This is a genomic window from Kluyvera sp. 142486, from assembly GCF_046569695.1.
Classification (GTDB): domain Bacteria; phylum Pseudomonadota; class Gammaproteobacteria; order Enterobacterales; family Enterobacteriaceae; genus Kluyvera.
Map to the genome: position 1 here is coordinate 1 of NZ_JBKHUI010000016.1, position 56,749 is coordinate 56,749.

General features: G+C 47.0%; 58 protein-coding genes and 3 pseudogenes (1 of these 61 cut by a window edge). 34 read left to right on the forward strand and 27 right to left on the reverse strand.

Translation table 11 applies throughout. The features are described 5' to 3' along the window. From ACLGE8_RS17005 to ACLGE8_RS17030, 6 genes and pseudogenes are all read left to right on the forward strand, one after another. Nucleotides 1-78, forward strand: a pseudogene (locus ACLGE8_RS17005) (integrase); the annotation flags it as partial. A 13-nt stretch (nt 79-91) separates the two neighbouring features. Next, nucleotides 92-670, forward strand: a pseudogene (locus ACLGE8_RS17010) (tyrosine-type recombinase/integrase); the annotation flags it as partial. 281 nt (nt 671-951) lie between these two features. After that, a complete protein-coding gene (locus ACLGE8_RS17015; RefSeq protein ID WP_395281089.1) occupies nt 952-2,508 on the forward strand; it encodes a recombinase family protein in 1,557 nt (518 codons plus the stop codon). Then, nucleotides 2,498-3,394: a ParB/RepB/Spo0J family partition protein gene (locus tag ACLGE8_RS17020; RefSeq protein ID WP_096147309.1), complete on the forward strand. Its 897-nt coding sequence runs from the start codon at nt 2,498-2,500 to the stop codon at nt 3,392-3,394. Before ACLGE8_RS17015 ends, ACLGE8_RS17020 begins: the two co-directional genes overlap by 11 nt. Further along, complete coding sequence (locus ACLGE8_RS17025; RefSeq protein ID WP_395281091.1) at nt 3,391-4,287, forward strand: ParB/RepB/Spo0J family partition protein; 897 nt, start codon at nt 3,391-3,393, stop codon at nt 4,285-4,287. The genes ACLGE8_RS17020 and ACLGE8_RS17025 overlap by 4 nt, the downstream gene beginning before the upstream one ends. A 115-nt stretch (nt 4,288-4,402) precedes the next feature. Next, nucleotides 4,403-4,627, forward strand: a pseudogene (locus tag ACLGE8_RS17030) (integrase); the annotation flags it as partial. A gap of 130 nt (nt 4,628-4,757) precedes the next feature. Here the strand turns inward: ACLGE8_RS17030 and ACLGE8_RS17035 are convergent. The 3 genes from ACLGE8_RS17035 to ACLGE8_RS17045 are packed head-to-tail and all read right to left on the reverse strand — an operon-like array spanning nt 4,758 to nt 7,626. Next, on the reverse strand, nt 4,758-5,783 hold the full coding sequence (locus tag ACLGE8_RS17035; RefSeq protein WP_041162818.1) for an RES domain-containing protein: 1,026 nt from the start codon (nt 5,781-5,783) through the stop codon (nt 4,758-4,760). 1 nt (nt 5,784) lies between these two features. After that, nucleotides 5,785-6,717 (reverse strand): sce7725 family protein, encoded by a 933-nt coding sequence (locus tag ACLGE8_RS17040; RefSeq protein ID WP_395281094.1) that lies wholly within the window; start codon nt 6,715-6,717, stop codon nt 5,785-5,787. A gap of 6 nt (nt 6,718-6,723) precedes the next feature. Then, nucleotides 6,724-7,626: a sce7726 family protein gene (locus ACLGE8_RS17045; protein ID WP_395281096.1), complete on the reverse strand. Its 903-nt coding sequence runs from the start codon at nt 7,624-7,626 to the stop codon at nt 6,724-6,726. 539 nt (nt 7,627-8,165) lie between these two features. Here ACLGE8_RS17045 and ACLGE8_RS17050 point away from each other — a divergent pair. Further along, complete coding sequence (locus ACLGE8_RS17050; protein WP_395281098.1) at nt 8,166-8,573, forward strand: hypothetical protein; 408 nt, start codon at nt 8,166-8,168, stop codon at nt 8,571-8,573. Nucleotides 8,574-8,577: 4 nt separating this feature from the next. Here ACLGE8_RS17050 and ACLGE8_RS17055 read toward each other — a convergent pair whose 3' ends face one another. The 3 genes from ACLGE8_RS17055 to ACLGE8_RS17065 all read right to left on the reverse strand — a co-directional run bounded on the left by ACLGE8_RS17055 (nt 8,578) and on the right by ACLGE8_RS17065 (nt 10,460). Next, complete coding sequence (locus tag ACLGE8_RS17055; RefSeq protein WP_395281100.1) at nt 8,578-8,835, reverse strand: hypothetical protein; 258 nt, start codon at nt 8,833-8,835, stop codon at nt 8,578-8,580. A gap of 149 nt (nt 8,836-8,984) precedes the next feature. Continuing rightward, nucleotides 8,985-9,878, reverse strand: a complete 894-nt coding sequence (locus ACLGE8_RS17060) for a Kiwa anti-phage protein KwaB-like domain-containing protein (RefSeq protein ID WP_001676873.1) — start codon at nt 9,876-9,878, stop codon at nt 8,985-8,987. A 9-nt stretch (nt 9,879-9,887) separates the two neighbouring features. Then, nucleotides 9,888-10,460 carry a hypothetical protein gene (locus ACLGE8_RS17065; protein WP_411000041.1) on the reverse strand — a complete coding sequence of 191 codons (573 nt, stop codon included), beginning with the start codon at nt 10,458-10,460 and terminating at the stop codon, nt 9,888-9,890. A gap of 147 nt (nt 10,461-10,607) precedes the next feature. On the opposite strand from ACLGE8_RS17065, the gene ACLGE8_RS17070 reads away from it, so the two are divergent. The 5 genes from ACLGE8_RS17070 (at nt 10,608) to ACLGE8_RS17090 (ending at nt 13,463) form a co-directional block, all read left to right on the forward strand. Beyond that, nucleotides 10,608-11,021 (forward strand): hypothetical protein, encoded by a 414-nt coding sequence (locus ACLGE8_RS17070; protein WP_395281106.1) that lies wholly within the window; start codon nt 10,608-10,610, stop codon nt 11,019-11,021. After that, nucleotides 10,990-12,207: a relaxase/mobilization nuclease domain-containing protein gene (locus ACLGE8_RS17075; RefSeq protein WP_411000042.1), complete on the forward strand. Its 1,218-nt coding sequence runs from the start codon at nt 10,990-10,992 to the stop codon at nt 12,205-12,207. The genes ACLGE8_RS17070 and ACLGE8_RS17075 overlap by 32 nt, the downstream gene beginning before the upstream one ends. A 223-nt stretch (nt 12,208-12,430) precedes the next feature. Next, nucleotides 12,431-12,703 (forward strand): hypothetical protein, encoded by a 273-nt coding sequence (locus tag ACLGE8_RS17080; RefSeq protein WP_000787429.1) that lies wholly within the window; start codon nt 12,431-12,433, stop codon nt 12,701-12,703. A gap of 41 nt (nt 12,704-12,744) precedes the next feature. Beyond that, on the forward strand, nt 12,745-13,131 hold the full coding sequence (locus ACLGE8_RS17085) for a hypothetical protein (protein WP_003845907.1): 387 nt from the start codon (nt 12,745-12,747) through the stop codon (nt 13,129-13,131). Between the two features lie 17 nt (nt 13,132-13,148). Further along, nucleotides 13,149-13,463, forward strand: a complete 315-nt coding sequence (locus ACLGE8_RS17090; protein WP_003845909.1) for a hypothetical protein — start codon at nt 13,149-13,151, stop codon at nt 13,461-13,463. A gap of 49 nt (nt 13,464-13,512) precedes the next feature. Here ACLGE8_RS17090 and ACLGE8_RS17095 read toward each other — a convergent pair whose 3' ends face one another. The 8 genes from ACLGE8_RS17095 to ACLGE8_RS17130 all read right to left on the reverse strand — a co-directional run bounded on the left by ACLGE8_RS17095 (nt 13,513) and on the right by ACLGE8_RS17130 (nt 20,764). After that, nucleotides 13,513-13,941: a hypothetical protein gene (locus ACLGE8_RS17095; RefSeq protein ID WP_063923269.1), complete on the reverse strand. Its 429-nt coding sequence runs from the start codon at nt 13,939-13,941 to the stop codon at nt 13,513-13,515. A gap of 96 nt (nt 13,942-14,037) precedes the next feature. Then, nucleotides 14,038-14,424 carry a hypothetical protein gene (locus tag ACLGE8_RS17100; RefSeq protein WP_063923268.1) on the reverse strand — a complete coding sequence of 129 codons (387 nt, stop codon included), beginning with the start codon at nt 14,422-14,424 and terminating at the stop codon, nt 14,038-14,040. A 14-nt stretch (nt 14,425-14,438) separates the two neighbouring features. Further along, nucleotides 14,439-16,313, reverse strand: coding sequence for a DNA-binding protein (locus tag ACLGE8_RS17105; protein WP_395281112.1), 1,875 nt, complete (start codon nt 16,311-16,313; stop codon nt 14,439-14,441). After that, entirely contained in the window at nt 16,310-17,620 is a 1,311-nt protein-coding gene (locus ACLGE8_RS17110) for a tyrosine-type recombinase/integrase (RefSeq protein ID WP_395281114.1), read from the reverse strand. Before ACLGE8_RS17110 ends, ACLGE8_RS17105 begins: the two co-directional genes overlap by 4 nt. Further along, nucleotides 17,613-18,815, reverse strand: coding sequence for a tyrosine-type recombinase/integrase (locus tag ACLGE8_RS17115; RefSeq protein WP_411000043.1), 1,203 nt, complete (start codon nt 18,813-18,815; stop codon nt 17,613-17,615). Before ACLGE8_RS17115 ends, ACLGE8_RS17110 begins: the two co-directional genes overlap by 8 nt. A 295-nt stretch (nt 18,816-19,110) precedes the next feature. Beyond that, the gene (locus tag ACLGE8_RS17120; RefSeq protein ID WP_001019190.1) at nt 19,111-19,410 is read right to left on the reverse strand and encodes a hypothetical protein; all 300 of its coding nucleotides are present in this window, start codon (nt 19,408-19,410) and stop codon (nt 19,111-19,113) included. A gap of 20 nt (nt 19,411-19,430) precedes the next feature. After that, entirely contained in the window at nt 19,431-19,637 is a 207-nt protein-coding gene (locus tag ACLGE8_RS17125) for a helix-turn-helix transcriptional regulator (protein WP_000795663.1), read from the reverse strand. 281 nt (nt 19,638-19,918) lie between these two features. Next, entirely contained in the window at nt 19,919-20,764 is an 846-nt protein-coding gene (locus tag ACLGE8_RS17130) for a DUF6387 family protein (protein WP_135697673.1), read from the reverse strand. Nucleotides 20,765-21,244: 480 nt separating this feature from the next. Between ACLGE8_RS17130 and ACLGE8_RS17135 the strand changes: the two genes are divergently transcribed. Then, nucleotides 21,245-22,432 (forward strand): integrase domain-containing protein, encoded by a 1,188-nt coding sequence (locus ACLGE8_RS17135; RefSeq protein ID WP_411000044.1) that lies wholly within the window; start codon nt 21,245-21,247, stop codon nt 22,430-22,432. A gap of 35 nt (nt 22,433-22,467) precedes the next feature. Here ACLGE8_RS17135 and ACLGE8_RS17140 read toward each other — a convergent pair whose 3' ends face one another. From ACLGE8_RS17140 to ACLGE8_RS17155, 4 genes are all read right to left on the reverse strand, one after another. Then, nucleotides 22,468-24,741, reverse strand: a complete 2,274-nt coding sequence (locus ACLGE8_RS17140) for a hypothetical protein (protein WP_411000045.1) — start codon at nt 24,739-24,741, stop codon at nt 22,468-22,470. A 337-nt stretch (nt 24,742-25,078) separates the two neighbouring features. Beyond that, on the reverse strand, nt 25,079-25,654 hold the full coding sequence (locus ACLGE8_RS17145; protein WP_373240569.1) for a phage polarity suppression protein: 576 nt from the start codon (nt 25,652-25,654) through the stop codon (nt 25,079-25,081). A 15-nt stretch (nt 25,655-25,669) separates the two neighbouring features. Beyond that, nucleotides 25,670-25,912, reverse strand: a complete 243-nt coding sequence (locus ACLGE8_RS17150) for an ogr/Delta-like zinc finger family protein (protein ID WP_411000046.1) — start codon at nt 25,910-25,912, stop codon at nt 25,670-25,672. After that, the gene (locus ACLGE8_RS17155; protein WP_411000047.1) at nt 25,909-26,712 is read right to left on the reverse strand and encodes a capsid protein; all 804 of its coding nucleotides are present in this window, start codon (nt 26,710-26,712) and stop codon (nt 25,909-25,911) included. Before ACLGE8_RS17155 ends, ACLGE8_RS17150 begins: the two co-directional genes overlap by 4 nt. A gap of 277 nt (nt 26,713-26,989) precedes the next feature. Here ACLGE8_RS17155 and ACLGE8_RS17160 point away from each other — a divergent pair. Continuing rightward, nucleotides 26,990-28,203, forward strand: a protein-coding gene (locus tag ACLGE8_RS17160; protein WP_411000048.1) for an IS3 family transposase whose coding sequence is annotated in 2 segments (ribosomal slippage) — nt 26,990-27,284 and nt 27,284-28,203 — 1,215 coding nt in all. Because the reading frame shifts where the segments join, the coding sequence is not laid out codon by codon here. Nucleotides 28,204-28,333: 130 nt separating this feature from the next. On the opposite strand, the gene ACLGE8_RS17165 is transcribed toward ACLGE8_RS17160, so the two are convergent. The 3 genes from ACLGE8_RS17165 to ACLGE8_RS17175 all read right to left on the reverse strand — a co-directional run bounded on the left by ACLGE8_RS17165 (nt 28,334) and on the right by ACLGE8_RS17175 (nt 29,763). Beyond that, nucleotides 28,334-28,870 carry a hypothetical protein gene (locus ACLGE8_RS17165; RefSeq protein ID WP_411000049.1) on the reverse strand — a complete coding sequence of 179 codons (537 nt, stop codon included), beginning with the start codon at nt 28,868-28,870 and terminating at the stop codon, nt 28,334-28,336. 211 nt (nt 28,871-29,081) lie between these two features. Continuing rightward, nucleotides 29,082-29,420 carry a DUF1869 domain-containing protein gene (locus ACLGE8_RS17170; protein WP_411000050.1) on the reverse strand — a complete coding sequence of 113 codons (339 nt, stop codon included), beginning with the start codon at nt 29,418-29,420 and terminating at the stop codon, nt 29,082-29,084. Nucleotides 29,421-29,430: 10 nt separating this feature from the next. Then, on the reverse strand, nt 29,431-29,763 hold the full coding sequence (locus ACLGE8_RS17175) for a DUF1971 domain-containing protein (RefSeq protein ID WP_185668736.1): 333 nt from the start codon (nt 29,761-29,763) through the stop codon (nt 29,431-29,433). A 524-nt stretch (nt 29,764-30,287) separates the two neighbouring features. Here ACLGE8_RS17175 and ACLGE8_RS17180 point away from each other — a divergent pair. From ACLGE8_RS17180 to ACLGE8_RS17225, 10 genes are all read left to right on the forward strand, one after another. Continuing rightward, complete coding sequence (locus ACLGE8_RS17180) at nt 30,288-32,390, forward strand: TonB-dependent receptor (RefSeq protein WP_411000051.1); 2,103 nt, start codon at nt 30,288-30,290, stop codon at nt 32,388-32,390. A gap of 2 nt (nt 32,391-32,392) precedes the next feature. Continuing rightward, a complete protein-coding gene (locus tag ACLGE8_RS17185; protein ID WP_411000119.1) occupies nt 32,393-33,217 on the forward strand; it encodes a hemin ABC transporter substrate-binding protein in 825 nt (274 codons plus the stop codon). 20 nt (nt 33,218-33,237) lie between these two features. Continuing rightward, entirely contained in the window at nt 33,238-34,578 is a 1,341-nt protein-coding gene (gene hutW, locus ACLGE8_RS17190) for a heme anaerobic degradation radical SAM methyltransferase ChuW/HutW (RefSeq protein WP_411000120.1), read from the forward strand. 12 nt (nt 34,579-34,590) lie between these two features. After that, nucleotides 34,591-35,085 carry a heme utilization cystosolic carrier protein HutX gene (gene hutX / locus ACLGE8_RS17195; RefSeq protein ID WP_411000121.1) on the forward strand — a complete coding sequence of 165 codons (495 nt, stop codon included), beginning with the start codon at nt 34,591-34,593 and terminating at the stop codon, nt 35,083-35,085. After that, nucleotides 35,085-35,708: an anaerobilin reductase gene (gene chuY, locus ACLGE8_RS17200; RefSeq protein ID WP_411000122.1), complete on the forward strand. Its 624-nt coding sequence runs from the start codon at nt 35,085-35,087 to the stop codon at nt 35,706-35,708. Before hutX ends, chuY begins: the two co-directional genes overlap by 1 nt. 50 nt (nt 35,709-35,758) lie before the next feature. Next, nucleotides 35,759-36,751 carry a FecCD family ABC transporter permease gene (locus tag ACLGE8_RS17205; RefSeq protein WP_411000052.1) on the forward strand — a complete coding sequence of 331 codons (993 nt, stop codon included), beginning with the start codon at nt 35,759-35,761 and terminating at the stop codon, nt 36,749-36,751. Then, a complete protein-coding gene (locus ACLGE8_RS17210) occupies nt 36,748-37,515 on the forward strand; it encodes a heme ABC transporter ATP-binding protein (RefSeq protein ID WP_411000053.1) in 768 nt (255 codons plus the stop codon). Before ACLGE8_RS17205 ends, ACLGE8_RS17210 begins: the two co-directional genes overlap by 4 nt. Nucleotides 37,516-37,651: 136 nt before the next feature. Further along, nucleotides 37,652-38,074, forward strand: coding sequence for a hypothetical protein (locus ACLGE8_RS17215; RefSeq protein WP_220440957.1), 423 nt, complete (start codon nt 37,652-37,654; stop codon nt 38,072-38,074). 226 nt (nt 38,075-38,300) lie between these two features. Continuing rightward, complete coding sequence (locus tag ACLGE8_RS17220; protein ID WP_411000054.1) at nt 38,301-40,433, forward strand: TonB-dependent receptor; 2,133 nt, start codon at nt 38,301-38,303, stop codon at nt 40,431-40,433. Between the two features lie 11 nt (nt 40,434-40,444). Continuing rightward, nucleotides 40,445-41,455, forward strand: a complete 1,011-nt coding sequence (locus ACLGE8_RS17225) for an ABC transporter substrate-binding protein (RefSeq protein WP_411000055.1) — start codon at nt 40,445-40,447, stop codon at nt 41,453-41,455. A 129-nt stretch (nt 41,456-41,584) separates the two neighbouring features. On the opposite strand, the gene ACLGE8_RS17230 is transcribed toward ACLGE8_RS17225, so the two are convergent. The 4 genes from ACLGE8_RS17230 to ACLGE8_RS17245 form a co-directional block, all read right to left on the reverse strand. Continuing rightward, on the reverse strand, nt 41,585-42,691 hold the full coding sequence (locus tag ACLGE8_RS17230) for a fimbrial protein (RefSeq protein ID WP_411000056.1): 1,107 nt from the start codon (nt 42,689-42,691) through the stop codon (nt 41,585-41,587). Between the two features lie 11 nt (nt 42,692-42,702). After that, on the reverse strand, nt 42,703-45,195 hold the full coding sequence (locus ACLGE8_RS17235; protein ID WP_411000123.1) for a fimbria/pilus outer membrane usher protein: 2,493 nt from the start codon (nt 45,193-45,195) through the stop codon (nt 42,703-42,705). 41 nt (nt 45,196-45,236) lie between these two features. After that, nucleotides 45,237-45,902, reverse strand: coding sequence for a molecular chaperone (locus tag ACLGE8_RS17240; protein WP_411000057.1), 666 nt, complete (start codon nt 45,900-45,902; stop codon nt 45,237-45,239). Nucleotides 45,903-45,966: 64 nt separating this feature from the next. Then, nucleotides 45,967-46,539, reverse strand: a complete 573-nt coding sequence (locus ACLGE8_RS17245; RefSeq protein WP_411000058.1) for a fimbrial protein — start codon at nt 46,537-46,539, stop codon at nt 45,967-45,969. A gap of 628 nt (nt 46,540-47,167) precedes the next feature. On the opposite strand from ACLGE8_RS17245, the gene ACLGE8_RS17250 reads away from it, so the two are divergent. From ACLGE8_RS17250 to alaE, 4 genes are all read left to right on the forward strand, one after another. Beyond that, the gene (locus ACLGE8_RS17250) at nt 47,168-47,467 is read left to right on the forward strand and encodes an ArsR/SmtB family transcription factor (RefSeq protein WP_411000059.1); all 300 of its coding nucleotides are present in this window, start codon (nt 47,168-47,170) and stop codon (nt 47,465-47,467) included. A gap of 12 nt (nt 47,468-47,479) precedes the next feature. After that, nucleotides 47,480-48,019, forward strand: a complete 540-nt coding sequence (locus ACLGE8_RS17255; RefSeq protein WP_411000060.1) for a rhodanese family protein — start codon at nt 47,480-47,482, stop codon at nt 48,017-48,019. Nucleotides 48,020-48,046: 27 nt separating this feature from the next. After that, nucleotides 48,047-48,226 (forward strand): hypothetical protein, encoded by a 180-nt coding sequence (locus ACLGE8_RS17260; RefSeq protein ID WP_185668721.1) that lies wholly within the window; start codon nt 48,047-48,049, stop codon nt 48,224-48,226. 465 nt (nt 48,227-48,691) lie between these two features. Beyond that, entirely contained in the window at nt 48,692-49,141 is a 450-nt protein-coding gene (gene alaE / locus ACLGE8_RS17265) for an L-alanine exporter AlaE (RefSeq protein WP_123652669.1), read from the forward strand. A gap of 43 nt (nt 49,142-49,184) precedes the next feature. On the opposite strand, the gene ACLGE8_RS17270 is transcribed toward alaE, so the two are convergent. Then, the gene (locus tag ACLGE8_RS17270; RefSeq protein ID WP_333496718.1) at nt 49,185-49,529 is read right to left on the reverse strand and encodes a DUF2002 family protein; all 345 of its coding nucleotides are present in this window, start codon (nt 49,527-49,529) and stop codon (nt 49,185-49,187) included. A 150-nt stretch (nt 49,530-49,679) separates the two neighbouring features. Between ACLGE8_RS17270 and ACLGE8_RS17275 the strand changes: the two genes are divergently transcribed. Continuing rightward, nucleotides 49,680-50,006, forward strand: a complete 327-nt coding sequence (locus ACLGE8_RS17275; RefSeq protein WP_411000061.1) for a DUF883 family protein — start codon at nt 49,680-49,682, stop codon at nt 50,004-50,006. A gap of 69 nt (nt 50,007-50,075) precedes the next feature. Here the strand turns inward: ACLGE8_RS17275 and ACLGE8_RS17280 are convergent, their stop codons facing one another. After that, nucleotides 50,076-51,425: a PLP-dependent aminotransferase family protein gene (locus tag ACLGE8_RS17280; protein ID WP_411000062.1), complete on the reverse strand. Its 1,350-nt coding sequence runs from the start codon at nt 51,423-51,425 to the stop codon at nt 50,076-50,078. Between the two features lie 86 nt (nt 51,426-51,511). Between ACLGE8_RS17280 and ACLGE8_RS17285 the strand changes: the two genes are divergently transcribed. The 5 genes from ACLGE8_RS17285 to ACLGE8_RS17305 all read left to right on the forward strand — a co-directional run. Next, nucleotides 51,512-51,943, forward strand: a complete 432-nt coding sequence (locus tag ACLGE8_RS17285; protein WP_411000063.1) for a carboxymuconolactone decarboxylase family protein — start codon at nt 51,512-51,514, stop codon at nt 51,941-51,943. 409 nt (nt 51,944-52,352) lie between these two features. Beyond that, a complete protein-coding gene (proV, locus tag ACLGE8_RS17290; protein WP_220440948.1) occupies nt 52,353-53,558 on the forward strand; it encodes a glycine betaine/L-proline ABC transporter ATP-binding protein ProV in 1,206 nt (401 codons plus the stop codon). Beyond that, the gene (gene proW / locus ACLGE8_RS17295) at nt 53,551-54,612 is read left to right on the forward strand and encodes a glycine betaine/L-proline ABC transporter permease ProW (RefSeq protein ID WP_411000064.1); all 1,062 of its coding nucleotides are present in this window, start codon (nt 53,551-53,553) and stop codon (nt 54,610-54,612) included. The genes proV and proW overlap by 8 nt, the downstream gene beginning before the upstream one ends. Nucleotides 54,613-54,677: 65 nt before the next feature. Further along, nucleotides 54,678-55,673, forward strand: a complete 996-nt coding sequence (gene proX, locus ACLGE8_RS17300; protein ID WP_411000065.1) for a glycine betaine/L-proline ABC transporter substrate-binding protein ProX — start codon at nt 54,678-54,680, stop codon at nt 55,671-55,673. 283 nt (nt 55,674-55,956) lie between these two features. After that, a protein-coding gene (locus tag ACLGE8_RS17305) for an MFS transporter (RefSeq protein WP_220440947.1) crosses the window boundary here: on the forward strand, nt 55,957-56,749 show its 5' portion. 389 nt of this gene lie beyond the right edge of the window; only the first 793 of its 1,182 coding nucleotides appear in the window; its start codon is at nt 55,957-55,959; the stop codon falls past the right edge of the window.

A 56,749-nucleotide genomic window follows, 5' to 3' on the forward strand; every position in this document is an offset into this window, starting at 1 on the left:
TCCCTGAATAACCTGACGCCAGAAGAGTACCGGCTGATGGCTGAAAAACCGGAAATCTCAAAAAGTGCGTGGAACTAAAACAGGTGTGCTTACACTGCCCCCAACCGAACTCCCCCGCTTCCTTACAGTGTTAAACAACGCCTCAGTCCGTATGGAGACACGATTGCTGATTGAATGGCAGTTACTAACTTGGGTTCGTCCTGGTGAGGCTGTTCGCACTAGATGGGCCGATATAGATACTGACAACTCAATGTGGAACATCCCGGCGGAGTTCATGAAAATGAAGAAGCCTCATAAAGTTCCACTAAGTAAAGAAGCTTTGCGAGTCTTGGATTCAATGAAAGCCATCAGCGGGCGTAGAGAGTGGGTTTTCCCCAGTATCAAAGCTCCACTCAATCACATGCATGAACAAACAGCCAATGCGGCCATAATCCGTATGGGCTTCGGAGGTGAGCTTGTAGCTCACGGTATGCGATCCATTGCTAGAACGGCTGCAGAGGAGTCTGGCAAGTTTAGAACTGATGTCTTAGAAGCCGCCCTTGCCCACTCGAAGAAAGATGAAATAATTGCAGCCTACAATCGTGCAGAGTATCTCACTGAACGGGTGGTTCTCATGCAATGGTGGAGTGACTATGTTTCGTCTCAAAAATGCAAAGTTATTGCCGCATAACTCTCCCATGATGGGTTAACTATCTTGATTTAGTTAAAGAATTAATAATCACACCATTAACCTATGTGGACTAAGCATAGCCATTTACAAATGGGGACCATGAGTCCACATAACGAAAGCTGTCGGTCATATCAGCTAAATAATCACATCTCTTCTCGATTATCATACACCTCGAAGATTTACCAAATTCGCTCTAATCGATGATAAAAGAGTTGAATTTGGTTAAAAATTGATCAATTTTATCCTCTACACTGTATTGAATCATCCATGAGGTTTCGTGCATGGCTAGCGAAAATGATAAAAATCATAAAGTTAGAGTCGCACAGTACTTGAGGATGTCTACCGACCATCAGCAATATTCTTTACATAATCAGTCCGAATATATCAAAGATTATGCTGAAAAGAACAATATGGAAATCGCTTATACCTACGATGATGCAGGTAAGAGCGGAGTCAGTATCGTAGGCCGGCATTCTTTGCAGCAGTTACTTAGTGATGTAGAACAAAAGAAAATAGATATACAGGCTGTATTATTTTATGATGTGAGCCGTTTTGGTCGTTTTCAAAACAGTGATGAAGCTGCATATTATTCCTTTCTATTTGAGAGAAACGGTGTAGACCTTATATACTGTTCTGAACCTATACCCACTAAAGATTTCCCTTTAGAGTCTTCTGTAATACTGAATATAAAAAGATCTAGTGCTGCATATCACAGCAGGAATTTATCTGAAAAGGTATTTATAGGACAAGTAAATTTAATAAAGCTTGGTTATCATCAAGGCGGCATGGCTGGTTATGGGCTGAGACGTCTTTTAGTTGACGAAAATGGCATAGCCAAAGAAATATTGAGTTTCCGCAAAAGAAAGAGTATTCAAACAGATAGAGTAATATTAATTCCGGGACCAAAAAGTGAGATAAAAATTGTAAATAGAATCTATGATCTCTTTATAGATTATAACGTACCAGAATTCATTATTGCTGAGAGATTAAATGAACAGAATATACCTGCGGAAAATGGAACATTATGGACTCGTGCAAAAATACATCAAATCTTGACAAATGAAAAATATATTGGGAACAATATATATAACAAAACCTCATCTAAACTAAAAAGTAGACTTGTAAAAAACCCCAAACATGAATGGGTTAGATGTGACAAAGCATATAAACCCATTATTTCAAAGAAAAAATATAATAAAGCTCAAGATATAATTCAGCTCCGATCCATACATTTGACTAATGAAGAGCTTTTAGAAAAGCTAAAACAAAAATTGGAATCTAAGGGAAAACTATCAGGATTTATCATTGATGAAGATGATACAGGCCCTTCATCTTCTGTTTACAGAACCCGATTTGGTGGTCTTTTAAGAGCATATACTTTGATTGGTTATAAGCCAGAACATGATTACAGCTATCTCCAAATAAATGAAGCACTAAGATCATTTTACTCAGGTATAATTGAGGATTTTAAGGGGAGAATATTAAAAAGTAACTGCTATATAGACGAATATAAATATGCCCCAATGCTTTACATCAATGATGAGCTTTTAATTTCCGTCCTTATTACTAAATGCATACATATGAAATCAGGTAAACTTAGATGGAAGGTCCGGTTTGATAACTCACAAAAAGCAGACATAACAATTGTTATACGAATGGATTCACAAAATATTTCGCCTCTTGATTTTTATATCATACCAAAGATAGAAAACGAATATAGTAAAATGTGCATGACGGAAACAAACAACATTCGATTAGATCTCTATAGATTTGATAATCTGGATAAACTTCTACAAATTATTACTCGCATGAAAGTGAGGGAACTATATGCTGCCTGAAACAAATGAATTCCCAATAATTCAAATTGAGATTGCAAAAATAAAATTCCTTAACCCACGGACTAGAAATAAGGTAGTTCATGAAGAAATTAAGGAAAGCATAAAAAAAAGAGGATTAAGCAAGCCTATAAGCGTAAGAGCGATTGATGAAGACGATTTCAAATATGCTTTAATTTGTGGTCAAGGGAGAATAGAGGCTCTCGTTGCATTAGGTGAAACCATTATTCCAGCAATTATAAGAGATGTATCAGAAGAAGATGCTTACGTTATGAGTTTGGTTGAAAACATTGCAAGGAGGAGACCACGTTCCAATGAGTTATTACAGGTAATAAAAGATATGAAACACAGAGGACTTTCAGACTCCGAAATAAGTGAGATTACTGGGTATTCATCGAACTGGGTGAGCAGTATAAATATGCTTCTTGATAAGGGAGAGCATAAACTTCTCTCTGCAGTCGAACGGGGGAATTTGCCTCTGTATCTCGCAGTGCAATTTGCAAGATGTGAAACTGAAGAAGCACAAGATATTCTTACCGAAGCATATGATAAAAAATTAATAAAAAGCCGAGACATTATAAAGATAAAACACATTCTAAATCAGAGAACAATTGGGAATAAAGGTGCAAAAGCAGCCGGGTTTTATTATCACAAACCATCAAAAAGAATGACTGCTGAGGAGTTAATTGAGCTTTATGAAAATAGTATCGCTGAACATAAATCTGTTTATAACAACTCTAAATTTATAAAAACTAATTTGCTGATTGTAAATGAGATATTTAACATCATAATGATGAATAAAAGCTTTCAAAATATACTTGAACAAGAGAATCTTTCAGAACTGCCATCTCAGATCCTAAATCCAATAAACAAAGAGGCATCAAAATGATTCAGATACGTTTTGGCGACAACTTTATTTATTTAGAAACAAACAAGTTAGTTCCCTCTAAGGAATTGTTAGAAAATGTAAAGCTAAGTCATAAATATCATCAAATAGTTACCTCTATTGAAAGCTTAGGTATTATTGAACCAATAATAGTGTTCTATGACAAAGATAAAGATGCCATTAAGATACTCGATGGCCATTTGAGGGTTGAGGCTTTAAAAGACTTAGGCATAGAAAAAGCTCCATGTATACTTTCGAGCATAGATGATGCGTTCACTCCTAACAAACAAGTCAATCATATAAATGTAGTTGAAGAACATAGAATGATAATCAAGTCCTTAGCAAAAGTTTCAATTGAAAAACTTAGTGCTGCTTTGGGAATATCTATTGATGCTATAAAAGATAAAGCTAATGTGATGAACGGTATAGATCCAAGTGTAATTGCGAAACTTTCTGATAAACCTATACCTAAGGCTACATTTGATGTTTTGAGGAAAATGAAGCCAATTCGTCAAATTGAAGCTGTCGGTACAATGATTAATTTTGATAATTATAGTAAAAAATTTGCAATGAGCATCTTGGATGCTACACCGGCATCGATGATAGTAAATAAAGGGAAAAACACTTCCTATAAAAAGGACATAAAAAAAACCATACTTCGTCTGGAACAGGAAATGGCAACAACTTCGGAAGAAACAAAAAAGCTTCAAACCGAGTATGGTTCAGATATGTTGAAATTCGTGATAATCCAGTCATATATTAATAAATTACTTGGTAACTCTAAAGTTCTTCATTGGTTCTTGGAAAACGAAGTTGATTATCTTAATGAGTTAAAAAGAATTTCGAAAATAAATTCTTTAGATGATAAGACTCTTGCTGAAAACAGCCAGTCATAGGTATGGTTTTATATATCCGAAATAAACCAAGAAGTATACTTACACAACCATAATGGCTTCTCTTAGATATTAGCATAAGTAGGCAGTATAAGCCGTAATCATTCAAACAATTTAAGGAGGTGAACTTATGGTTAACAGAATGAGATCTATTGCGAGAACGGCGACAGACGAATCTGGTAAGTCCAGGACTGGTGTCTTAGAAGCGGCCCTTGCCCACTCAAAGAAAGATGAAATAATTGCAGCTTACAATCGCCCGGAATATCTGGCAGAACGAGTGATTCTCATGCAGTGGTGGAGTGATTATGTGCAAGCTCAAAGGCTAAAAGCTATTGCAGCCTAATTACGCAAAAATAATAGCAAAGGCCGGACTCGAACATCGCAACAATCCTTTTGATCTTTAGTAATTAATGCGACCCACATTGTCGATGATACTATCAGTCCCGACTGGTGATAATCGAACAAAGAGTATATTAATTTTGTTTACTTACACTAACTTCGACTTTATCTATATCATAAATACTTACATTTCCTCCAGTCGCATTTAACGGCTCAAAAAGAGCTAGATTGATTCCTTCACTTACAGAACTACTATAAAGTACTCCATGAAAGCCAGTTTTCTTAATAAATTCGCATATATATTGGCTTGGAATATAATCAAGGGCTGCACTTTTAGGTAATACAGGTCTTGTTAGTTCATAACCAAGTCGTTCAAGAAAAGGTATATCTGCAAGCATTTTACCCATTTCACCTGGATCAGTTAATAAAAATGGTGAAACGGTTTCGCGAGGGTTTCTTAGGTCTATTAGAGTCAGGTTATCTTTTAGCGTAAACTCTGCGACACAAGCTCTGTCACCTGTATGAGGTCGAATTTCAGACAAAGCTGTATCTGGTTTAGATCCAAGATATAAATAAGGTATACCAGTAGGATTTGCTCTCCCATGACTAACTAATCTCTTGGGGGGAGCCCCCATTTTGTCTATCGTAAAAGCAGCATCATCTGCATAAATACGGGCTCGATACCATGTTTTAGAAAAATCATCTAAAGCAAGGAAACTTAATAACTCGCCAAGCCTATCTGTATCAAGTGATTTATTGAGAAAATATCTATTTTCATACATGAGTTCCTGACAAAGATGATCCCATAATGCGAGAGATTCACTCTTATAATCATCAGAAAGTACGAAGGTTTTTCTAACAATATTTCCATCATCAAGTATATCACCTAATAACTCTTTGGCATGAGCCTCATCTAAAAGAGGATGTGAAAATAGCTTCCAATCCTCTTTCAAATGTGCAACTAGACTCTTACCATCCTGATGATTTTCGTAGATGTTTATCAATGAACTAAAGTGATCAAATAAAGCATGAGGCTCAATAATCTCAATACCTTTGGTACCACAATACGAACAATCGCCAAAATCTGGGGAAAGTGAAGGTATGATATTTTTCTTTAAACCATTATCCCCAAAACAGCTCGCACAGCAGTACTTGATCATATTATTTACCATCCATGAAATCGGCTAGGGTTTCTATATGGTGAATCATAGACAATTTTTTAACTGTGCCCAAACCAGGGAAGTGGCTTGGATTATATAATCGTCTAAATTCTTTGATAGCCGACGTTTCAAGCAACATGGATTTGCCTGTATTTAAAGCAGCCATTAATTTATCAAGGGACTGTGCGAACTTACCTGCTGGGTCTGTCGGTGTATCACGTGTTGTCGAAACAAAATGATAGATGTACATTTCATCTTCATGCTTCGTATTAATGTAAGTTAGATGAATAGCAACAGCATACGCAGGGCCACCGGACTCACTAAATTCATCACCAACAATTAAGAAATCACCAAAACCATTCATACCCTCTTCTTCATAGTTAAGATGAAGATCTGAAAAGAACTCAGAATCGGGATGATCAGCATTTCGTCTTTTTTCAAAGCCATCTTTAATTAAAACTCTTACTGAACCCGCAAAATGTTTTCGATAAGCTTTAGAACAATAGTTTGAAATAAATACATGTTTGTATCCATCCCCAAATCTTTCATGTAAAGCTTTTGGCTCATCAAACCCAGCATGGATAAAGGTGACTTCATGAACGAGATCTGAATGAAGGAGATTATCAACCTTAGCAATAGTCATACTCTTATCAAGAAGTATTCCTACAGAAATATTTTTATAATTACTAAATTCATTTTTTAATAATTGAGCTATACTTTGTCCATCCGAAGAGTGATCACCACATGCCGGATTAATGATGACAATAGCCTTACCATTATTTTCTTTTATTGTTTTCAGTGTTCGCTCAAGACCATTGAGAGCCTCTCTCACAGGCTCTATAATTGGAGTAAAACCTGCCTCAGCCATTACATTAGCAGTGTCTCTAATAGCTAACAGTTCAAATTGTTTCCCACGAAAATAAGGGTAATACATAGTTTGTTACTCCCATAACAATGCCTCATCAAGAGGAAGCTGCATAGTATTGATTAATCGCTCATGATCCTTAGAGCGAAGCTGAATAGAAAGTGCCGCTGGTTGTAAAGACTTTGGTAAGTTAAGAATCAACTCTCTTAAAGAAAGTAAACTTCTGCTTTCCTTTAAAGTTTTTAGCATTAAATTATATACAGGAACAGGAGGTAGGCCACTAAATTCTTCTTTTAAGAAACCATGCATTTGGGTATTCGGTAAGTCGGGGATTTTTATACCTAACTCGGAAGCAATAATTTTCGCTTCATTAATTCTTAATGACTCAAAGATTGTTACAGGGCATAAAAAGTCTAAGACTTCTTCAGCTTCTCTTATAGTAGAAATTCGATTCCATCGGGTTAAACTCAATACCCCAATGGTAGATTCAGTTGTTTTCAGCACATCATCTATATGTTCTGAACCTGCTATTACATAGATTTTCCCAAATGCTTTACGGTAGTTTGTTATTTGGTTATGTAGACGGCTTAAGGAATCCCTTTCGGATTTTATTTCGTAAACCGTTCCAGTTCCGTTCAGAATGATGAGATCAGCTTTGCAAGAGCCGATTCTGAATTCATTAAGCATACAGGCTGTTCTTAATGAATGTTTCCCAAGCAAAAGATTGTGTGTAAGTGCAGAACGATAAACATACTCATTTCGCAAACCTGTTTGTCTGAGTAAGGCAAATGCCTCATTGAAGGCTTCACCAACGGTAATCCCAAGTGTATCTGCATGGTCGAAAAGCTCGGTCTCTCGGAGAGAGCGAGCAAACATAGGAGACTGTCCTTTTTTCGCTATCTCACTAAAGACGGAAGCGGAAAAAAGTCTACTTAAAGCAGTCAATTGAAAAGAGTTAAGATCGTTACTTCTCATCATGGTGAATCACATAGTCCATCGTTCAGGATCTTGTTGGTTACTGTCAAAATCCTTAGCAAAACCCACATAAAAGTCGTTCATCAGTGTAGGAAAGCTATAAAAAAATCTCCACCTTAGGTTACCAAACAAGCAGTGTCCTGCATAGAAAAGTCGATAGCCTAACTGTATGCACCAATTCTAGTAGTCTGCAATAATTTTGTTTGTGAGATCTAACACAATCTATTGATCACAAACGATAAAAAACACTGAAAGAGGCGATTTTATGACTGCATACGATTATGACTGCATACTATAATGTTTACTTTAACATGAGGTAAAACACGAATTTTGGTGGCAGACATAGTATATTTTATCAAAAGTAGTTATACTTTTAATGGATAATAATTAATTTTATATGCGTTAAAGTTATATAAATCTCAACTACTGGATACTATCTTCCCCTTGGTCAACATGAAGGTTTGTCATATCATTGTAAAAAAAAATGACCTCAATGAACTATTGTGGTATATAAAAAAATAATCATTATTGAGGATAGAATTATGTATTCATTAGTTATAGCTGAAATCTTCATTTATAAAGATTCAACGATTTCTGATACAACAGCATATGAAAATATTTATATTACTTTTAACCCTGATAGTGGTACTAATTTTCAGTCACACGCTTCTATCAGTGATGCTCAAAAATATATTGTTGGTGAAAAGGCGAAAGAAACCCAAAAAAAACAAACTGAAAAAAGTGATGTTTTAAAATTTAAGTATGACATATTTGTTAAAGACACAATCAGTCTAAACGAAAATACATCAATTTTTTTAGCAGAATACGATAAAAATCATAATACGCATTCTCTTTCTAAAACATTATTTACCATTGCAGAAAAACACTTTTTAAATAATGAATTTAAAAATAATGGTAGCAATACCTTAGCGAAGAAGCGTAAGCCATAAAACATTATTGATATATATGCATGATATATTTTATATCATTACTTATAAAGCAGTCGAATACAATCCAGACATTTAAAATGTCTTTGATTTGTTTGTCAGGATAATATATATGACTGCTTATGTCACCATTAGGGTATTCAACCTGTGCTTCATAGAAGCTAATTAGAATCCCTTTTTCTGTTATTATCCTCTTTTTTTCAATACTGTTTATTCTTCCCGGCTGAGAAAAAAAACCTTCATATATATTTGTCATATTATTCATAATCACTCCTTATTAAAATTAATAATTAAATATTATATAAATTCAGACTTGTCAATAGAGCAATACTGTTTAAATAAGCAAGAGCTAACTCAGCGAAGCTGAGTAGTCTTGCTTTACTTGCTCTTCGATTAGTAAAGGAAAGCAAAATATCAAATTCTTATTGGTCGCTTCGAATTCGTCAACATTAACTCATTTGTTATTATTGAATTGAAGTAGCCCTGATCAAGGAAATATAATAGTTGCTTCACTTCTCTTTTAGAGTTTGGCATAGTGATTTTATTATCACCATTCACATTAGTTATACCTAATTGATATCCAATCTTCTGGGCACACTCAATTAGATTTTCAATAGGCTGATCGTTGAGTATTCCAGAACTTATTATCAAAGATACTTTCTTTTTAATTGCAGAATCTGCAAACATCATAAAATCTTCAGCATTTTCCACATGAAATATATCATTACCGATAAAGTTATCTAAATCCTCTCTAGTAGCTTCATTAAAATACTCTTCCATGTTAAAAAATCGCCGGAGCATAAAGAAACTCTTGAACAATAATTTATCACCCACAAGAATAGCAGTTAATCGATCACTAAGCGAAAAACCAGGACGAGTGGACACTGAGAATCTATTTCCAGGCTGAGTTACTACTTGGAAAAAGGATTTTTCATTATTAATTATTTGTCGTCTATCGAAACATTGAAGCCAAACTTGAGTAGGATTACCATTCGAAGCTGGCTCACCCGTAAATAACGCTTTGAAATAATGAACTGACACATCATCGGGGTCCCAAACTGGAACAGCATCAGGCCGTTCGATTGCATTAATAATGCCTATTTCGTCATCAAATGGATTGATGGAAAATATCTCACCATCCTGAACATTATAAGATGCACAAAACTCTATTTCTTCGATATCTTCATTTATAAACTCACTCCTCTGAGTTCTAAATAGATTTTCTACTACCGTTTGTGCGGGAGCATCTATGTCAATCTTAATTATTCTAGTCGGTATTTCGCTGTCTGTAATCGCAAAAAGTTCCATATAATATCCTTATACAATCATATAGGTATGTTCAGTAAGCTTCTTTACCCTCAAACCGTTGATCTTCGCATTGGTAAGAGGTTTTGTTGACAAAAGAACAAAACTCACCCCAGTGTCATCTTCGGCTTCATAAAACTTGAATCCAAATATGATAGACAAAATTGGATTGAAACTATACGAAGACGAGTGCTTTATGTAGAAGAAAAGACTTAAATAAAAAAACAGGGCTAATCGCCAATCCATAAAAGTGGTCGGCCCAGATATAAGTGGAAATAAGTAAGTCAAGAAATAGTTGGTTATTTCCTTATCTGCCGGAGATGCCGATTCTAAGTTTTTCAATGTGACCGGATTATATTTTTGTGCTTGCTTGATTATAAAGACACAAAAAACCACACTTACGACAGCCAAAAGAATTGAGGAAACAAGAATCTTATAATTATCATTAATATAAGCTAAGAATGCCAATGTCAGGCAAACTGGGGCAACCGAACTAGCAGTCAAAGCATAGCGAGCAAATCCATTAAGCATACACCACCCACCATAACTGTATAAAAAACCAGTATACATGAAGTCCGTGGTCATAGCGATCAGCTTTAGTGCTAAATTTCATCGAACTCAATACATATTATAAAGTTCAGATTGACAAACACAATTCATTTGGTAGATGTATTTTATCATCATAATCAATAAGTTAATCAGATTCACCATTTTTTTGCATAAGGAAATGCTATGGAAAAATCTAAACATGACGATCAGCATCGTGATCGATTTAGGAAAGATAAAAATCTAAGGTTGTTACGCCATTATTGTATCAGTGTGCGTTTGAATCAGGCAGAGCTAGAGCTTTTAAACAACAGAAGGGGCAAGCATAAAAAAGGGGAGTGGTTAAGATTAACCTTTTTAAATCACACTCCAACCGACATCCCGTTAGTAAATGTTGAAGCTTGGAAAATGTTGTCAGACATATCGCAAAAGCTAAATCGAATTGCGATCCATATCGATGGTAAGAGCAAAGACAGCAAGCTTACGAATACAGAATTGTTTGCAGTCAGAAGACAAATTGTACAGCTTCGCCAGCACCTGCTAAATGCTGACATATGGAGCAAACCCGATGAAGGGTATGCAGAAGATCAAAAGGGGTAAGAGCTTCGCTGGTGTCGTTCAATATGCATTGAAACCGGGAGCACATCATAAAAGTGATCCCATCATCATTGGCGGGAACATGTTAGGTGATTCAGCCCTTGAACTGATCGCTGAATTCGATAACACCAAGCATCTTCGCCAGGATGTCGCAAAATCAGTTTGGCACAACTCGCTTCGCTTACCCAACGGTGAATCACTAACGAATGAACAGTGGTCTAGTATCGCAGATGACTATATGAAACGAATGGGATTCAGTGATACCCATCTCCGTTGCTATGTCTTACATGACGACGAAGGCCAGCATATACACATTATCGCCAGCAGAATCGACATAGCCAGTGGGAAGCTGTACTTGGGTAGGAATGAAAATCTCATCAGCACCCGGATTATTAGTGAACTCGAAATCGATCATAACCTGACAGTTACCAAGACTGCTCCTGCGATTGCACCAAAGCAACCGAAGCGGAAAAAAATCTCTCGCAACGAACAGATGCTATCGGCTCGGACTGGTGTTCCCTGCCCCAAGAAGTCCCTTCAACAGATCATAGATAAAAGTTTGGCAGATACACCTGACCTTTTAACTTTTATCAAGAGGCTGGAAGAAGCTGAGGTATCTTGGACGGCGAATGTAGCCAGCACAGGCAAAATGAACGGCTTCTCTTTCTCTTACCGCGATATAGCCTTCAAAGCTTCGCAATTGGGTAAGAGCTACAGTTGGGCAAATCTGAGTAACCGTCTTAACTATATCCCCGACCACTTAGAAGCACTGCGAACCGACATACCGGCAATAGAATCCCCTCCTGCTCCTGCTCCTGCTCCTGCTCCTGCTCCTGCTCCTGCTCCTGCTCCTGCTCCTGCTCCTGCTCCTGCTCCTGCTCCTGCTCCTGCTCCTGCAAAAGATGTTGCAACAGCGGATATTCCAAGGGAAAGCATAAGTGAAAAAATTGCCGAACTGGAATTACGGCTCAGAGAAGACAAACGGAACGAAATTGTAGAAAAGATTCTTCAAAAGAATGCAGTACAACAGCTAAAGCATCTCAGGCTTAGTAGCTGGCTTCCCTTTTTACAACGGCTCATAGAGCTTCTCCGAAGCTACGGTAAGAGCATTCTTCACAACAACCCGGCAAGATTCTCAAAAGTCTATGCAACTCAGCATCTCAGTCGGAAAAGAAAAATTCGTTTATAGACAGCTAGTTGCAAACACCTTTCGTAACCTAACTCAATTCCCCAGTAATAAATTTGTGTTTAGTCAAGAAAATATTGATCGTTATTACAGATCAATAATCTAGTTATGATAGACCATACCTATCAAGTAACAATCATTGATCGGTACAAGCAATTTTACTAAAGCGAGTCGGTCATCGAGAATCCCTACAAACACGCAGTAAATCTTCCACCCTGGGGTTGCTATGAAAAACGAAACAATAAAGTGCCCGTTCTGCTTTACACAAAGTCCTCACGGTGTGCGGATTTGTAAAGGCTGCCATGCAAAGATCGCTTACGGTGAAAGCCCGCTCAGTGTGGCATTCCTGTTTCAATTCGTTGCATTTGGTCTCGCGTGGTTAGCATTTTCGTGGACTGGCAGCACTCTTGTATCAGTCATTACGTTTTTCGTAAGCATCATTATTCTTATCTATAAAATTAAAAAAACGTATGCAGACAGAGTTGTTTTTATACGGTGAAATTAATTTCACACAACCGCAAACCTAAAATGAGAAAGTAAATGAACCGATTTATAAAGTCATCTTTTTTTATTATTGTCTTCCTGCTTTCTGGCTGTTCAACATCAGGGAACCAGAACCTTAAAAACGAAACACCTCAAAGCCTCCAATCAAAGATCATTAAAAACAAAACAACTAAGACGGAATTACTCACTAAATTAGGTGAGCCTGATACAAGAACCACACTCGATGACGGAAATGAGCAGTGGAGATACTTTATGTATAACAATCAGTTCAATGCAACAACTTTCATTCCAGTTGTAGGGCTGTTTACTGGCGGTTCGCAGACTCAGTCTAAAACTCTTGAAATAGATTTTAAAGGCGAAGTTGTCAACAAATGGACGTTCTCCACTGACAATAACAACACCAAAACGGGCGTTCTTAATTAATTATTTCTGGAAATAAAATGAAAATATACTCAATACTTACAGTTATCCTTACTACATGTCTTCTAACTGCATGTAACAGTGAACCATCGCAAGACGATATATACAATGCTTTCAAAAATGTTGTAGATAGATCAAATGCAAGTATGAAAGCTCTGAACTCAAGTATTCCCGAAAAAGATCTTTTAAGAATAGATTATGTTAAGAAACTAAGTTGCACAGAAGAAGCAAACAATGTTTACAACTGCATTGTCGATGCTTCTATCAGCCACATGAAACAAACAAAGCCTGTTAAGCTTGTGAAAGCTGATGGTGTCTGGAAAGAAGTTCAGTAGTAGCTATATAAAGAAGTCTTTTTGCCCCTGTTTAGGGGCTTTTTATTACCTATAATCTGAAGGTTCTTATGCGAACTGCTTCATGGGTTAGCTCGTTCTCGATAACCTTAACTTCATATTGTGCCCTGACAATAGCATAGATTTCCTCTGCTTTTTCTTGATTGTTATCTATGTAATTAACAAGCGAGTTTAGTTCCCTAATAACGCCTTCTTTGTTATTTAATCGTTGTAAAAGATTGCTTGTCAGACTTTTGTAAACTGAGCTAAACATAGCCATTATGTTATCAATATTACGATTGGATTTGGAATAAATCCTTTTAGGGTAGAAATATTTTAAATGATAGCCCACAAAAATTAAGTAAAGCTGGTATGAGAAACTTTTATCATGTGGCTGATATCGTTTTGATATATATTTATCAATTATAATGATAAGTTGCTCTTCCAGAGTAAACTCTGGATTGATGATTTTTTTGTCCATAAAATGCATCCTTGCATAATTGAAATAGTCTTCCTGACCATATGTTTATATTTATCGCATTTATTTAACTTGTCAATAGGTGCAAACTATCAATTGCTATTTTTTATTAAATGGTCTATTCAATTGTTCCATAGTGAGGCCATGTCTATAAGCATTATACTGCCAATAGCTAAACTGCTCTTTGTATCTATTGTTCTGTTTTTTCAACATTTCATTTTCAGCTTTAAGATTTATTATTTGTTGTGCCGCAATAGTTAAGTTAGCTGGTTTCTTAAGACCAGATTTTTTCAAATTGGATAAGTTTTTCTTTGTTCTATATGCTTCAACAACTTCATCATGAGCACTTAAAGATTGCCTTGTGATAGTTCTGTTTAGATTCTTATAAACTGATTCACATAAATCACTCCATGTGATTTTACCGTCCCAAGTCAGTATAATATTTGTAATTGTTTTTATTTCACTCCTGTTTAAATGTTTTGCCATATGTATCTCCTGTTTCAATTATTCAATAGTTTATTAATTCTTTCCAAATTTTTCTCATGGTGTTGCAGCCATTTGTCTGCACCATAATCACCATTTTCACAAGCGGTCTGCGTTATACTCTTCAGTTTTGTTACTTTTTCTCGGATAGATTCAAGCTTCATTCTATCAATTGATTCCATGTCCAGTGCCTCATTGTCGCATTCCAAAAAATGATTAATTTTATTACAAGGTTGAACCAAATAGTTATGCACACAGTAACCAAATTCTGTTAAGTGAATTGCCCCTTGATAAAGGTTATCGAAGTCAACTGGCGATTCAATTGAGGGAATTGACTCTCTCTTACAATAATTACTCTTGATCAATTTAATAGCTTTGATTTTATCTAACATATCTTCTTCCGACACATGGTTATAAACTTTGTTCTGATTAGCATTAATACGACCAGACCATTTAGCTATATCAAGTTCAGACATTTCACCATAGTGAGCTATTGTATTTAATAGATGCCGTGGTTGGTGTGAGCGAATAAGTAGTGGTTTACCCTCATCATCATAATACCCATATCGTGCAAATATATTTTTATACCCCACCTCAAAGCTTCTTTTACTTTGTATATCGCTAAAGAAGAAACTTTTAGTCGGTTTGTAAAATATGAAAATTGAAGCCATTCGTGATAAAGAAAATTGATCAGCATTGAGCAAGCATAAAGCATTACTAAATCTTATAGATTTCTCTTTATCGTACCATGGAAAGTCTCTGCTAAAACCTGAGCTAATCATTTCCCATAGGTCACTCAATGAATAGTTATAATCATTGGAGTTTAAGAAACTTTTCCCACCATCCAAACTCGTTCTTTTAATTTTTAGAACGCATGATTTACGATCATGTAGAGGGTAGCCAAGTGCATGACAAACCTGTACAACAGTCAACTTTAATTTTTCATCAACTTTTGGGCAAAGTTCATGTCGGTAAAATTTATCAGGGTAATTTTCGCACCATTGAGCTAATTCCCTTGCATTTTGTGATAAGGAAAGCAGTCTCCTAATCGCTTTCTTCGCAACTGGTATCATAACCTGTGGAATCCACTTGATATTAGGGCCATACCCCTTAACAGAATAGAATCTCAGACCATATCTTTCGACACCCTTATCATCTTTTTGTGTAATCTCACAATCAGCAGGTAAGGCTAAAATCTCAGAGATTCTGCTCGGACAACAAAGTAGAAGTGCAAATACTGAACTGGTGAACTTATCCCTTGGGCTCAGTAACTCATCATTTTTAGAAAAAATATCAGCAATAGCGAGTAATGCCTCTTCATCTGGTAACTTATCGCGTCGGTGATAATCCTCGATCTCAGGAAGGTAATTATTTTTGACTTTCTGTTTCACATGGTTTTTCCATGAGATATATCCTGACTTAACAAGATTATGTTCACATAGAAACTTTGATATTTTTTCAAGCTGTATTCCACATTTAGCCAAAACGTTACCTTCAAAATATTTACTTCCGATCTGCATTGCCTCATCGAAAACAACGGCTGTAACATTATAAATGAGACCACTGTTCAGAACTTGCAAAAGAGCCTGTTCGAGACATCTCAAGGCCATCATTGTAGCCCCATAATTTTTCAAGGGTTTCAATGAGTGTTGATATCTAATATATGCTTTCGCAAAATTGATATAATCTTCGTGCATTGCATCATTGGAATCAAAGACTTTATTTCCAACCCCTATTTTTCTAAATGTGACATATCCTTTCCAGGCATACTGGTTCCAATCCTGAGTTTGGGTTAGTCCGATCAGTTGATAACGACAAAACTTTATAAATTCATTATAGTTGCTTTCTGCCGTAAGTTGTTTTTTAGATTTAAATAAAATAATATTATTCATTTAACATTTACCTCATCAATATCAACCGGCATAAAGAAAGCACATTTATCACAAGGGAAATTTTTATTTAAGTTCCGACTTATGCATTTTTTTGAAGAGCAAAATTTAATATGATAATTCTCTTTCGAAGTGATTCCATTCATAAAAATATCAGCGACAAATGACAACTGTTCTGAAACTGCGGAATCAATTCTTTCAACACTGTCAGCATGATTTTTAATATAAATCCCCGCACTTGAAGTAGAGGAATGATCCAATAATTCAGCTATAGTATTAACATTATGCCCATCCTTAGCCAGCAAAGTTGCTATTGTATAACGAAGCCTACGAGGAGTAACATTTAGTATCGAACCGGTACGGTTGGATATTACCCCCCCATTATTAACAATACTTTTCAATGCTACATTAGCAATTGTAGGCTTCGCATATAATTTATTATATTCCAGAAGAATTGAACCTGTTATGGATAAATCTGAGAGTTTTTCCTCATTTAAAAAAATAGGAACTTCTCGTTTAGAATAATCATCAAGAGTTTTTCCAAGAGCTTGCTCAACAAGTTTCACTGATTGATTAGCTTGCAATTGAACAATTGATGCAACCTCTGATATTATTGCAAGTTCTCGATATCGTCGTTCTTTACCCCGTTGTTTAACTCGTGGCACTGTAATTACATATTCTACTTTTCCATTATCTAAGTTCTTTTGAAGAAGGTTTTTATATTTCAACATAACTAACTGCTGAGGTCTTCTACCTGTAAGGCTGATCAATAGTGATATTGCATAATGTGGCAGTGACAGTTCACCTTTTCTATATGAATGATTCATAGCCTTAATCAAAGAAGTATGTTCTTCTTTAGTTAATGGTCCCTCTGTTGGATCATCTTGAAGCACAGACTGACCAGATTTTTTTATTTTTAGGTCCAAATGCTTTAACAGTTCTACCGCACTTTCATCTATTCCAGGATATCCTAACTCAAACCATTTAATCAAAAATGGTCGTAAAACACGAAATGATGCTGGGGCTTTTGATAATTGCTTATTTTGATATTCAATTAGAACCTTATCATCAATATAAGTAGGAGAAAGTTTACTGATAAGATTCTCCATATTTCTAACAATATTTTTCACATACAAGTAGCTGTTGCTATTAAAATAATATTGTACTGTATATACAAATCCACAAACCAATTTTTCATTCATAACACATATCAATTCTCTAATTTTGATTCCATTGTTTTCAATCGAACTGACGATTTTATGTTCATGCAAAGACATTTTATCAGAGTTATATTTGATTAAATTATTCATCAAATCCTCCCTTGAATAATTGCTCTTGTTGTTCAAGTGCAGTTTTTTTCGATAGCTCAAAAATATGCCTGCGATTATAAATTATTGAAGTATCTGAACCGGGTCGCCATCCCATGAGATAAGAACGAATTTGCTGTTCTTTTTCATCGGATATTTCCTGATTCTTATCTATTGCTTTCGAAAACTCATAATTCCATGTATGCCTGAGTTTATGACCTGTTAATCCACTTAGATGTGACGAGGATTGACGAACAATACTAACTATCTTATGGTATGAGGAAAATGACAGAGGTTGCCCTTGAGTCTTCCCTTCCTTATAGGTAATAAACAAAAAATCATGCTTATTAGAGTTTTTAATTTTCCTGCGGTCATTCAAAATATAATCTGAAATTTCATATATAAGTTTTGTATCAGCAATTAATTTTCTTTCGCAAGTCTTCACTAATGGCTGATAAACTCGTGAATCTGTTTTATCATTTGCTCTCCTTCTTATTGCGATTGTTGATTCTGCAAAATCGATATCGCCAATACGCAGATTCAAAAGTTCACCTGCCCTCAAACCAAAGCAATGTAATAGAAGAAATATTAGATTGTTTCTTTTTTGCACTTTTTCCTTAAACGGGTTCAAGTTACCCCCTGGCGAAAGTATGCTAAACAAAGAATCCAGTTGTACTTTGTTTAAGCTCTTTTCGATTTCCATATTATATTTATCATTATTTCTTGGTCTCTTTCTTTTTATGTTGTTAATGAAAGCCATTACCTCCTTGATAGTATTTTCCTGGCCTGCATGTGAGAGAAGTATTTTGCACAACCATTCAAGATAGTTAGCTACTGTTGTAATGCGAAAATACTTAGTTGGTTTTTTGACATTTAAAATCCTAAAATTACCATCCCCTCCATCTCGGAAATTTAATGAAGTAAATTCAATCAAATCCTCAATTTCATGAGGAGCGAGAAACAGCTTCTTCTGGATTCTCTCATCAATATTGATATTTTTTCTCATAAAGAATCGATATAACAATGAAATGCTACCTGCAATAACCTTCATTGTTGATATAGACTCTGACCGATTCCTGACTTGTGTTGTTATATACAAGTTTGGATAATACAATGGTTCTCCAGTATCTTTATTTACGACATGACAATATCTCTCACCATTTTCAAACATAAAAGAATCCACACAAATACTGCACATACTTTCCTCCTAAACTTTACAAAAAGTATAATTCCAATATATTAATAATAAGCATTTCGTAGATTTACAAATTTATTTGGTTCGATTATGATTTTAATTTAAATTAAAACAGTGAGATAGACGATTATTCTTGTCAAATTATCATCTGGTAGATCTAGTTATTATTATGTACACCTAATACTTCGAAAACTATCTCACTGCCTTGCTAATAAACGACAACCAAAATAATGTAATTTATTCTGTAAAGTTTTAAGGTAAATTATGCAGTCAAACTTTACACTTTCATAAAAAGCTCTTAATCCATTAGATATAAAATTATCCGCTTCGCTAGGAGTTTCAATTCATCAGGACATTTAATTAGAGATAACCAGGTCTCGTAAACATATATCTGTTTGCAAGCATTAAGCTCAGAGATCGAGTCTAAAGGTTCTCTCAGATTTCCTACAAGGTACTGACTGAGCCAGTAAATGATTTCTTTATTAAACTCGTTATTAGGTAAGTCATAAATCACTTCTTGGTCAAAGATCTTGTAAAAAAGATCTCCGCATAAATTGCACATATGGTTTTCTTCGCTTACAAATTCTTCGATATTCATAAAACCGCTCCTATGTTCAATTAAGCAACATTATTTCGACTTGTTTCGATAACAGACTGAATCCAGGTATCAATCTCACTTTCAACGAAAGCTACTGCACGACTTCCAATTTTGACAGGAGCAGGAAACTTACCATCGTTGATCAGACGATATATCCAAGCTTTTCCGTAGCCAGTTCGTTCGAGAACTTCTGGTAATCGTATTAGGCGGGTTGCTTGATTTTTCATTTCGTTATCCCTTGTCGTTGCGGTGAAGTCACTATACGAGCAGTTGGGTAAAGAAAAGAGCGAAGCTCCTGAAGCGGAGGTTCTTCGTAGCTATGCAGGATGGTTTTCTCGAAGTTGGTGCCGTATAGAAAAGGGGAACTTGAGAGTAGCTGAAATTCCCCCGTTTTATAGCAAGTGTCAAAATGCCCGGTTTAAAGTAAAAATCGCAAAAAAAAAGCACCATTCACAATGATGCCTTTAGTTAATTTTCACAATTAAAACAAACAGTTATAAATGTAATTCTAATCCGATAGTTTCATTACATCAGAGACTTTCATTTGCTTCAAATGGCTATTTTTGTTCATGAAGTAATGGAATTGTCGGATAAAGTCAGTTGTGCAGGATTTAAGAGCCAAAGGCCTGTCGGTATCTTTGATTTGGCTAGACTGCCTCATTTCGCTTTCTTCGTCATCGTCTGTATATAGCAGTCTGGATAACCTGTCGTCAGAGACACGGATTTTTTTAACGGCTGCCCACACCAGGATATCCAGCATAGGTATCACACGATAACTGATGAGTTTCTTGATAGTTCCATACCCAAAGCGAACTGATTCTAAAGGATCTGGTTCGATACCTTTGATTTTACGCCACTGCGGTAATACAGCTTTAAGCGACTCTGCAATCTCTTCGTCTGTGCCACTTGCCAAATCAATCTCGAACATGACTGTTCGTGAAAACTGATCTGGCATAATATCTGAAAGTGATTCTTCCCGAAGATCTCTGTTTATTGAATAATTGTCATCACCATCCCAAACAAAACCTCCGCGTTGCATAGCAATGATGCTCGTTTCAGCAAGGCGATCAAGAGTTGTTAGAAAAAAATGGGGAGGCTGAAAAAGTTTGTTGGCAGGAGTCATGTATCCCAGTTGCCCTTCTTCAATTAAAAAAGGATTGCCACTGAAAATTTTTGAGAAGTAACCCATAAGAGTTCTGCTCTCAAACTCTTCCCGATACTCCTTAAAGAACAAGTTACGAGCCCATATCTCATGGTAAAACTGGAGCAATGAGAGGTCTTCAAATTTGTGATATGTATCAATCTTAAACCAACTCTTGATGTCTTTTGTGTGCTCTGGTGACCAGTTGTTCAAAATCCATTCTCCACCTATGCTGGTACTGCCCTACGGATAGAATTCAGTTTTGCTGAAAAACTACCGCATTCACTAATCGGTGAAAAGCAGATCCTGCTTGCGCAGTTCAGCTACCAGCAGGGAGTTGAACTGAAGAATTTGTTTCCTTTTGATACAATTCTCCAATCCGCTAATCGTGAGAACCCATACCATTACGATTTATGGTTCCTTTTTAGAACCACATATAAAATTCAAAGTTTAAATAATATTAAAAATCAATGGAATGAATAGCTAATTACAGGGACGCCAGCCCACCAAATAATGATCCGGATACGTCCGGTGAAGTACAGAAAGCCCGCATGGCACAAGCCCTGCGGGCTTTTTTGTGTCTATTGTTGTCCGAGAACATCCGGCTAAATCCGGTGATTATTGGTATACGTTTAGGTATACGGTAGTATGTATACCTAAAAGCGTATACCAATTCATGAAGGAGCGGCCACTGTGGCACGGACAACACGCCCCCTGACCAACACTGAAGTTCTGCGCGCTAAAGCGTTAGAGAAGGATCTGACGCTGCATGATGGCGATGGGCTTTTCCTGATAGTGAAAACCAGCGGGAAAAAGCTCTGGCGTTTCCGTTATCAACGTCCGATAACAAAGCAGCGAACAATGATGGGGCTTGGTGCTTTCCCTGCCCTTTCGCTTGCTGATGCCCGAGGGTTAAGAGCTGATTACCTTGCCTTATTAGCCAACGGAATCGACCCGCAAATTCAAGCTGAAATTGCAGAGGAACAGCAGCAAATCGCACTGGACAGTATTTTCTCAACTGTGGCCGGCAACTGGTTCATAATGAAGAGCAAAAGCGTCACTGAGGACTACGCGAAGGATATTTGGCGTTCTCTAGATAAAGACGTATTCCCAGCAATAGGCTCGATACCTGTTCAAGAAATTAAGGCCAGAACGATAGTTGAAGCATTGGAACCAATCAAAGCACGCGGCGCATTAGAGACTGTTCGTCGCTTGGTCCAGCGCATTAACGAAATAATGATTTACGCAGTCAACATCGGCCTGATTGATGCTAACCCGGCATCAGGTGTTGGAATGGCATTTGAGAAACCCAAAAAGCAGAACATGCCCACGCTACGACCAGAAGAATTACCTAAGCTGATGCGTTCTCTGGTCATGTCGAATCTGTCTGTTCCGACTCGCTGTCTTATTGAGTGGCAGCTCCTGACCCTTGTTCGCCCTTCAGAAGCATCTGGCGCTCAATGGGCTGAGATCGATCTTGATGCAAAGCTCTGGACAATTCCTGCAGAGCGGATGAAGGCCAAGCGTGAGCACATTGTTCCTTTATCACCTCAGGCATTAGAGATTCTGGATATCATGAAGCCTCTCAGTGCACATCGCGAACATATCTTCCCGAGCAGGAATGATCCAAAGCAACCAATGAATAGTCAAACAGCTAATGCTGCTTTGAAGCGTATGGGGTATGGTGGCAAGTTAGTTGCACATGGATTACGTTCCATTGCAAGTACCGCTATGAATGAACAAGGATTCAATGCTGATGTAATTGAGGCAGCACTTTCTCATTCAGATAAAAATGAAGTAAGAAGGGCATATAATCGCTCAACATACTTAAATAAAAGAATCGAATTGATGAATTGGTGGGGAATGAAGGTCAAACTATAGAGATTGGGACATTAGTCCCAATCTGATTTTTATCATCAAAAAAAGAAAGAGGAGTCACCATATAGAGCTAATTTATTATAAGCTACATCATGGTCATCTAAATTCTTACCCACAACCAAACAAAGCTTCTTCCCTTGAATATCTATAAGCTCATTCGCACAACCTTCAGAAAAAGATGTAGCATCTTTTTTATTTTTGTTGCAATAAGCAAAGTAACAAAAACCAAAGCTTTCAAAAATCCCAGATGAATAGATAACTGAATTTACATGACCAGAAACCCTCCAATTTTTCCTCACGTTTCTCTTCATTTCATTTATCATATCATAAATAACCGCCTGCTCATTTGGATGTATATTATTTAGTAACAAGGACAGTTCCAACCATCTATACGTCTTCCTCGTTTCCAGTTGTGTAATAATATCCATAAAGAGTTTTCGCACTTTTGGTTTTGGTTTTGTTATTTTTATTCCATTCTCCAAAGAAATATAATAATCATCTATTTTTTGTGACATAGTAGTCAATATTAAATTGGTTTTTTCATCTGATCCCTCCAAGCAAAAAAGGGTATCCAGATAGGTTCCTAGCAAATCCAATTCATCACCAAAATAATTGTATTCACTCTCTATACGTTGACGTGAAGAGAGGTAATGCAAAACAAATGAAGGTTTTTCTAGTATATCAATAACAGTTTCAAAATCGGCTAAGCACATAGATGGGCAGGACTCAAAATCATCTGTAAACCATCCACATGCCTTAATCTTTTGCATATGCGACTGCATAGCACCAAAACTTTCCAGTGAAACAGATACTCGAATAATCTTTTTTACTTTTCTTAATTCATCACCTAATTGTTTTGTAAGATCATCTTCAATATCCAAATTTCCATTTAAATAAATCATCCTATCTCTCAGTCTTTGTGACTGTATACACGGACTGATAATTAATTCATTTATATGTTTTTTTAACCGTTCTGGCGCCCCACGCAATGCTGGTTTAGATATTTTCCCTGATTTAGCTTCAAAGATAATGGCAAATGAATCTATAAGTGTTAATACATCCGTCTCATATACCTGCCCATCCTGCGTCCACTTCAAGCCATTATATATTACTGCTTCATCAAATTTTGATTTAACTATCTCATTTATCTTATTTTCTAAATAGACACTTTTCCTATCTGATAAAGTCACGTCAGAAAACGTGGAGATCAGATCATCAAATATAGGAATAATAAAGCTAAAAAATACCTGAGGAATAAAGCAATAAACCTCCGACTGACTTTTATTTATAAGAGGTTTATACCAAACAGGATTATCAAGAGTTAGATAATCTCTATTTATTCCTGCCAACTGCCCTTTTTCAAGAGAAAAATAAGCTTGTATGTTTCTAACTTCATTTATAGGAATAGAAGTGCCAGATGATATTTCTGAGTCATTAAAAACAAACAATGACTCATCGCAATGCATTACTCTAACCAATAAAAAATAAATTAAGGTTTCTTTGTTCGCGTCATGAACCTCATATTTCATAAGTTCCAAGAATTCATCTTCATTAGTTTCATCTAACACTACTTTACGCAGACTTCCTATATCAAGCTTATAATATTCCTGTAACTTTGAAATTCTTTCATTTATTTTTGATTCTATAGTATCTATAAGGAATTCAAAAAAACCAATGACATTATCGACACTAAACCCAAAATGCTCTTTAAGACCATCATTAAAATATCCATAAAGTTCTAAAGAAATTTTCTTTACCTGTGTGTAGTACCCCCAATTTCTAACCGATGTAGTCTGCCCCTGCATTAAACTCCGCATTAAAAATGCGCTTTTTTCCTCATCAGTCTCAAGTTCAGTTCCGCCATCAAATCTCGCCAACATATTTGTTGAAAAGATATAATCCAAACTATCTTTAATACTATTAAAATCTTCACTTGTTGTTTTTGCTTCTGTATTAAATTCATTGCCAGGCAATGTTAAGAAAAGAGCTTGAATATACTCAATATAAAACTGTGGAATTGCAATTTTACTATCTTGTATAGATATACCTTTTTTCTCATCAATAGGAGAAAGAGAGCTTGTAACAAAACCTGATAGCAAATGAATGGGATTAACCTCTTTTATCAAATCAACAAGTTCATTTTTTAATAGTGGTAATTTTTCCTTAGCATCTAAAAATGATGCACCCACTACTTTTTTTATTTGTTCTCTACTCATATCCTTAAAAGGGTTTATAACCTCAGTCAAATCACTAGAGTTTTGTATTTGAAATTGTTTTTTATTAATCTTTTTTTTACTAAATTTATTCTTCACCTTACCGTTCCTTTTCATAAATATAATTAAAGCTTAGCTACACGCATTTTTGTTACCACCTATGAAAATGTATCATCAATATGATAACGATGCTTATTAATGCTGTATGTTACATACTCTACTATTCAGAAAGCCAATAAATATACAGCGCGCAATGCTCTCCCCGCCACGCCTGCCCACTTCCGGGGGCGCTTTTAATGCAGATGCATGGAAGGGCTCAGGCCACGCCAGCAGTGGTGCGGCCGGGTGTGGGAAATTCAGGATTTTGCATGCAAAGCCATGCAGCGTATGCATGCATGGCTATTTTTCTTAAAAAGACGGGAATTTTCGGGGCGTTTTATGCGGATTTTTTGCGTTTCTGAGTGGTCTGTCGGCACATGAAAATCTGACACTGCTCAGGCGTATATTTTGCCCGGCAGTCCTCTCTGGATGCTCTGTCAGGCCGGAATCCGATGGTCGTCAGAATATCCCGGTCATCCTGCGCATAATGAATATCTCTTCCGCTGGCCAGATGAACCGATAGCGCTTCGCGAATGCTGGCGGCCACCCGGTCGAGAGCCCGTTCCCTGACGATTTCAGGTTGTTCGCTGAGGTGCATTAATTCCGGCGCCAGAGCGGCGGCCAGCGCGTCGCCACTGACCTGCATAAAGGCGTGGAGCTGACGACGCATGCTGACACGCTGCACGGCCTCATGTGACCGGATGTACTGACCGGCTGACTGGTTCACCGCCCATTTTTTCAGGTCAATATCATCACGCAGCGCCTGTACAGCGTCAGGCTCATAACGGGTACAGGTCAGCTCCAGCTCTTTCAGCGCCATTTCAGCCCGTGCCAGTGCCGATTTGCTGCTCATCCAGTCCGTTTTATTCTTCTGACAGGCTTCAAAAGCCTGTTCCAGTGGTGCTCGTATCATTTTCTTTCTCCTGAATCAGTGGCGCAGCGATGAGCGGGCGCAGTCCAGAATACGGAGTGGCGTCACGGGGGCTGCTGGTGCCGGAGTGAACTTTTCTTCTGCCGGTGGCCGTATCACCTCGTCGATAGACTCGATGGTGCGAAAGGTCGCGGAGCAGAACACATTCACGCACTGGAGATAGCTCTGTTTGACGTTATCCGACAGGTAACGACTGGTGCGAACATGGGCGGCCTGTTTGCAGTACGGACAGCGCATCATGGCTTCACCCCCTGCGGTTGTTTCTTCTGCGCCAGCGCTTTAGCTCGCGACATTCTGAGGGCAGGACTTTTAAAGAGCTTCATGTCTACGCCGGTGAGTGCCGGGCGATGAAGGCCAATCTGTGAAATCACCGGCTCATTTTCCATGTTGAATGCGTAATACTGGCTCTGTGTCAGTACATTCTCGCCCAGCTCCTGAATCAGAATAGTGTGAGGGTGTTCTTCCCCCTTAATCTCAAGCTCACGCAGACGTAAAGCAAATGCACGTACCAGTGCAGGGGGAATGTCTTTCATTACCACCGCCCACTCATTCCGGGCATATGCAGAGAACACATCTGAATGAGCGCTGACGTATTCTTTTCCTGACGTACAGGCGGCCAGCATAGTACGGGCTTTATCATCATTGAGCTCATCAATCAGGGTGGCGAATTCCTCAGCCAGCTCACGACCGGCCACTCGCTGACCATGTTCCGCTTTCAGTTCCGGGGTCATCATGCCGCGCAGTTCGCGAAAACGGGCGCGCCAGTTCTGTTCCGCTTCAGTGCTCTCATTTAGCGCGTTCTGACGTTCTTTCTCGCTGCGGGTAATGGCGGCCTCGATATCATTCAGTTTCAGCATATTTTCCGTGTGTGCGGATTTAGCCTGACTGAATGCATCAAGTGCGTTGTTTATTGTGGTCGCTGCGTTCTGGTTTGCCTTCTCGTTAATAGTATCCAGTGCGATCTCGATGGCTGTACGGATTGTCTCATTCTGTGTGCTGCCAATCGTTTTCATTACTGAAGTAAGTAAGTCTGCTTTCATCGTCGGGCTCTCTGTGTGTTTTCAACCTGACGCCATTCTGCCGCCCCTCAGACAACAACTCGATTCATTGCGGTTGTAGCAGCGATGGCACAAACAGGACTTAAAAACCCGGTTTGCCAGAGAAAGGTCTCAGCAAAACCTTACTCATCGTTTGTTTTTTTACTTATAACTGTTCACTACTGTTCACCTTGAATAAAAATATAAGTAATACAGTAAGATAAAGGGTGAGCAGTTGAGGGTTTGTAGTGGCACAGTAAATTTGGCCACCTGATTAAAGGTGATATTCTCACCTCAACACAAAACAGGTGCCTTAATGAACAAGAAAACCAAACGTACTTTCACCCCTGAGTTCAGGCTGGAATGTGCACAGCTGATTGTCGATAAGGGTTATTCATATCGACAGGCCAGTGAAGCGATGAATGTCGGTTCTACCACGCTTGAGAGCTGGGTTCGCCAGCTCAGGCGGGAGCGTCAGGGTATTACGCCCTCTGCAACTCCTGTTAGCCCGGAGCATCAACGTATTCGCGAGCTGGAAAAGCAGGTTCGCCGCCTGGAGGAACAAAATACGATATTAAAAAAGGCTACTGCGCTCTTGATGTCCGACTCGCTGAACGGTTCACGATAGTTGCCAGACTGAGCGACAGCCACACGGTTGTCAGCCTGTGCTCCGCGCTGGAAATACACCGCAGCAGTTACCGGTACTGGCGAAAACGACGCGATACGGTTAATCCGGTACACGTCAGGTTGTGCAGCGAAATACGCCGGGCATGGAACCAGAGCCGGGGTTCTGCAGGCGCACGTACTCTGGCTGAAATGCTGACCCAAAACGGCGTCCCGATGAGCCGTTACCGTGCCGGGCGTCTGATGAAATATCTGAACCTGAGCAGTTGTCAGCCCGGAAAACATCAGTATAAAAATGCCCGTCAGGAGCATACCTGCCTGCCGAATCTGCTCGAGCGCCAGTTCGCTGTGCCCGAGCCAGACCGGGTATGGTGCAGAGATATTACCTATATCTGGGCAGGGAATCGCTGGTGCTATCTGGCGGTTGTTATGGATCTTTTTGCTCGCAGGGTTATCGGCTGGAGTCTGTCATCAAATCCCGATACCGCACTGATAAGCAGCGCTCTGCGGATGGCCTGTGAGACGCGTGGTCAACCGCGTGATGTCATGTTCCATAGCGACCAGGGAAGCCAATATACAGGTCTGAAATATCAGCAACTTCTCTGGCGTTACAGAATCAGACAAAGTGTCAGCCGACGGGGAAACTGCTGGGATAATAGTCCTATGGAACGCTTCTTCCGAAGTCTGAAAACAGAATGGGTGCCAGGGAATGGTTACGCAGGCAAGGACGAGGCCCGGCGACAAATTAATGATTACATATTGAACTACTACAACAGCGTCAGGCCTCACCATTACAACGGTGGGTTGACTCCGGAAGAATCAGAGAATAGATATCGTTTTTACTGTAAAACCGTGGCCAGTATTACTTGACCACTACATAAGCAGAAATTCGCGCAGAAGCGAGCATTGCCATCCGCTAGCGATAAGGTGTTGAGGACTAACCCAGATAAGCGCCAAAGCCTTACATCATCAGATGTCTCGTCCTCAACAAAGTAGGCATTTACGCCCCCATCAATTTCGCGAACCAAAACTTACACACCCCACTACGCACGTTCCAGTGCTTAGCCGGTTTATCTTTATATTGCTCATAAATTTTATCCAGGTTATCGCTACCCGATAGCTTCAGATCTGGCGGCACTTCCACTACGCCCTGGTAAGGTATGGCGACATAGTGCTTTCCAGCCTCAGGAATAAACGCGGTTTGCGTGACGATTTGACGGCCGCTGGAGTTATCCATCACATAGAGAGTCCAGTACTGTTCCGGGCGAAGTCGGCTTTCGTAAAAACGGTGAACTTTGCCGGCCATAAGGTTATTGCTGATATAAATAAGCTCCTGATCTTTATAGCAATCGCCTTCTTTGGCAAAACGCTGAAAATAAACCAGCCCTTGATGTTGGTCGTTGAGTTGAGTGTACACGACAGCCGCATCCTGCCCGGTATAGGGCTCGTAGCGTTTTGTACCTAAAGGACCCGGAGCACAGGCCGTTACCAGAAATGCTAAACCAATCACTATCCCAGAATATAAATGACGCACCATAACCTCGTTGAAGTCGTATTTTCTAATTTGCGGTTTAGCATATCGACAACGAAAAATGTTGCCTAATCATTTGTAACGTTAACTCCAAACAATAGGGGGTAAAAAGTGTGGATTCAGAAAATACTCAAGGAGGGACAGTTGCAGATAACCCAGACAACCTCTCAAGGATACCTGCTAACTGTAAGGTGAAGCTCAGAAAGGAACGGTTGTACTACCAGCCGCAGACGTTAGTCTCTTCATCCGATTCATACCCGCGAACGATGTTCACCAGGTCTTTCACCGCATCGGCGGCGACGGTCGGGTCCTGCAACTCGCTCAGTTGTGCAAACTCTTTATCCACCGACACACCGTTATTATTATTGGTGACGGTCAGGAAGAAGCCTTTACCCTGCGCATTATCAGAAGAGAGCGGAGAAATAAGCTCGGCGACGGCCTGTACGGCAATATCAGGAACATAAAGCGCCATCGGTTTAAGATAGATTTTTTCCTGTTTCTCTTTGTTATTGCCATTAATAACCGCCAGGGAATACCCTTTATTTTCACTGTTCATCAGTTCAGTTTCATCCTTCTATCAAAATCTTAGGATCGACATAGAAATCAACGTTAAATACGGTGTCGTCGCTTAATGCTTCAATACGGTGCCATTTCTCAGCCGGGAAAACGCCAAACTGTCCGGCTTCGATGGTCATCGTCTCAACGGGTTCCGGGCTAGTCTCATCGGCATAACCATAATAGCGTATTGCCCCCTGCATCACCGCCAAACGGGGGAACACGCCCTGTCTCGTACCGGCATCAAGATGACGCTTCCAGATGGATGCGGGTGCGGTTTCTTTGGTCCACAGCGGCGTGGTACGGGTATGAACGTAATGGGTGGGGATAATGATTCGCTGCACGATTCTGCCTCTCTTTCCACGCATTCAGGCGCGGTCTGGAATGGGAAAATATGTTGCATATCTTATACCCCTTTTAATCACTGAGGGTATTATTTTTTAATTTCATCAGGCCATACCCCTATTTATACTCAATAAGGATTAGATTATTTTAAATAAGTATATCCACCTCAGATAATGCCTATTCGCAATGTAATAAACCGCCCGATTCTTTTTTTAACCCGCTAAATTTCAATGCGATCGCCGACATCTGATATATTCCTGCAATCTATTAATTATCCCCTCTTCTTCCAGCATCGCGCCTCTCGCTAAACAACCTTCCCTATCGCAAACCAACAGCATTAACCACTTAATTATGCTCAGTATTGTGGTGATCGAAATCACATTTCACTGCCCTGTCGCCGGCATAAATTGACGTAAATCAAAGATGCATTTTGTTTATACCTTCGAGGCTGGACGTGTTTCTGCTGATGTGTAAATGTAATTGATAGTTATTATCATTATCATATTCATTTGTAGGGATACCGATGCTGCATTCCATTACCCGAGGGTCCTTCGTACTCTCCGCGCTGGCGCTCTGTGTTTCCAGCGCGGCCTCTGCCGCCACATCTTCTGAAACACCGCACAAAGCCAGCAAGGAAGAGACGCTGGTGGTGACCGCTAATCGTTCAGAAAGCTCGCTCTGGAACAGTCCGGCAACCATTCAGGTTATCGACCATCAGACGCTGCAAAACTCCACCAGCACCTCCATTGCCGACGATCTGCAGGATATTCCCGGCGTAGAGATTACCGATAACGCACTCGCCGGGCGCAAGCAGATCCGCATTCGCGGTGAAGCCTCTTCCCGTGTGCTGATCCTGATCGACGGTCAGGAGGTCACCTACCAGCGCGCCGGGCAAAACTACGGCGCCGGGCTGCTGATTGATGAATCGGCGCTGGAGCGCATCGAAGTGGTCAAAGGGCCCTACTCGGTGCTGTATGGCTCGCAGGCCATCGGCGGCGTGGTTAACTTTATCACCAAAAAAGGCGGCGATAAGCCGCTCGCCGGGACGGTGAAGGCGGTCTATAACTCCGCCACGGCGGGCTGGGAAGAGTCGGCGGCGGCCTGGGGCAGCATTGGTCAGTTTGATTACCGAATCAACGGCAGCTATTCCGATCAGGGCGATCGCGATACGCCGGACGGCCGTCTGCCGAATACTAATTTCCGCAATAACAGCCAGGGCATCTGGCTCGGCTACAACCTGGATAACCAGCATTTTGGCCTGTCGCTCGACCGCTACAAGCTCTCGACCCAAACCTATTATGAAGACCCGGACGGCGAGTACGATGCCTTTAGCGTCAAGCTGCCGAAGCTGGAGCGGGAAAAGGTTGGTCTGTTCTACGACGTAGATGTCGACGGTGATTATCTGAAGAAAATTCATCTCGATGCCTACGAGCAGACCATCGCCCGTCAGTTTGAAAACGAGGTGCTGACGTCGGTTATCCATAACCAGACCAAAACCAACGATAAGCAGTACACCCAGGGCGTAACGCTACAGAGCAACTTCTCGCTGCCTGCCAATAATGAGTTGGTCGTCGGCACGCAGTACCAGCGCGATCGCGTATCTCAGACCACCACCGGCTCGACCTACCTCAAGCCGATTTCACGGGAGACAATAACCCGCGCCTATAACGAGTCAGAGCAGAGCAATACCTCGCTGTTCGCCCAGAACGACTGGCATTTTGCCGACAACTGGATCTGGACGCTCGGCGCGCGTCAGTACTGGCTGTCGTCAAAACTCACCCGCGGCGACTCGAATGCTACGACGAACGGTATCACCAAAGACACCTCTATTGGCGCGCAGTCAACAAGTGACAATGCGTTAGTCAGCGCTACCAGCCTGCGTTACTCGGGCTTCGACAATATCGAACTGCGGGCAGCATTCGCCCAGGGCTACGTCTTCCCGACGCTGACCCAGCTGTTTTCGCAAACCGCCGCAGGCGGGGGGACAACCTACGGCAACGCCAACCTGGAAGCGGAACACTCCAACAACTATGAACTGGGCGCCCGCTACAACGGCAACCTCTGGCTGGTCGATGGCGCGGTCTACTACTCACAGGCGAAGGACTATATCGCCACCGTCGCCTGCTCCGGCCAGGCCATCTGCAACGGCACAACCAACTCATCACGCAGCGGCAACTATTACTACGACAACATTGACCGAGCCAACACCTGGGGCATGGAGTTGAGCGCCGAATATAACGGCTGGATTGTCTCACCGTACGTCAGCGGCAACCTGATCCGCCGCGAATATGAAACCCCGGCGGGGAAAACCACCAATACCGGCGAGCCGGCGATTAACGGCCGCGCCGGGATGAAACACACGCTGATGCTCAATGCGGCAAACGTCACCTCCGATCTCTTTATCCGCGCCGCCTCCAGCGCCAAAGACGATACCGGTACGGAAGAGACCCGCACGCCTGGCTGGGCCACGCTGAACCTGGCGGTAAATACCGAATTTGGTGCTAACGATCAGTATCAGGTCAACCTGGCGCTCAACAACCTGACCGATAAACGCTACCGCACGGCGCATGAATCTATTCCTGCGGCGGGCTTTAACGCGGCGGTCGGCTTTGCATGGAACTTCTGATGATGAAAAAACTGGCTGTCGGATTACTGGCGCTGGCCGCCGTCTTCAGCGCCCAGGCGGCTGACCGCATCGTGGTGGCCGGCGGTTCGCTTAGCGAGCTGATTTACGCGTTGGGCGCGGGCAACCAGGTGGTCGGAGTGGATGAAACCACCTCATACCCACCAGAGACCGCCGCGCTGCCGCACATCGGTTACTGGAAGCAGCTCAGCAGCGAAGGCATTTTATCGCTGCGTCCAAACCGCTTTATCACCTGGCAGGACGCAGGCCCGCAGTTGGTGTTTGACCAGCTGCGCAGCCAGCACGTCGAAGTGCTCACCCTGCCGCGAATCCCCGCCACCGTTGAGCAGATGTTCGCCAATATCCATACGCTTGCCAACGCACTGGGGCGTGAGGACAGCGGTACTGCGCTGGTAGGCGACATTCGCCAGCGGCTGGAAAAAGTGGCGCAGAGCAGCGCCAGTAAACCCGCGCCGGTGAACGCACTGTTTATTCTCAGCGCGGGCGGCAGCGCCCCGCAGGTGGCAGGGAAAGGCAGCGTTGCCGATGCCATCCTGACGCTCGCCGGTGCCCGCAACGTGGCTCAGCATCCGCAATATCGTAGCTACAGCGCGGAGGCGCTGATTGCCGCTAACCCCGAGGTAATTATCGTCACCGCGCAAATGGTCAACGGCGATCTTAACCGCCTGAGCGCGATCGCCGGGATCACCCGCACCAACGCGTGGAAAAACCAGCGCATTGTCGTTATCGATCAGGCCCTGATCCTCGGCATGGGTCCGCGCGTCGCCGACGCGGTTGAAACGCTGCACCGCCAGTTCTGGCCACACTAAAGGATGTTGAAAGACCGATGATGTTGAATACCCCTACCGATCTGGATTTAACCCCGCACTTTGCGCTGGAGGGCGGCCAGCCCTTTAAGGATCGCCGGGCGACGATGCCCTGGCGCGGCGCGGTGCCTATCGCCAAAGAACAGCTTGAGCAAACCTGGCAGGAAGTGCTGAACCACGTCGCGCCGCCGCACAAGCGCCTGCTGTATCTGCACATTCCGTTTTGCGCCACCCACTGTACCTTCTGCGGCTTTTACCAGAACCGCTATGAAGAGGACCACTGCGCGCGTTACACCGACGCGCTGCTGCGTGAAATTGAGATGGAGGCCGACAGCGTGCTGCACCAGTCCGCTCCCATTCACGCGGTCTATTTCGGCGGCGGTACGCCGTCGGCGCTGTCAGCCCACGACCTGGCACGCATCATCACCGCCCTGCGTGAACGCCTGCCGCTGGCACCGGATTGTGAAATTACCATTGAAGGCCGGGTGCTGAACTTCGACGATGCGCGGATCGATGCCTGTCTGGACGCCGGAGCTAACCGTTTCTCCATCGGCATTCAGTCGTTTAACAGCAAAATTCGTAAGAAGATGGCCCGCACCTCCGACGGCCCTACCGCTATCGCCTTTATGGAAGGGCTGGTCAAGCGCGACCGCGCCGCGGTGGTCTGCGATCTGCTGTTTGGCCTGCCCGGTCAGAACGCCGCACTGTGGGGTGAAGATCTGGCTATTGCCCGTGATATCGGCCTCGACGGCGTCGACCTTTACGCCCTCAATCTGCTGCCCAACACGCCGCTCGGCAAAGCGGTTGAGAACGGTCGCACCAGCGTGCCGCAGCCCGCCGAGCGCCGCGACCTCTATCTTCAGGGCTGCGACTTTATGGACCAGGCCGGCTGGCGCTGCATCAGCAACAGCCACTGGGCGCGCACCACCCGCGAGCGCAACCTCTACAATCTACTGATTAAACAGGGCGCGGACTGTCTGGCGCTGGGCTCTGGCGCGGGCGGCTCCGTCAACGGCTATTCGTGGATGGTCGAGCGCAACCTCGATACCTGGCACGCCGCTATCGCCGCGGGTAAAAAGCCGCTGATGATGATGATGCGTACCGCCGAGCGCGGCTTCCAGTGGCGTCACCTGCTGCAATCCGGTGTTGAAACCGCCCGTGTGCCGCTGGACGCGCTGACCCCGCACGCCGCGAAGCTCACCCCGCTGCTGGCGCAATGGCACCGCGCCGGGCTGACGCTCGACGACTCAACTTGCCTGCGTCTGACCAACGAAGGGCGCTTCTGGGCGAGCAACATTTTGCAGTCTCTTGATGAACTTATTCAGGCACTTAACGCACCGCGCATTGCGGTTGAAACCCAATAACAGGAGTTAATGATGAGCAACGTATCCCTGCAGGATTTTTTAAAAACCGAGCCTGACGGCACGCTGGAAGCGATCGCCAGCCAGTACAACACCACGCTGCTGGAGGTGGTAAAAAACCTGCCGTCCCACACGCTGGTGACGGGCGACAAGTTTGATACCGTCTGGGACACCGTCGCGGAATGGGGCAAGGTCACGACGCTCGTGCACACCGCCGATGTGATTCTGGAATTCACCGGTGAACTACCGTCCGGCTTCCACCGCCACGGCTACTTCAACCTGCGCGGCAAGAAGGGCATGACCGGCCACATCAAGGCGGAAAACTGCACTCATATCGCCCTCGTAGAGCGCAAATTTATGGCAATGGATACCGCATCAATCCTGTTCTTCAACGCCGCAGGCAGCGCGATGTTTAAAATTTTCCTCGGCCGCGACGATCATCGCCAACTGCTGAGCGAACAGGTTGACGCCTTCCGTACCCTCGCCGCCGTACTGAAGGGAGAGGCATGATGACCCCGTGGTTAATATTTGGCGCGGGTGGTAAAGGCGTCGGCGCGCTCACGGCCGAACTGGCATTGGCAGAAAAACGTCCAGTGGTCGCGCTGGTGCGTAACCCGGAGGCCGCCGCGCGGCTGGAAACGCTGGGCGCACGGGTGTTTATTGGCGATGCCTGCGACGCTGACATGGTCGCCAAAGCCTGCCAGGCCGCCGGTGAAACGGCAACGGTTGTCTCGACCATGGGCGGCGCACAGGATTATCTCGCCCACCGCACGGTGATTGATGCCGCCGAAAAAGCGGGCATTCGCCGGATGATTCTGGTGACTTCGCTCGGCTGCGGCGATAGCTGGCCGTTCCTCTCGCCGCGTGCCAAAGCGGCATTTGGTCAATCCGTGCGTGAGAAAAGCCTGGCGGAAAGCTGGCTGCAAACCAGCACGCTGGACTACGCCATTCTGCGCCCTGCCGGGCTGCTTAGCGGTGAGGCGACCGGTAACGCGCTGCGCGTGCAACAACAGGAAGTCCACGGATTTGTGCAGCGTGCGGACGTCGCGGCGCATATTCAGGCGTTAGCCAGCGCCCCAGCGCTCAACCAGCAGGTTTACAGCCTGGTTGAGCCGGGCCTCAAGCCGGCGTAATTCCCTTGCGGCGCGGAACATCGCGCCGCATCGATGTAACGGAGCTTTGCGTGTTCAAGGATTCACTCTCTTCATTCAGCGTTTTTATCGGCCTGCTGCTGGTACTGGCGACCCTCGTGCTGGTCGGCGCCAGCCAGGGGGCGCTAAAAATCACCTTCGCCTCGTTGCAGGATGCGCACTACCGCGATATCTGGCTCTATATTCGCCTGCCGCGTGTACTGCTGGCGGTGCTGGTCGGCGGCGCACTGGCTACCGCCGGGGTGATCATGCAGGGGCTGTTTCGTAACCCAATGGCCGACCCCGGTCTGTTAGGGGTGAGCAGCGGCTCGGCGCTGATGGTTGGCGTCGCCATTATCTTCCCCGTTTCGCTCCCCGCCGCTTTTCTGCTGTACGAACAGATGATTTTCGCCGTCGTCGGCAGCCTGGTGGTGTGCGCCGTGATTTTCCTGATTAGCCTGCGCCACCAGCACGGCGGCATGATCCAACTGCTGCTGGCAGGGATCGCCATCAACGCGCTCTGCGGCGCGGCAATCGGCATTCTGAGCTACGTCGGCGATGAACAGCAGCTGCGCCAGCTGACCCTATGGATGATGGGCAGCCTGGGGCAGGCCCAGTGGCCAACGCTGCTGGTTGCCGCCTCGTTTGCCATGCCAGCGATGATCGCCACCGCCTGGCTTGCCACCACGCTGAACCTGCTGCAGCTCGGCGATGAAGAGGCGCACTACCTCGGCGTGAACGTCAAGCGCAAGCGCCAACTGCTGCTGTTGCTCAGTTCTCTGCTGGTTGGTGCGGCGGTGTCGGTTAGCGGTGTGATTGGCTTTATCGGCCTGGTGATTCCGCATCTTATTCGCATGACCATCGGTGCCGACCACCGCTGGCTGTTGCCCTGCTCTACGCTGGCTGGCGCCTGCCTGCTGCTGGTTGCCGACACGCTGGCGCGCACGCTGGTGCAGCCTGCTGAAATGCCGGTCGGCTTATTAACCAGCCTGATTGGCGGCCCCTATTTTCTTTGGCTGATCCTGCGGACACGGAGAGCGCTATGATTGAAGCCCGGAATCTCACCTACAGCATCAACGGCCGCCGTCTGACCCATAACGTCTCGCTGACGCTTCCCGGCGCAGAGATAGTCGCTATTCTTGGCCCCAACGGCGCGGGCAAATCCACGCTGTTGCGCCAGCTGACCGGTTACCTAAAACCCGATAGCGGCACCTGCTCGATGTTTGGCACAGCGCTGGAGGAGTGGTCAACGGAGACGCTGGCGCGCACTCGCGCGGTGATGCGCCAGAACCAGGAGATGGCGTTTCCCTTCAGCGTGATGGAGGTGATCCGCATGGGCCGTCACCCGCATCGCAGCAGCAACCCGCGCGACGAGACGGAGCACATTATGGCGCTGTGCGGCTGCCGCGAACTGGCCTCCCGCGATTACCGCCATCTCTCCGGCGGCGAGCAGCAGCGGGTACAGCTGGCGCGCCTGCTGGTGCAGCTTTGGGAGCCTGAACTCACGCCAAAGTGGCTGTTTCTCGACGAACCGACCTCAGCGCTGGATATTCACCACCAGCAACAGTTGTTCCGCCTGCTGCGCGAGCTGGTGCAGCAGCGGCAGTTTAACGTCTGCTGCGTACTACACGACCTTAACCTTGCCGCGCGCTACGCCGACCGTATCGTGCTGCTGGAAAAAGGCCAGGTGGTCGATAACGGCACGCCGCAGGAGGTGCTGACGGAATCCGCGCTGCGTAACCTCTATCAAGCGGAAGTCGCCGTTACCCGAACCCGCGATGACGCCCCGCTGATCGTGCTGGAAAGGTGATAATTCACAGGCGGTTTAGCACCCTTGCCAAAACCGCCTGGTGGAACACAATGATTCAATTACAGTTTATTCCTAAAGCCTCATCCAAACGTCTGTGCCATCCTTTCTATCGCTCACAAACTGATGAGGATTTGTTATGAAAAAAACAACAATTGCACTTTCAGCGCTTCTGCTGGCTTCCCCTGTTTTCGCAGCGACTACACACGCCACCGACGACACGGTTGCCCAGGCACAGGCAAACGCGAATACCGCGAAAGAAAAACTGCATCAGACACAGAACCAGGGTGAAGAGCTTAAGCTGAAGTCTAAGCACGCCACCGAAGGTAAGAGCGACAGCGTAGGTAGTCAGGTGAGCGAAGGCGCTCAGAAAACCTGGCATAAAACCAAAGAAGGGACCGAGAAAGGGTGGGATGCCACCAAAGAAGGCGCCCAGAAAGGCTGGAATAAAACCAAAGATGTCTCCCAGAAAGGCTGGGACGCCACCAAAGAAGGTGCGCAGAAAGGCTGGGATAAAACCAAAGACGGTGCCGCTGAGCTTGAGAAAAAAGTCAGCGAATAACCCCGTTCTACTGAGTCAAAAAAAGCCGCAGATGCGGCTTTTTTTACGTCTGCCACCGCCGTTACGCACATTCGCTCCGTCCTTCCACCTACCACTCGTTATGTATTGACATATATAGCGACATTCCCCATGATATTCGTCATACAAATAATAATAGCTGTTCCCCTCATGCGTAGATGGTAACTCGGTTACCACCAGTCTTTCGGCTAACACACTGAATTTAAAAATGTTTGATAATAAAACAATACCGCTCGCTTCGGGGCTCCTGGCATTCTCATGCCTGGCGATGTCGCAATCTGGCTATGCGGAGGACACGATGGTGGTCTCTGCCAGCGCCGCCGCTGCCGATAACAGCAGCGCACAGGAGCCGCCTGCTTCAGAGAAGCAGGCCACTTTAGGCAGTCTGGGCAAACGGACGGTGATGGATGTTCCCTGGTCAGTTCAGACCCTCTCCTCGCCGCTTATCAACGAGCAGCAGCTCAAAAGCGTCAAAGATGTCTATCGTTACATGCCTTCCGTACAGGGTGACGGGGTTCGCCCACAAACCCGCGGCATGCAGGGTAGCGTGGTACAGAACCATATGATTGATGGCCTGAACGCCGTCTCCACCACCGAATATCCGGCAGAGCAGTTCCAGAGCGTTGAAGTGCTGAGCGGCCTGGCGGGCTCGCTGTACGGACCTGCAAACCCAGCGGGGATGTTTAACCTGGTTTCCAAACGCCCGACGGATACCCCGCTGCACCGCGTGACCGTCGGCGGCAGCACCGGTAACGGCACGCTGACCTCAATGGACTTTAGCGGCCCGATTGATGACGGCGACCGCGTGAAATACCGCCTCAACCTGCTCAACGATGAAGGCCACGGTTACACCAGCGGCAGCCACAAGCGCCGTCAGTACGCCGGTCTTGGCCTCGACTTCCAGCTCACCGATAAAACGGTGCTGGAGAGCAACTTCAGCTACTACCACTACTACGAAAAAGGCATGCCGGGTTCGTTTGCGCTGGCAAAAGGGGTGCATTTCCCTTCCCCGCTCGATCCGACCAAAGCGCAGTACGGCCAGAGCTATGCCGGTAACGATGATGAAACCAGCACCGCCAGCCTGCACCTGAAGCATGATTTTGACGGCAACTGGCTGCTGGACGTCGGCGTGCTGCGTCAGATTGCTGACCGTGAATCCACCACCGTCACCAATACCCTGACCGATAATCGCGGTAGCTACACCACCACCACCTCCGACTCCGCCGCCAGCCGTTTTACCATCAACAGCTATATGGCGAACCTGACCGGCAGCATGGACACCGGCTGGCTGACCCACGACATCAGCACCGGGGTGCGCGGCTTCGTGTGGAAAAACTATAATCCGGTCAACGGCGGGACCTTTACGCTGGGCAAATCCTCGCTAGACGAGCACCCGATTTATCCGCGTCCGCCGTATCCTGATTTTAATAATCGCTACCATTCAGCATCTACCACGCAGCATGCTTTCCTGCTGAGTGACACTCTGCACTTCAGCCCGCAGTGGAGCCTGCTGCTCTCCGGCAGCGAAAACCTGTTTACGGTCAGCAACTACAACAAGACCGGCGCGCAGACCAGCGATAAAAAAGACAGTGGGGCCAGCGGTTCAGCCAGCCTGATGTACAAGCCTATCGATAACATCACGCTCTACACCACCTGGGCTGACAGCATGCAGCAGGGCGATACCGCGCCAAACGGCGCGAATAACCAGGGCCAGATCCTCGACCCGTACCGTAGCCATCAGGTGGAAGTGGGGGCGAAATATGCCCCAATGCGTGACCTGATGCTCTCCGCCGCGCTGTTCCAGGCCAAACGTCCTTTCGCCTATACCAATGACAACGGCGATTTCGCCCAGGACGGCACGCAGAAGAACCGCGGGCTGGAGCTGATGGCCGACGGCCACGTCACCCACAACCTACGTCTGTTCGGCGGCGCAACCTGGCTTGACCCACGTCTGCACGACACCAAAGACGCCAGCGCTGACAACAAACAGGTGGTCGGCGTACCGCGCTTCACCGCCAGCATGCTGGCGGTCTACAGCATTGAGCAGCTTCCGGGCGTCGATGTGGACACCAACGTGCGCTACGTTGGCCGCCGCGCGACCGATAACGCCAATGACAGCTGGGTGGGCAGCTACACCACGGTGGACGCCGGGGCGAGCTACGCTACCCGTATGTACAACACCCCCGTGACCTTCCGTCTGGATGTCACCAACCTGACTAACCGTCACTACTGGACCAACGTGGTTCCTGGCGCGTTAACCGGCTATACCGGCGCGGGCAACGCCAGCGCTCAGCTTGGGGCACCGCGAGAGGCTCAACTCTCTATGCAGATTGATTTTTAAGGAGTAAGTAGATGAAACGTCGCCAAGCGTGGTTGCTCTGCGCCTGGCTGGCTTTCCCCGCCCTGGCTTCCCGCCAGGTCGTGGATGATGCCGGCCATACCGTTACCGTTCCCGACCAGGTGAACACCATCGCCGACGGCTGGTTTGCGCACCACTCGGTGCTGATGACGCTGGGAGCGGGCAGTAAAATCGTCGCCACCGTCAACCATCCGGAAAGCCAGCCGTGGATGTTCAAAATCGCGCCGACGTTGAATCAGGCCCTGCAGGTGCGTGGCACCGCATTTAATCCCGAAAGTCTGTTGGCTAAAAAGGTGGATGTGGTGTTCACCTCTGCGGGCAATGATAAAGCGGAGAGCTACCGCCAGGCAGGGCTACCTACGCTACAAATGGCCTTTACCGACTATCCGTCGCTGATGAAATCGGTCGCCACCACCGCCGAGGTGCTGGGAACAGGCGACGCGCGGGCGCGGGCGAAGGCCTATAACCAGTATCTGCAAACCACCATTGATACCGTACAGAGCAAAATGCACGGGCTGACCGCCGAACAGCGGCCCAGCGTGCTGCATATTCAGTCGCTGAAACCGCTGAAGGTAGACGGCAGCCAGACGCTGATTGATACCTGGATTCACCTCGCCGGGGGTAAAAACGCGGCGGCGGAGATTCAGGGCAATATGAAAGAGGTGTCGCCGGAGCGGGTGCTTGCCTGGCAACCTGACGTGATTATCCTCGGGGCAAACTGCGGGCAGATTGCCGACTCACCCTACGCGGCGCTGTTCTCAGAACTTAAGGCGGTGAAAAACGGCAAGGTGCTGCAAAACCCGGCCGGGGTATTCCCGTGGGATCGCTACGGCACCGAAAGCGCGCTGCAGATCCAGTGGGCGGCACTGATGCTACATCCGGATCGTTTCCCAAGGGTGGATATGGCTCAGGTAACGCAGGATTTCTATCAGCGTTTCTTTGATTACAAACTTAGTGGCGATGAGACGCAGCGGATTTTGCACGCGCAGAAGCCGGCGCAGTAGTGATGTTTTTCCCCCTCACCCTAACCCTCTCCCCAAAGGGGCGAGGGGATCGTTTGGTGCGGTTTTCTCCCTCTCCCTTTTTAAGGGAGAGGGCCGGGGTGAGGGTTCCAGCTCCCCCTCTCCCCACCCTCAGTTATAAATAAGCGTAAACGTCGCCATACTGTGCGCCATCCCCGCACTTACCACGCTACCGGTTTGCACATACTGGGCGGTATAGTTAATAAGTTCGGCATTGGCGGCCTGGCTTGCCTTCACCGTTCTTAGCAGCGGCAGATTCGCCGCTTCGTTGATACGCACCGCCGTGCCCGCTGCTGGCGCCGGTGCACCGTTGTTGCCATAGCTTAGTTTCACACCAACACCCGTTGCCGCGCCGCTCATCTGAGTAATCGCCAGCGTATCCGGGAACGCCGGGTCAGCCTCCTGACCAAAGAAACCGATGCGCACATCGGTCGGCTGGGAGCAATAAACCGGGATCGCAAAGTTCTGCGCCGTGCCGCCGGTGGTATTCACCCCCTTAAACTCCGACTTATTCACCGCTCCCAGCGCCACGTTGATGATCGGCTTGGCCACCTGACAGCTGCCGCTGGAACCGATATCCACGTTCAGCGCCGACAGCCCCAGAAAAGTCGGCGATGTACTGGTCGTGCCGTTAACCGCCGAGGATCGCTGCTCCACAAACAGTTTGCCGATCTGCGGCTGGGCGTTCACGTTGGTGTGGTTGCCACCGGACAGATTCACATCGCCGGTTTTGTAGAAGGTCACGTAGGCTTTAATCACAATCTCTTTTTGCGTCAGCAGCGCCGGCAGGTCATCGCTGTCGCAAATCGTCGCCGAGTGACTCCCTGCCGGAGCACTGCTGCCGTCAATATAGTGCACCGCTCCGCCGTTGCACTGAAAACCCAGCGAATAGCCAAGCCCCGAAAGCTGAGTGGCATAAATACGCACGCCGTTAATGGCCGTCGTCGAACCCGAGGTAGCTTCCTGCTGATACACCACTCGCTTCCAACCCGCCGCTGGCTGCTGGAGATCGCAGGTAAATCGCACCCCGCTGCCGTTGTCGGCCATAGAATGTGACATCTGCGTGTTCACCGGCAGCGTGGGCAGATACTGTATGTTCTGGGTATTGATCGTCATATCGCCGATGGTATTACTGCAGCTTTCCGCCCACACGCGCGGGCAGCCGCAGGACACAACCAGCAGAATAAACAGGCGGATAACAACGTGGCTTCTGCACATAGGTACACCTTTTAGAGACACTGCGCGCTAACCGTTTTCACCGGTTTAGCCTGCATAGTAGTGGGAAGATGGTAACGGGCACGACAGGTCTTCGCGACGCGACTGTCCATCCAGCTAACCTCAACGATGCCCTCGTCCGGCATCCCGCTGAGATAAACCTGCCCCTGCTCCGCCACGATGCCGGATGCCGCCGCGTCATCCCCAATCAGACGCGCGCTGGCGCCAAACGGCAGCGGCCCCTGCGCACCGCGCAGCGTAAAGAGCACGCGGCTACCGATATGGGTGTGGTAGTCAGCTTCAACAATCGCACCGCCGTCGGGGATCACCGTCTGCGCCTGTAGATCCACGTCGGCGTCGTCGGGCAGCGATTCCGTATCAAGGCTGATGTCATTTTTTCGATAGGCGGTGAGCGTCGGCACAATGGCGTAGCCGCGCCAATCGGTGTGCAGATCGGTGCCGTTCTGAATATCGACGTTGCTGGCGCCCAGTGCCCGCACGACCGCAAAACTATCGCCGGTATACTGACCGAAGGTAACCCCGTGCGGATGCGCCACAATCGACCCCGACGCGCCCCAGGTCACCTGGCTATTCACGTTATCGTGCTGATAACCCAGCTGCGTTTCACCATAGCCGCCGCGATAATCCAGCGACACACCGCTGTTGCTCCCCTGCCCCTTGTTGCCGTACCCCTGCTGAACGGTGTAGTAGAGATTATTTTTCTCCAGCGCCGAACCGTATAGCGACGCCTGCTGTGAGGTAAAGCCGTTATTATCGGAGGTGGTGCTATAGCTGACAGAGCTATCCGCCAGCTGGCTGCCCAGCGGGATATTCAGGTTAAAGGAGAACGAACGATCGCTTTTATTGCTCTGGGTCGACTGCGTAAAGTAGTAGCCCACGCCCCACGAAATCCCTTTCCAGGCGCTATAAAAGCCGACGTGTACGGTTTCATCCTGCCCTTGTGAATGCCAGTAGGTCTGGGTCCAGGCCGACGCGGACAGGCTGCCCAGATCGCCGAGCGACTGCGACAACGACAGCTCCTCGCGTCTGCGCTTGTTATCGGAGACGCCGTAACGGCCCTCCAGCGCATTCGCCTCGCCAAAATCATAATAGCGACTGGAAGAGTAGCGATAGCTCGCCAGGCTCAGCGTCGTGCCGGTAGAGGCGAAGCTCTTTTGGTACTGCAACCGCGCAGAGTTACCGTGAAAGCGAAGCCCGGAAGGCGTGCGGGTGGCGGCGCTGGTGTAATCGGCCCCCAGCGAACCCAGTTCGCCAAAACCGTGGCCCAGGCCAACCGACCACGCCTGATAGTCATCCGCCAGCTGCGCTCCGCCGTAAAAGGTGATATCGGCGGGAAGTCCGTAAAATAGCGTCGACTGCATAAACTGCGGCTGACGGGTCTGCGGTTGGGTTGAGTAATAGCGTCCGATGCTGGCGCTGTATTTTATGCGCCCCTGACGCAGCATAAACGGCACGGCGGAAAACGGCTGGGTAAAATGGCGTACCGACCCGTCACTCTCGGTCACCGCCACCTCCAGATCGCCGCTCTGTGCGGTAGGATAGAGGTCATTAATCGCGAACGCGCCGGGCGCCACAAAGGTTTCATAAATCACATAGCCGTGCTGGGAGACGGTCACTTTCGCGTTGCTGTGCGCCATCCCACGAATCACCGGCGCGAAGCCGCGCTGACTATCCGGCAGCATCTCCTCCTGCGACACCAGCTGTACGCCGCGAAACTGCACGCTGTCAAAAACATCGCCGCTGGTGTAGGTGTCGCCCATCCGCAGCTGGCTTTTCAGCGCCCGGATATCGCGCTGCAGATAGGTGCTTTGCGAGCGCCAGCGGCGGGTTTTGTCGTACTGCATTGCAGCAATATTACGCAGCCGCCAGCTGCCGAGGTTCACGCCGCTGCGCAGGTTCAGGTAGCTGGTACGGTTATCGCTGCCATCCTGTCGCGACTGCGCCCCGGTCAGGTTGTAGTCGACAAAGGCCGCCGGAATACCCTCATCCCAGCGCGCCGGATCAACGTAGCCCTGGCTTTGCTGGTTCATTGCCGCCTGCGGAATGCTCAGATTCAGCCGTTGCGCGGTGAAGTCAAACTTGCTGCTGGCGTTGGGAATAAATCGCCCGATGCGGGTCAGCGGTTCGCCGTCGTGCAGCTGATTGAACGTGGCGAAGGCGCTGACGTTAACGCCATACTCGGCAAGCTGGGCCGTGGTCAGTCGTGGCAGCAGTTGGCCGTCGTCTTCCACAAATTCAATCGTCTCCTGGCTCACCTGCTGGTTGTTAACCCACACCGACACCGGATAGCGCCCCGGCTGCTGGCCGCCGGATTTGGCGAAATAGTGCAGGTCAGCGGTTTTCTGCTGTGGGTCGCTTAGCTCCACCGCTGCCGGGTCAAAATAGTCATCAGCCCTGGCGGGAGCGTGGTAGCACAACAGCAATAGCGCCGTCGGTACGCAGGCCAGCAGGGTGCTAGCGGCAACCGTCGCCTCGTCGGACGGCATATCTGAAGTATATTTTTTCACAAGAGAAGTCGACAAAACGGTTACCGTTGCGCGAAGTCAGTCGCGCCACCAAAATCGTTGATCGCCCGCCACTTCACCACGCCAGCGCGGCTGATGGACCAGGTTCTATCGCCAAACGGGGCAATCATCCCCGGTGATTCCAGATCAACGCCACCGACGGATAATGAGAAGAAAGAGACAAAGTACGGCGTAGGATTATGCGCGACCAGGCTGGCGCCGCGCGTTTCAAACGTCAGCTGTTGAAACGCGTCGTTGGCCTCACCGGCAAGATTATTCGGGCGATAGAAAATCTTAAACTTCGATTTAATATTGACCTGTAATTTATTCACATCGTTCTTATTCGACGGCGCAATACTTTTCACGTTCAACCAGAACACGGACTCACGGTCGGCAGGAAGTTTCGCACCGGTAAAATTAATACGAAGGACGTTTTTTTGTTCCGGTTCGAGGCGAAACAGCGGCGGCGTAACAATAAATGGCGGCTGGCTTTTATCGCTGGCAGTGTAATTTTCGACCCACGACTGCACTAAATAGGGAACGGTTTCATCGGCATTGGTTACCGATATAGAAGCTTCACGTTTACCCTCTTCATAAATGACTCGAGTACCGCCCATGACAATACCGGCCTGCGCCGCCGCTGAGACGACAAATAAAGAAAGAGCGATGCTCACAATCAAACGATTCATGGGAGTACCCAACCATTCTGAATGAAAAAAAGAAAGCAGAAGTCGACTTCTGCTCTCGGTTTCATTAGTTGTAAACCATATTAAAATCGGCTACGCCGTTGGCTGAACCGGTAGTGACGGTTGCACTAGTGGCCCGGTAGTCTGCGTAGAAGGTCAGGTCGGCAGTACTGGTTGCCCCCTGAGCTCCCGCAACAACGGCGTGGTTTTTCGTCACGGAGCCAGGGATAATCTGTTGGCGCTGATCATCTTCGTACAGCTTGATGCCCACGCCTGTTGCACCGGCAGTTACTGCAAACAGCGTGGTATCAGCCTTATCCTTATTGCCATCAAACAGGACGGCAACCTGCTTAATGGAACTCGGGCAATCTTTGACTTTGATATGGAAAGCCGTTTTAGTGGTTTCGACACCTGTACTGGTGAAATAGGATTTCGCCCATTTGCCAAGGTCAACGGTCTGGTTTGCACTGCTGCTGTCTACATTACAGGACGTATCCGTAATTTCGCCGGTGAATTTAACCTGGCCGCCGGTTCCCTGAGACCCTGCTGATGCACCTGGGTTAGTGGAAACAGCAGCCGTAGCCACGCTGGATACTAATACGGCAACGACACAGGTCATGATGCGGAATTGTGTTTTCATTTTCGATCTCTGGTTAACTTATACTTATGCAGTCGCCCTGCAGGCCAATATGGCCCACCCGGCCTCTGCCGTCATATCCTCCATGTTTATTAAATCTTTATTCCATCAGCAGGGTATTAAATGCGTAACCGTACCGCTCTAATTAATGTATACAATTAAATGGCGGCTTGATATTTCCGCTTCACCAACGGCGAGCGATAATTAAATTATTAGAAATACGAAGAAGATCATATTCATATTAAAAGCAGATGCAACGAATTATTTCGTAAAATAGCCGTAAAGACATTTAAACCATATATATAAAAATAAAATATTATCATCTCATGTTATTTTAAGATAAACATTAACGCACAATACATTACCTCTAAAGAAGAATTATTTTAACATTCCCAGGCCATACTTAACGAAATTAACCCACCAATGCACATTTCGCCCCGTGATTTATGACAAAAAATGCGGTCCATACACCAAACTAAGATGATTCCTACGCGCATTTTTATGCACAAACGTCGACTTTTAAACCACCCGCAGAAGAATCAACATGTTCATTAACAATGTTGATCTTTTATCTCGCCAATGTTCCTCCATTAGTTTAGCATTACCTTAATTAAGAAAAGGCTAAATCAATATGAACGATAGCGAACTCCTGCAAGCCCGTGCCGGTGAAGCGGCAGCGCTGCTAAAAGCGATGAGCAACCCCAACCGGCTGCTGATCCTCTGCATGCTGTGCGATGCCCCCGGCACCAGCGCCGGTGAACTGGCGAAAGCCAGCGGGCTCAGCCCATCAGCCACTTCACAGCATCTTGCCCGCATGCGGGAAGAGGGGCTGATTGACCGCCAGCGCGATGCGCAGCGGATTCACTATTCCATCCGTAACGAGGCGGTGCAGCAGATTGTCGCCACCTTAAAAACGCTCTACTGTCCCTAAGAGAGAAGCCAAATGACCGTTGAAGAGATCTCCCCACAGGCGGCCCTTGCGCTGATTGAGCAAGGTGCGACCCTCGTCGATATCCGCGATGCGGACGAATATGCCCGCGAACACATCCGCGCCGCTCGCCTGCTGCCGCTCGGCAGCATAGAACAAGGGGCAACGCTTTCAGCCAGCGCCGATGCCGTCGTTATCTTTCACTGCCAGTCTGGTAATCGCACGCGCAACAACCAAAGCCGCTTAATCGCTGCCGCAGCACCCGCGCAGGCCAAACTCCTCGCAGGCGGCATCGACGCCTGGCGTCAGGCCGGCCTCGTCACCACGGTAAATAAATCGCAGCCCCTACCCCTAATGCGCCAGGTACAGATTGCCGCCGGCGTGCTAATTTTACTGGGCGTCGTGCTCGGCTATAGCTTCTCCAGCGCGTTCTTCCTGCTCAGCGCCTTTGTGGGCGCAGGTTTAACCTTTGCCGGAGTGACGGGTTTTTGCGGCATGGCGCGACTGCTGGCGGTGATGCCGTGGAACCGGCGCTCATCCACCACCGGCGTATAAGAACTCAATAACAAAGGAGCACCTGAGATGTTTGCACCTGGCGATCTGGTTCAACCGAAAATGGGCGGACCAAAGTTAAAAGTGATTGAAGCACATGAAGACAGCATCGTGGCGGTACAGGCCAGCGATGAAAATGGCAAGCAGTACACGTTAAAAGCGGCAGACGTTGCGCCGTATAGTGAAGAAGGCGACTTTGGCGTTTGCTGATGTTGCGCTGCGGTGAGCGTCGCTCACCGCCTCATTTCGACGTTTATGAATAGTTACCCACAAATCACGCATATCTCCCAAACACTCCTCGCAGAACTAAACGCCAAAACAGTCGCCTATTTACGGATAAAAACGCTGAATGTGACATTATTCACATAAAAATCAGCATTGCCGTGCTTTTGCACCAACACACACGATCTCTCATCCTTTTTTACCATTTCGAAACAGACATTAACTAAATGATTTTTATATAAAAAATAGACAACAAAAACAAAAATAGCGCGGCGAACATAAAACAATCAAAAACAGAGCATTTTATTGACAAAAGCGCATTAAATAAAAATATTTCACTAGTTGTTTGTTCCAATCCAGATGGATAATCTATACACGTCAATTAAAGCAACCCAAAACGCCATAAAACAGACCACTTTCTGTATTAACCGTTCATTTTCGAGGAGCACACCGATGTTCTCTGCGCAGTCACGCCTGCGTCATGCGGCAGCAGACACTTTCGCCATGGTTGTCTACTGTTCCGTCGTGAACATGATGATTGAAATATTTCTCTCAGGAATGACCTTTGAGCAGTCACTTTCATCTCGTCTGGTTGCTATCCCGGTCAACATTATTATTGCGTGGCCGTACGGTATTTATCGCGACTTTATTATGCGACAGGCGGCTCGCATTAGCCCGGCAGGTTGGGTAAAACGCGTGGCGGACCCGTTGGCCTATGTCACCTTCCAGTCGCCGGTGTATGTGCTTATTCTGCTGAGCGTAGGTGCCGACTGGCACCAGATCCTGGCGGCGGTAAGTTCTAACGCCGTGGTATCGCTGGTGATGGGAGCCGCGTACGGCTACTTCCTCGATTTCTGCCGTCGCCTGTTCCGAGTGGAACAGTACACGCAGGCAAAAGCATAATCATATTGGTATAGGTGACTGGCTAAACTAGCCAGTCATCTACTTACAACTTCTCGCCAAATAGCCCATCAATAAAGCGCTCTAACGCCATTCGTGAGCTAAAGCCGTGCGGAATGCCGTAATGCTGCTCAACTTCGCCGCCTAAATAGAGCGGAAACTCTGCGTAGTGATCGCAGGCCTTAATATCAGAAGCCGGTTCAGCAAATTTGTTACTGCGATCTTTAAGCGCCGGATGAATGATCAGCGCCGTGCGCCCCATTCGCGCTTCGCGGTTGACGTAAACATAATTCTCACCACGACGGTAGCCGTAGGCTTTCGAGGTTACCGCATCCATGGTAAAGCCCGCTTTTTCAAGAACGCGCGCCACCTCATCAGGTCGTAAATACATATATTATCCTCTTTATCTTTTACTGCATCGCCACCTTACCGTAATCAGTATTCGCCTCGCTTTCAGATAATTCCAGAAACCAACCAATCTCCGGCAAATTATGTCGGGTGACCTACACTTATTGCTCCAACAAAATTTGTGGAGAACCTCATGTTTAAATCACTTAATCGCCATGATGCTGATGATGAAGTCCAGGATATTCATAATGACGTCAGCCAATTAGCCGACAGCCTTGAGAGCATCCTGAAGAGCTGGGCCAGTGAAGACAAAGACGAAATTGAGGCCGTCCGCCACAATGCGAAGAAATTGCTGAGCGAAACCCGTGCGCGCATTAATGGCCGTACCCGCATACAGCAAAGCGTTTGTGACGTTGCGGGCTGTGCCGATGACTATATTCGCGATAAACCGTGGCAAAGTGTGAGCGCTGCCGCGGCAGTGGGGATTTTTATTGGCGTATTATTAGGCTGTCGTCGATAATATCATCACAACGATGTTGATAATAAAAACGCGTCTCCCCCCGGAGTATCTCTGATGCCCCGGGGGTTTTTATTTTATAGCGGCCTTCAGCACCGCGACCTGAGCATCGGCCATCTGCTGCGACACGATATTGGTAAAGCTCATGATAAGCCCGGCCTGGCCTCGCTGGCTGATTCGCCAGTCGTTTACCGCCTGCACCGCCAACCCTGCGCGCCTGGCCCGCTGCGCCATAAGGCGGTCGTCACCTTCTACCGTCACCACCAGTTGAATACCCCCCAACTGCTCCAGCACCTGAAAGCCGTTAGACCGTAGCGATGTTTCCAGCCAGCGCCGACGTTCAGCATAGTGAACGCGCATCTTCTTCAGATGACGCCAGAAGTGCCCTTCGCGCAAAAAATCCGCCAGCGTCTGCTGACAGAGCACCGGCACCGGGCAGGCCAGCCGCTGCGCCTGCCGACGAAATGCCGCCACCAGCGGCAACGGTACCACCAGCCAGGCGGTGCGCAGCGCCGGGAACAGCGATTTACTGAAGGTACCGGCGTAGATAACCCGCTGCGGTGCATCCAGGCTTTTTAATGGCGGCAGCGGTTTACCCTGATAACGGAACTCGCTGTCATAATCATCTTCGATAATCCACGCGTGATGATGTGCGGCCCAATCCAGCAGCTGTCGGCGCCGTGGTAGCGACAGCGCCACGCCGGTGGGGCTTTGATGGGCCGGGGTGAGCAGCGCAAAGCGCGCGGTGGTGGGGTGCTGGGTTATCCATTCCACGTCCATGCCGTCCTCATCCACCGCCACCGGATGCAGCGTTACGCCCGCCTGTTCCACGACCGGGCGAATCAACGGAAATCCGGGGTCTTCCATCCACATCCCTTCCCCGCGCGCCTCCATCGCCTGCAGAATAAGCCCCATAGAGGCCGCATAGCCGGAGGTGATAAACACCTGTTCGGCCTCGCACTCGATGCTGCGAGAGAGACGAAGATACTCGACGATGGCCTGACGCAGGGACAGTTCGCCGCACACGTCGCCCAGCGCAAGATCGAAGCGCGTTTGTGTACGCAGCCTATGCCCCATTACCCGCGCCCATTGGCCACGAGGGAAGAGATCCAGCGCCGGAAGACCGAGCTGAAAAGGTTGTGGCTGGAAATGGTCGCCACCGAAGCCGAGAGGCTCGGCGGTGACCGGTTCCAGGGTTAAGTGATCGCTTACAAACGTGCCCGCCTGCCCGCGACGCTCCAGCCAGCCCTGCGCCACCAGCTCACCGTAGGCATTTTCCACCGTTACTCTTGAAACGCCGAGTTCCTGCGCGTAAACCCGGCTGGAGGGTAAGCGTCTGCCCGTTTTCAGTTCACCTTGTTCAATTGCCGCCTTCAGTTCCCTGGCAATCTGTTGATAGCGTGGTACGCCGCCCGGCTTCATGGTCTTATTTTTTACTCCGAATATGGATATCTTTTTAAGACCATTATAGTGCTATTTTTGTCCCATCTTGAACGAGGAGTGACAATATGACTGCATTACGCCAACCCTATAGTGAACTGAGCCCGAACGTCTATGCCGGGCTGGTTCAAGCCAGCATCGCGTTAGAAAAAAGCTCGCTGGAGCGCCCCCTGCTGGAGCTGCTTTACCTGCGCGTGTCGCAGATTAACGGCTGCGCCTTCTGTCTGGAGATGCACAGCAAAGCGCTGCGTAAATCTGGTGTCGATCAGGTAAAACTGGATGCGCTGGCGGGATGGCGAGTGAGCAATCACTTCAGCGATGCCGAGCGCGCGGCGTTGGCCTGGGCAGAAGATCTGACCCACATCGCTGAAAACCGCGCGGAAGAGAGCGTGTATCAGCCGTTGCTGGTTCATTTCAGCGCCGAGCAGATTAGCGATATGACCTTCGCCATCAGCCTGATGAACGCCTTTAACCGCCTTGCCGTCAGCATGCGTATGTAGTGAAAAAACGCCCGCAAATAATCGCTATTTGTGGGCGTTAATTTCCCACCATTATTCTCCATTTTCCTGCCAAATATCCCCCTGTTCATTACCCGGATATTTCTCAAAAAATCGCCATCATCATACAAATATCGAGCTAAATTCAGTTGTGAATTTTCAGACAATATTCATGCCATTTTTTAGATCCCAACCAAATTTCGCATCAAAATTCTTAAAAAAATCAATCAGCGTCAATTCGCTCTCAGCCCTTACATCATGGGAAATGACGGCGATATCACTCTATTGGCTATTTCGATTGAAAACAGATTGAGGGTTGTCACATCGTCTCAGTATGCTAGGGTATAAACAGGTCATTATTTTCATCAGGTAGCATATCGACATAAACTAAAAACAGGAAATCGCATATTGCATGGCAGTTAAATTAGAAGTTAAGAATCTTTATAAAATATTCGGCGAGCACCCACAGCGAGCATTTAAATATATCGAGAAAGGTTTTACCAAAGAGCAAATTCTCGATAAAACTGGATTATCACTTGGCGTTAAAGACGCCAGTCTGGCCATTGAAGAAGGCGAGATATTTGTCATCATGGGGTTATCTGGCTCCGGCAAATCCACCATGGTACGCCTTCTCAATCGTCTGATAGAACCGACTCGTGGTCAGGTGCTGATAGACGGTATGGATATTGCCAAAATATCCGATGCCGAGCTGCGGGAAGTTCGCCGTAAAAAAATCGCGATGGTATTCCAGTCATTTGCGCTCATGCCGCATATGAGCGTGCTGGAAAATACCGCCTTCGGCATGGATCTCGCCGGCGTTCCCGCTCAGGAACGTCAGGAGAAAGCGCTGGACGCGCTGCGTCAGGTTGGCCTTGAGAACTACGCTCATGGTTACCCGGACGAACTCTCCGGCGGCATGCGTCAGCGCGTCGGTTTAGCCCGAGCGCTCGCCATCAACCCCGACATTCTATTAATGGATGAAGCCTTCTCGGCGCTCGACCCATTAATCCGCACCGAGATGCAGGATGAGTTGGTAAAATTACAGGCTAAGCATCAGCGCACCGTGGTCTTTATTTCTCATGACCTCGATGAAGCGATGCGAATTGGCGACCGTATTGCCATTATGCAAAATGGCGAAGTGGTACAGGTCGGCACGCCTGATGAAATCCTGAATAACCCGGCCAATGATTATGTCCGCACCTTCTTCCGCGGCGTGGATATTAGCCAGGTCTTTAGCGCTAAAGATATTGCCCGCCGTAATCCGGATGGCCTTATCCGTAAAACGCCAGGTTTCGGCCCTCGTTCGGCGTTGAAATTATTACAGGATGATGACCGTGAATATGGTTACGTCATCGAACGCGGTAATAAGTTTGTTGGCATTGTCTCCATCGATTCATTGAAAGAGGCCTTAAAGGCCAATCAGGGAATCGAGGCGGCATTAATTGACGAGCCGCTGGCCGTCGATGCCCAGACGCCGCTCAGCGAATTACTCTCTCACGTGGGTCATGCACCCTGCGCCGTACCGGTTGTTGGAGAAGAACAGCAGTACGTCGGCGTTATTTCAAAAAGAATGCTGCTACAGGCATTAGATCGCGAGGGGGCAACCAACAATGGCTGATCAATCAAATCCGTGGGATACCACACCGGCTGCCGATAGCGCAGCTAACTCCGCCGACGCCTGGGGTTCACCGGCATCGGCACCGTCCGGCGGCGGCGCAGACTGGCTGCATAGCGCGCCTGCACCGCAGCCAGAACACTTCAATATTATGGACCCGTTCCATAAGACGCTGATCCCGCTCGACAGTTGGGTGACGCAGGGGATCGACTGGGTGGTGACGCACTTCCGTCCGGTGTTTCAGGGCATTCGCGTGCCCGTCGATTACATCCTGAGCGCCTTCCAGCAACTGCTGTTGGGGATGCCTGCACCGGTGGCGATTATTATTTTCGCCCTGATCGCCTGGCAGATTTCCAGCGTCGGTATGGGCATTGCGACCCTGATTTCGCTGATTGCCATCGGCGCGATTGGTGCATGGTCGCAGGCGATGATTACCCTTGCGCTGGTGCTCACCGCGCTGCTGTTCTGCGTGGTGATAGGCCTGCCGCTCGGCATCTGGCTGGCGCGCAGCCCAAGGGCGTCGAAGATTATCCGGCCGCTGCTCGATGCGATGCAGACCACGCCAGCGTTCGTCTACCTGGTGCCGATCGTCATGCTGTTCGGTATCGGTAACGTACCGGGCGTAGTGGTGACGATTATCTTTGCCCTGCCGCCGATTGTGCGTCTGACTATTCTCGGGATTAATCAGGTGCCGGCCGACCTTATCGAAGCGTCGCGCTCCTTCGGTGCCAGCCCGCGCCAGATGCTGTTCAAAGTGCAGCTGCCGCTGGCAATGCCGACCATTATGGCCGGTGTGAACCAGACGCTGATGCTGGCGCTGTCGATGGTGGTTATCGCCTCGATGATCGCCGTCGGCGGTCTGGGCCAGATGGTGCTACGCGGTATCGGTCGTCTGGATATGGGCCTTGCCACCGTGGGCGGTGTCGGGATCGTTATCCTCGCCATTATTCTCGACCGCCTGACTCAGGCCGTAGGCCGCGATTCTCGCAGCAAAGGTAATCGTCGCTGGTTCAATACCGGCCCGGTTGGCCTGCTGATGCGCCCCTTCTCTAAGTAACCATCGTGTTGGCCCGGCAGCCGTCGGGCCAATGCTCCGCAACAATCACTATTAAAGGAACAACGATGCGACACTCATTCGTCTTAGCTACCGCTTTTACTACTCTGGTTTCCGCCAGCACTTTCGCCGCCGACCTCCCAGGGAAAGGCATTACCGTACAGCCGGTGCAGAGCACCCTCTCCGAAGAGACCTTCCAGACGCTGCTGGTGAGCCGGGCGCTGGAAAAACTGGGATACACCGTCGATAAGCCAAACGAAGTCGACTACAACGTGGCTTACACCTCACTGGCCGCAGGTGATGCCACCTTTACCGCCGTCAACTGGATCCCTCTGCATGACGATATGTACGCTGCCGCCGGTGGCGACAAGAAATTCTATCGCGAAGGTACGCTGGTTAACGGCGCGGCGCAGGGCTATCTGATTGATAAAAAAACCGCCGATCAATACCACATCACCAACATTGAACAGTTGAAAGATCCTAAGATTGCCAGGCTGTTTGACACCAACGGTAACGGCAAAGCCGACCTCACCGGTTGTAACCCTGGCTGGGGCTGTGAAGCGGTGATTAACCACCAGATGGACGCCTATGAGCTGACCAAAACGGTCGAGCACAACCAGGGGAACTATGCGGCCATGATGGCCGATACCATCACCCGTTTTAAAGAAGGCAAGCCGATTCTGTATTATACCTGGACGCCTTACTGGGTAAGCGACGTGCTGAAGCCAGGTAAAGATGTCGTCTGGCTGCAGGTGCCGTTCTCTTCCCTGCCGGGCGTGCAGAAAAATATCGATACTAAGCTCTCTAACGGCGCAAACTACGGTTTCCCTGTGAGCACCATGCACATTGTGGCTAACAAGGCCTGGGCCGAGAAAAACCCGGCAGCGGCGAAGCTGTTTGCCATCATGAAGCTGCCGCTGTCCGACATCAACGCACAGAACGCCATGATGCATGACGGTAAAGCGTCCGAGGCGGACGTGCAGGGTCAGGTCGACGGTTGGATCAAAGCCCACCAGCAGGTATTTGATGGTTGGGTGAAAGAGGCGCTGGCCGCGCAGAAGTAAAATGTGATGCATCCGGCTGACGCCGGGAAAGCACCAGAGCCGCCACCGATTGCCGGATGGCGGCTCTGCCTTATCCGGCCTACAGGAACAGCACACCACAGTAGGCCGGATAAGCGAAGCACCATCCGGCATGAAAGCAGCACCAATTGGTAGCCCGGCCGAGCAACGCGACGCCGGAAAGGAACGGCGTCCACCAAAAAGCACAATCCGCTACCCATCATTTTCCCCCTCTCCCACGCCTTTCGTTATTATCGACCCCATCTTTCCTTACTTTCTCAATACCATGACTAAACCTGCTCACGGGCTTAGCCCGGCTTTGATCGTTTTAATGTCGGTCGCCACCGGCCTTGCCGTTGCCAGTAACTACTACGCGCAGCCGCTGCTGGAGACCATCGCCCGTCACTTCTCACTCAGCGCCGGACAGGCCGGTTTTATCGTCACCGCCGCCCAGCTAGGCTATGCCGCCGGGTTGTTGTTCCTGGTGCCGCTCGGCGACATGTTCGAGCGCCGTTCGCTTATCGTGTTCATGACCCTGCTGGCCGCAGGCGGCATGCTGATCACCGCCAGCAGCAGCTCGCTCGGCATGATGATCCTCGGTACCGCACTGACCGGGCTGTTCTCCGTCGTCGCTCAGCTGCTGGTACCGATGGCCGCCACTCTCGCTGCACCAGAAAAACGCGGCAAAGTCGTCGGTACGGTGATGAGCGGGCTGCTGCTGGGGATACTGCTGGCGCGCACCGTTGCCGGGCTGCTGGCAAGCCTCGGCGGCTGGCGCACCGTTTACTGGGTAGCCTCCGCGCTGATGGTGCTGCTGGCCTTCGCGCTGTGGCGCGGGCTGCCGAAGCTTAAGCAAGAGACGCATCTTAACTACCCGCAGCTGCTTGGCTCCATCTTTAGCCTCTTTGCTAGCGACAAGCTGCTGCGCACCCGCGCGCTGCTCGGCTGCCTGACCTTCGCCAACTTCAGCATTCTGTGGACGTCGATGGCATTTCTGCTCTCCGGCGCGCCGTTTAACTATTCGGAAGGCACTATCGGCCTGTTTGGCCTCGCGGGTGCCGCCGGTGCGCTGGGCGCTC

Coding starts and splice junctions, on each gene's coding strand:
- ACLGE8_RS17015 (WP_395281089.1), top strand. CDS start 952: ATGGCTAGCGAAAATGATAAAAATCATAAAGTTAGAGTCGCACAGTAC.
- ACLGE8_RS17020 (WP_096147309.1), top strand. CDS start 2,498: ATGCTGCCTGAAACAAATGAATTCCCAATAATTCAAATTGAGATTGCA.
- ACLGE8_RS17025 (WP_395281091.1), top strand. CDS start 3,391: ATGATTCAGATACGTTTTGGCGACAACTTTATTTATTTAGAAACAAAC.
- ACLGE8_RS17035 (WP_041162818.1), bottom strand. CDS start 5,783: ATGATCAAGTACTGCTGTGCGAGCTGTTTTGGGGATAATGGTTTAAAG.
- ACLGE8_RS17040 (WP_395281094.1), bottom strand. CDS start 6,717: ATGTATTACCCTTATTTTCGTGGGAAACAATTTGAACTGTTAGCTATT.
- ACLGE8_RS17045 (WP_395281096.1), bottom strand. CDS start 7,626: ATGATGAGAAGTAACGATCTTAACTCTTTTCAATTGACTGCTTTAAGT.
- ACLGE8_RS17050 (WP_395281098.1), top strand. CDS start 8,166: ATGTATTCATTAGTTATAGCTGAAATCTTCATTTATAAAGATTCAACG.
- ACLGE8_RS17055 (WP_395281100.1), bottom strand. CDS start 8,835: ATGAATAATATGACAAATATATATGAAGGTTTTTTTTCTCAGCCGGGA.
- ACLGE8_RS17060 (WP_001676873.1), bottom strand. CDS start 9,878: ATGGAACTTTTTGCGATTACAGACAGCGAAATACCGACTAGAATAATT.
- ACLGE8_RS17065 (WP_411000041.1), bottom strand. CDS start 10,460: ATGACCACGGACTTCATGTATACTGGTTTTTTATACAGTTATGGTGGG.
- ACLGE8_RS17070 (WP_395281106.1), top strand. CDS start 10,608: ATGGAAAAATCTAAACATGACGATCAGCATCGTGATCGATTTAGGAAA.
- ACLGE8_RS17075 (WP_411000042.1), top strand. CDS start 10,990: ATGAAGGGTATGCAGAAGATCAAAAGGGGTAAGAGCTTCGCTGGTGTC.
- ACLGE8_RS17080 (WP_000787429.1), top strand. CDS start 12,431: ATGAAAAACGAAACAATAAAGTGCCCGTTCTGCTTTACACAAAGTCCT.
- ACLGE8_RS17085 (WP_003845907.1), top strand. CDS start 12,745: ATGAACCGATTTATAAAGTCATCTTTTTTTATTATTGTCTTCCTGCTT.
- ACLGE8_RS17090 (WP_003845909.1), top strand. CDS start 13,149: ATGAAAATATACTCAATACTTACAGTTATCCTTACTACATGTCTTCTA.
- ACLGE8_RS17095 (WP_063923269.1), bottom strand. CDS start 13,941: ATGGACAAAAAAATCATCAATCCAGAGTTTACTCTGGAAGAGCAACTT.
- ACLGE8_RS17100 (WP_063923268.1), bottom strand. CDS start 14,424: ATGGCAAAACATTTAAACAGGAGTGAAATAAAAACAATTACAAATATT.
- ACLGE8_RS17105 (WP_395281112.1), bottom strand. CDS start 16,313: ATGAATAATATTATTTTATTTAAATCTAAAAAACAACTTACGGCAGAA.
- ACLGE8_RS17110 (WP_395281114.1), bottom strand. CDS start 17,620: ATGAATAATTTAATCAAATATAACTCTGATAAAATGTCTTTGCATGAA.
- ACLGE8_RS17115 (WP_411000043.1), bottom strand. CDS start 18,815: ATGTGCAGTATTTGTGTGGATTCTTTTATGTTTGAAAATGGTGAGAGA.
- ACLGE8_RS17120 (WP_001019190.1), bottom strand. CDS start 19,410: ATGAATATCGAAGAATTTGTAAGCGAAGAAAACCATATGTGCAATTTA.
- ACLGE8_RS17125 (WP_000795663.1), bottom strand. CDS start 19,637: ATGAAAAATCAAGCAACCCGCCTAATACGATTACCAGAAGTTCTCGAA.
- ACLGE8_RS17145 (WP_373240569.1), bottom strand. CDS start 25,654: ATGATACGAGCACCACTGGAACAGGCTTTTGAAGCCTGTCAGAAGAAT.
- ACLGE8_RS17150 (WP_411000046.1), bottom strand. CDS start 25,912: ATGATGCGCTGTCCGTACTGCAAACAGGCCGCCCATGTTCGCACCAGT.
- ACLGE8_RS17155 (WP_411000047.1), bottom strand. CDS start 26,712: ATGAAAGCAGACTTACTTACTTCAGTAATGAAAACGATTGGCAGCACA.
- ACLGE8_RS17165 (WP_411000049.1), bottom strand. CDS start 28,870: ATGGTGCGTCATTTATATTCTGGGATAGTGATTGGTTTAGCATTTCTG.
- ACLGE8_RS17170 (WP_411000050.1), bottom strand. CDS start 29,420: ATGAACAGTGAAAATAAAGGGTATTCCCTGGCGGTTATTAATGGCAAT.
- ACLGE8_RS17180 (WP_411000051.1), top strand. CDS start 30,288: ATGCTGCATTCCATTACCCGAGGGTCCTTCGTACTCTCCGCGCTGGCG.
- ACLGE8_RS17185 (WP_411000119.1), top strand. CDS start 32,393: ATGAAAAAACTGGCTGTCGGATTACTGGCGCTGGCCGCCGTCTTCAGC.
- hutW (WP_411000120.1), top strand. CDS start 33,238: ATGTTGAATACCCCTACCGATCTGGATTTAACCCCGCACTTTGCGCTG.
- hutX (WP_411000121.1), top strand. CDS start 34,591: ATGAGCAACGTATCCCTGCAGGATTTTTTAAAAACCGAGCCTGACGGC.
- chuY (WP_411000122.1), top strand. CDS start 35,085: ATGACCCCGTGGTTAATATTTGGCGCGGGTGGTAAAGGCGTCGGCGCG.
- ACLGE8_RS17210 (WP_411000053.1), top strand. CDS start 36,748: ATGATTGAAGCCCGGAATCTCACCTACAGCATCAACGGCCGCCGTCTG.
- ACLGE8_RS17215 (WP_220440957.1), top strand. CDS start 37,652: ATGAAAAAAACAACAATTGCACTTTCAGCGCTTCTGCTGGCTTCCCCT.
- ACLGE8_RS17220 (WP_411000054.1), top strand. CDS start 38,301: ATGTTTGATAATAAAACAATACCGCTCGCTTCGGGGCTCCTGGCATTC.
- ACLGE8_RS17225 (WP_411000055.1), top strand. CDS start 40,445: ATGAAACGTCGCCAAGCGTGGTTGCTCTGCGCCTGGCTGGCTTTCCCC.
- ACLGE8_RS17230 (WP_411000056.1), bottom strand. CDS start 42,691: ATGTGCAGAAGCCACGTTGTTATCCGCCTGTTTATTCTGCTGGTTGTG.
- ACLGE8_RS17235 (WP_411000123.1), bottom strand. CDS start 45,195: ATGCCGTCCGACGAGGCGACGGTTGCCGCTAGCACCCTGCTGGCCTGC.
- ACLGE8_RS17240 (WP_411000057.1), bottom strand. CDS start 45,902: ATGAATCGTTTGATTGTGAGCATCGCTCTTTCTTTATTTGTCGTCTCA.
- ACLGE8_RS17245 (WP_411000058.1), bottom strand. CDS start 46,539: ATGAAAACACAATTCCGCATCATGACCTGTGTCGTTGCCGTATTAGTA.
- ACLGE8_RS17250 (WP_411000059.1), top strand. CDS start 47,168: ATGAACGATAGCGAACTCCTGCAAGCCCGTGCCGGTGAAGCGGCAGCG.
- ACLGE8_RS17255 (WP_411000060.1), top strand. CDS start 47,480: ATGACCGTTGAAGAGATCTCCCCACAGGCGGCCCTTGCGCTGATTGAG.
- ACLGE8_RS17260 (WP_185668721.1), top strand. CDS start 48,047: ATGTTTGCACCTGGCGATCTGGTTCAACCGAAAATGGGCGGACCAAAG.
- alaE (WP_123652669.1), top strand. CDS start 48,692: ATGTTCTCTGCGCAGTCACGCCTGCGTCATGCGGCAGCAGACACTTTC.
- ACLGE8_RS17270 (WP_333496718.1), bottom strand. CDS start 49,529: ATGTATTTACGACCTGATGAGGTGGCGCGCGTTCTTGAAAAAGCGGGC.
- ACLGE8_RS17275 (WP_411000061.1), top strand. CDS start 49,680: ATGTTTAAATCACTTAATCGCCATGATGCTGATGATGAAGTCCAGGAT.
- ACLGE8_RS17280 (WP_411000062.1), bottom strand. CDS start 51,425: ATGAAGCCGGGCGGCGTACCACGCTATCAACAGATTGCCAGGGAACTG.
- ACLGE8_RS17285 (WP_411000063.1), top strand. CDS start 51,512: ATGACTGCATTACGCCAACCCTATAGTGAACTGAGCCCGAACGTCTAT.
- proV (WP_220440948.1), top strand. CDS start 52,353: ATGGCAGTTAAATTAGAAGTTAAGAATCTTTATAAAATATTCGGCGAG.
- proW (WP_411000064.1), top strand. CDS start 53,551: ATGGCTGATCAATCAAATCCGTGGGATACCACACCGGCTGCCGATAGC.
- proX (WP_411000065.1), top strand. CDS start 54,678: ATGCGACACTCATTCGTCTTAGCTACCGCTTTTACTACTCTGGTTTCC.